The sequence below is a fragment of the Brevibacterium permense genome, from assembly GCF_025506275.1.
In the GTDB taxonomy this organism is placed as follows: domain Bacteria; phylum Actinomycetota; class Actinomycetes; order Actinomycetales; family Brevibacteriaceae; genus Brevibacterium; species Brevibacterium permense_A.
The window spans coordinates 57,672-115,342 of record NZ_QYCP01000086.1; the positions used below are offsets into that span (position 1 = coordinate 57,672).

Sequence of the window (57,671 nt, forward strand, 5' to 3'; positions counted from 1 at the left end):
TTTCGAGAGCGGCCCACGCCAGGGTCCACTACGGTGCTCACAATGCTCTGCTGCCTTCTCCGTCAGTCTTCCGAACACGGCTGGAACGCTGCTAATCGGCACGGTATGGCCCACCTAGAGAGTGCATCTGACAATTGACTGATGGCCATCCTCCTGAGTTGGATTCCCATAGACCGGTGGATACTAGCCGATTGCTCTGTCCACCTATATGAAGTAGAACAGAGATGTCTTCTCGGCGTTTCACGTGGAACAATGAGTTTGCCGGTCGTATTCGGAAGCCGGATGCATCGGTGGGGTTGGCTGCTGTTGCAAGAACGTCTGCCACTCAAGGTTCACGCTTGCCATTTGGTGACGGATCTATTGCTGACATCATGTGGTGATAGCTCTAGAACAGGCTGAAGTGTGTCAGGAGTGCTCTGCCTAGGAGCCGATTTAGATTCCATTCGCGCGAGTGGAAGGGAGGACGGGCTGAATTGAGGTGATGTGACTCGGAGAGTACGTCCACCGATGTGACGGATCTACCGCCCTTTGTCATATGATGTACCGATCGTAAGGCGCATGTTTCACGTGCAACCTCGTTCTAACCGAGCATTTCTGATCGTGGTGCTGGAAGAGGTAGCTTGAGTATAGGACACGGTACCGACGTCGTACTTAGGGAGCTCAGGTACTCTGTTCTTTACCGTTGTCGGGTCTGGCATAATTCCTTGTACTGTGGTCACGCGTCCGCCGTACTCAGTCCGTGTCACGTAGCCGGGCTCAGCATAGTTCGGCTTATGCACCTTCTGTCCGATGGCAGATTCTTTGTGGGCTTGTCACTCGGTTCGGCCGGTGTTCTCCCGACTGGTTTCAGATATAGGGTGCCTGGATTCAGGTAGGAGGTACGTTTCACGTGAAACGAATTCTGGCGCTCATCGTATCGATGCCGGTTACAGTCGCCTTTCGCCCCTGGAATGATTGCTCTTCGACAGGGGGCGACATATGTGAACGGTCGAGGTCGCCCAGTGGTTTCGATCTGCTGAACCGAGCTGGCAACGAGTCTGTGTCTTCCACATTGGCGGCAACTAGCAGTACAGGCGGATTCTGAATCTCGTTGTTTCACGTGAAACAACCCGCCCCGTACGCTAGGGTCGCGGCTAATTCAGCGTTGCCTTGAAGTTGAGAGAACGGCCTCATCGGCTCTCGATCAGTTGGATGTTGATCTGGGACTTCTCAGAGCCCGATGCCCGGCAACTCGATGTGCCGAAGGTGAGAACTTGCTGCTACGTCTTTTGGAGGCGTTTGTCAATCAGTCGTTCGCGAAGATGGCGCTCGAGCGGCGATTAGAACCGGTGTGTCCGACATCGCTTTAGCAGCGAACGGGCGGGATGTTTCGACGCCATAAGAATGCTCTGGTGTCAGCCAGGGCTGGTCGGTAATGTTGGTATAGTCACTGGTGTTCTGCCATCGGACGGAGTCTTAAGATGGTTTCACGTGAAACGAAGGAACCGTTCTAGTCCTGTTCTCCATCGGCGGCCGTATGAGATTGAATCAGCCTGCGTGTATTGCCGGTGCTAGAGCCTACGGGTTGTGTTCAGTAGTTTCAGACAGTAGTTACATGTCAAAGTAGGCTCGTTCTTCAACGGAAACCGCTGCAAATCCGAGTGACGCGTCGGTTGAATTGTGCACAGCCTGCCGTTTCACGTGAAACATACCGCGGCCGAGTCCATGCTGCGATTTCTGCTGTGTTCGTTACGCGCGCTGTGCGGCCGAAGAGCGAATCGACTTATGGCGGTTGTATGCCTTGTTTCGAGGCTGTATCAGCCTGTCATCGGTGTTTGTAGGTGGCGCCTTGTCTCTGTCTTTAGTCATATGGTGATATGTCCCCTCGGTTTCAAGATCGAGGTGAGAAGAGCGGTGCTCCTGTTCGAGGAACACGGCTCTGGAGGCATCGAGGTTGAAGCTGGATGACTAGTTCAGAGCCTTGATGGCATCGAGACTGAGAGTACCGGTCTGAGGATCTTTGTCTTCCATAATGTAGAGGCGTTGGAGCGCAGCGGCTATGCCATCGGCGATCGCGTCTCTCACCTGCGGATCCTGGAGGTTCTCAAGATCGTCTTTGTTGGTGAGGTAACCGCTGACGACATGCACCTTCGGTGTCTTCAGTCGCTTGAGTGATGACCATGTGCGCGCATGCGTGCGGCAGTCCTGCATTCCGGTCCGTGCGACCAATTCTCCTTGGATGAGCTCCGCCAGCTTCTGCCCCGTCGGCGAGTTGAGATCCGACTGGCGTTCGTGGCCGAAGTAGAAGGTTGCCAGTCCGTTGGCATCCTTGGATTTGCTGACATCTGCTGTGACGGTGATGACTGCAGATGCACCGAGTGTATCTGCGCGATTGACCTCGACAGCATCGCCTTCGAGGAGGATTGCCCCAGCACCGATTGCTTCCAAGCGTCCGACAAGGCGGCTTGCTATGTCCGAAGTGATCTGACGCTCGAGGGCAGCTTGCTCGTCGGTCATCGGCAATGTCTGAAAATCTACAACTGTAGTTGCCGCCTCAATGACGAAAGTGCGGCCGACTAGGGACGTACCCGAAGCCGCTACGCGTGCACGCTCCTGAAGCGCGAAGAGATTGCCGGTGTCCTGGTTGCGGTCGATCGCGTTGAGTCCGCGCAGAGTCTGCGGCCCCGTCACACCGTCGACCTTCGTACCCAGACTCATCTGCAGTTCCTTGACCGCTGCCTCGGTCAGAGACGCGTACTCGGAATCGATACGACCCGGATAGAAGCCCAAGCCGGCGAGTTTGGTCTGGAGGTCGACGACGTCATCGCCTGTCAGCACTCTGACGGGGTCGAATCGGAGCACACGGTCGCCCAACTGATAGCGAGCCTGCTCGAGCGCAGAAAACGTCTCAGGGCCCAACACACCGTCGCAGAGGATCCCCCGGTCCTGCTGGAACTGGCGGACACCCAACTCAAAAGCACGATCGAAGTCCGGGGTCTCGGTATCGCCGACATGGAGCCCCAATCGGGCCATCTGAGCTTTGATATTGGGCAGCATCTCGGAAGTGTCGCCGCGCGAATAGCGCGGTAAGTTCGTGTTCGTCAATGCGGTGCCAATCGTCGGTGATGCGTTTCGAGGGTCAGTGTTCAGGGGCGCTCAGAAATGCCTAAGGCGCCCGTTGATACTACAACAGGCGCCTTAGAACTCGATCAGATGAAGTCGGAGAGCTCATCCTCGAGGGCGGGCTTCGGACGTGCGCCGATGATGGTCTTGGCGACTTCGCCGTCCTTGAAGACGTAGAGCGCCGGAATCGAGGTGATTCCATAGGTGCTTGCGGTCTCGAGGTTCTCGTCAGTGTTGACCTTGACCACGTTGAGCTTGTCTCCGTGCTCTTCGGCGATCTGGTCGACGATGGGGCTGACCATACGGCAGGGGCCGCACCAAGGAGCCCAGAAATCGACGAGTACGGGCTTGTCGGACTTCAGTACGTTCTCTTCGAACGTGGCATCGGTGACTTCTGTCGACATGAGTAACCTTCCTTCACAACGAATGTCTCTATCAGAACAGTGGAGCTGGATCTTTCATTCCCGGGCCTATTCGCTCGGCCGGATGGTGCTGTCAAGTGCAGCTTTACAAGCGGGCGGATCGGGGTCAGGAAGCGACTGAGGCCTCGGGCACTGCTGCCTCCGCCATAGCGGGCTTTGAAGCAGCGTCAAGGTCACCGAGGTAGTGTTCGGCGTCGAGCGCGGCTGAGCAGCCCGAACCGGCTGCAGTGATGGCCTGACGGTAGACCGAGTCGATGACGTCGCCGGCTGCGAAGACGCCCTCGACAGACGTCTTCGAGGTGCGACCGTCGACGCTGAGGTACCCGTCGGCGCGCATCTCAAGCTGATCGGCGAACAGGCTTGTGCGCGGGTCGGAACCGATAGCCACGAACATGCCGGTCACAGGCAGTTCTGAGGTCTCCCCGGTCACCGTGTTGCGGACGGTCAGCCCAGTGAGGGAGTCTTCGCCGTGGACTTCGGCGACCTCGGAGTCGAGGAGGAACTCGAGCTTCTCATCGGCGTTCGCGCGGTCCTGCATAGCCTGCGAGGCACGCAGTTCCTGCCGGCGGTGGACCAAAGTGACCTTGGACGCGAAACGGGTGAGGAATGTGGCCTCTTCAAGCGCGGAGTCGCCGCCGCCGATGACAGCGATGTGCTGATCACGGAAGAAGAATCCGTCACAGGTGGCACACCAGCTGACTCCGTGCCCGGAGAGCTTCTTCTCATTGGGCAGTCCGAGTTCGCGGTATGCCGAGCCGGTCGCCAGGATGACGGCCTTTGCTGTGTAGCGCGACCCCAGAGCGGTCTCGATCTCGTGAGCACCCGGGTTGAGTTTGAGGGTCTCGACATCGTCGTAGATGACCTCGGCACCGAACTTCTCAGCCTGCTCTCGCATGCTCTCCATGAGTTCGGGCCCCTGTACACCGGCGGGGAATCCGGGGAAGTTCTCGACGTCTGTGGTGTTCATCAGTTCGCCGCCTGCGGTCACCGATCCTGCGATGACGACCGGCGAGAGGTTCGCACGGGCCGCGTAGACGGCTGCGGTGTAGCCGGCCGGCCCCGATCCGATGATCACCAGTTGAGTATCAGTCATGTGAAAAGTTCCCTGCTTCTATCTGCTGTGCTCAGCGCGCCGCGGAGTGCCGCGCGAAATGACGTTCGTATCTACAACGGTACGGTGCCGCGGACTATTCCGCACCCGCATTCTGTCCGGCATCAGGGTACGAGGAACTGCTGGTCGGTTCAGAAGAACTTCACAGAGCTGATTGTGGCCTTATAGCCGCCGTCGGTCTGCGGCAGTTCAGTGACCCAGAGGATGAGTTTGTCCGTCTTGACCTCTTCATCGAACTCCACGGTGACGGCGCCGTCGGCATCGAAGACGCCTTCGCCGATGACCTTCGCGTCCTCGGGTTCGTCACCGTCACGGATCTCGAACTTGCCGCCGGAGTTCCCCGACGCCACCTTCACCTTGCTCATGGTGGTCTCGTCCTCGAACTCGAAGAGCAGACCGACACCGGATTTGAGATTGCCGAAGCTCGCCGAGTTGTACCGGTCCGTGTTCCAGGACCCTTCGGTCTTTGGAATGACGTTCTCGGTTTCACTGTCGTGTTCCGATCCGTCGCCTTCAGGGTCGAGGGATTCGACCGTCTTGATCTTCGGAGGATCGGCTTTCGGAGTCTCCTTCTCTTCCTTCTTCGTCGGCTTCTCGCTCGCTGCGGACGTCTCGGAGACTGGAGTGGACTCCTCATCCCCCGAGTTGAAGCCGATGATGACGATGCCCAGCACGATTGCGGCAACGACCGCGAGGCCGAGAACCAGCCACAGGAAGGGCTTCCGAGTGGCCGCTGGATCACGTTCGTCGGGACCTGCTCCACCCGAACCGCTGCCTGTACCGCCGGAAGCCGCGCCGCCGACAGCACCACCGGCGCTGGCACCTCCTGCCGTGGCCGAAGCAGCTGCGGGTGCGGAGCTCGAGGCTGATGAACCGGAGGACTTCGCTGCACCGCCCGCCGCGGCAGCACCGGCAACGGCTGCTGCCGCGGCACCTGCTGTCCCCGCAGCCTCGTTTCGGTTCTTCACAGACCCAGCCTGGGCTGCACCGGTCGAATCGCTGTGCTGTTGGCGCGGTTTCCCGGCCTTGCGCTCAGCAGGGCGCACAGATTCGGAGCCTTCAGCCGCCTCGGCGCGGGACTCACCACCGGTGTTCCGGTTGTCGACTGCACTGCGATCGTCAACGGAGTCCGGGGACAGCCGGCGCATCTCCTTCGGCGGTGCGGCAGCATTGGCTTCCTGCTGACGGGCAGTCGAACTCGCCTCGAAGGCGGCAAGCCGCCTTCGCGCTTCGTCTTCCTTGGCCTTCGCGATGCGCCGTTCGCGTTCATACTCGCGTCGCTGATGCTCGCGTTGCTGTTCATTGGTTTCGAACATGCCGCCGAGGAACCAGGAACCGTCGTCCTCGTCCTCGCCGTCCATGATCACGCGAGTATCGTTGTCATCACCTTCGTCGGCGTACTCGGGGACGATCTCAAGTGCCTGAGTGTCAGGGTCCGAATCGTCATCCCGGCTCATGATCGGGGTCGTGAGGTTCTCGTCGTATTCGTGCTCCGCGTACTCCGAATACTCCGAATACGTCTGCTCCGGCTGCCATTCCTCCCAGTCCTGAGCGGCGCTGTCGAGTTGTTCCTTCGCGATCGGGAAGCTCGAGGCCTCGCGCATCTGCATCCGATCGGCATACCGGCCCGTGGTGCTTCCGACCACTCCGGCGGCCAGTCCCCGCGTTCCCGGACGAGTGATTCCGATGCGCACCAGGGCGGCCTGCACCTGATCTTCGCTGGCGCTGGTCGAACCCCCGGGACCAGGTCCGATGGTCTTCGAGCGTGGAGCGGGCAGGCTGGTGGCCTCATCGAAGCTGCGCGGCGACTGATCGAACAGATTCTCGTTCTCCGCCACCGGAGCACGATTGACGTAGCGCAGCAGTTCCGGGTCCCACTTGTCGATATAGCCGAGAACCTCGGCGACCGAACCCGGACCGGGATCCGAACCTGTGATGATTCCACTGACGAAATCATCGAGTCTGTCAGGGACCTCGGGGTTGAGCGCCTGTGCCCGGGCGATCCGGGCGTTCTCCTTCTCCGCAGGAGGAATACCGTCGAATGCCTCTTCACCGGGCCAGTATCCGGTCAGAGCCGTGTAGAAGAGCTGGACGAGCGCGAGAGCGTCTCGACGTGAGGCCTTGGTCGGCGTGTAGTCCTTCTGCTCGACGAGCCCGGTGTCCAGCGCCAGTGCCGCATCGATGCCGATGCCTGCGATGACCACCGCACCCTTCGACGTCAGACCGACCAGACTCGGACGCAGGAACATGTGGAACAGTCCCCGCCTGGCCGAGGTCACGAGCGCCGAGCCGACCTCGCCGATGAGTGCGCAGGCGGCGTCGACGGGCAGCGGCGAACGCGGCAGGATCTGGTTGAACGGCGTCACCGCGATGCGCTTGATGACGATGTAGTCCAGCCCGTTGGAATGGCCGACGTCGAGCGTCGGGGCGATGCGCGGGTCACCGAGGATCGATACACGACGAGCGGCTTCGAGGACGTCGTTGGAACCGTCGGCATCGGCGACGAGGATGAGCACGGGTTCATCGAGGATCGCATCGAGTCCTGTGCAGACAGCACCGACCTCGGGCTTTTCGGGGAGCCATCGGCGGTCGACGGTCGATACGACATAGCGGCCGGCCACCACCATGCCGGGTTCGATATCGATCAGGGCGACCACCTCCGGTGGGGATTGACGGGGCTCAGGCTGTTTTCCTTAGTTTTCCAGCTACCACGCCAATAATCGAATGCAACTCTCTGACTCTGAGCAAATAACAAGCTCCGATGAAGAACAGGAGCATCACGGTGCCGACGGCAGCCGTGGTGATGAACGCCTGCCAGCGTCCTGCCAAGGCGAAGTCCGGGAAGAAGTAGAGCAGACCGAACCCAGCACCTGCGGCGACGATCGCCGCGAGAAGGAACTTCATGTGCGAGGTGAGGATTCCGCGCAGGTCGATGGCGCCGAGGCGCTTCTTCAGGACCGCAAACGAGATGATCATCGCCATCAGATATCCGAGGCTCATGACGAGACCGATGATAGCGACCGTCACCGACTTCGGGAAGATCGATACCGAGAGCACTGCCAGGGACTGGAAGATGATCTGCGGCAGCTGTATGAGGAACGGGGTCTTCGCATCCCCGTATGCGTAGAACACCCGCTGCGCGAGATAGTTCGCGCTGAAGGGAACGAGGCCGAAGACCATCGTGATGATGACCAGACCGATGGCCATGGCCTGTTCGCGACCAGGACCGGCAATGATCATCGCCACCGGTGAGGCGAGGACGACGAGGGCGGCAAGGGCGAAGGTGTTGACCATCCCGACCATCCGAACACCCATCGAGAAGTCGCCGACGACAGCCTCGGTGTCCTCCTCGGCCGCGTTCTTCGCCAGAGAGGTGAACAGCGCCGTGGCCAGAGACACCGCGATGAGCGAATGCGGGAGCATGAACACAAGGTAGGCGTTCGTATAAGCGGCGTTCGAGGCGTTTCCGTCACCGGGGATCGACGCCCCCGAGGCCACACGGGAGATGATGAGGAAGCCGATCTGGCCGATGAGCATGGCTGCGAACGTCCAGAAGGCTACCTTGCCGGCTGAGCCGAGACCGACTCCCCGGAATCCGAACGTCGGCCTGTACTTGAAGCCGATGCGCTTGAGCGGCCAGATGAGGATGAGCGCCTGAGCCGCGACGCCGAGGGTCGCCGTTCCGGCGATGAGGGCGATCTTGTCCGGGGTCCAGGTGTCGAGCCCGTGCGGAGACGCATTGTTCGTGCCGAAGATGAGGATGAAGACGGCAAGTCCTGCGATCGCGACGACGTTGTTGAGCACCGGTGCCCACATATAAGGACCGAACGACGACTTCGCATTGAGCACCTGGCCCAGCAGAGTGTAGAGGCCGTAGAAGAACAGCTGCGGCAGACACCAGAATGCGAAAGCCGTAGCCAGCGCCATCTGCTCCTCGCTCCACCCCGAAGAGTAGAGCCAGACGAGCAGCGGGGCAGCGGCGGTGGCGATGATGCTCACACCGGCAAGGAGCAGGAACGACAGCGTCAACAGTCGATTCGTGAAGTCGGCACCGCCGTCTTCCCGTTTGGAGGCACGCACGATCTGCGGGACGAGGACAGCATTGACCACGCCGCCGGCCAGCAGCATGTAGAGGGTGTTCGGCACCTTGTTGGCAATATCGAAGGCATCGGCCTGGACCGCCGTGACTCCGATCGCCATGGCCAGCATCGAGGCTTTGACGAAACCGAGCACACGCGAGGTCATGGTGCCGGCGGTCATGATCGCCGAGGACCGGGCCAGGGATGAGAAGCTGGACACGCTCTACCTCTTTTCGGGGTCGTCGGTCTTGGCGCGGGCCATCGCATCGGCCAGCTGCTGTTCGGGGATCTTCGGTCGCCCCCGAGAAATGGTCTTGATCAAGCCGATCACGAACACCACGGCCAGGGCCAATCCGATCACAGCGGTGCCGATGTTCTCCCAATCGGCGCGGACCCGAACCATGAGTGATTCCTGCTTGGGCAGGACCACCTCGTCGGCGGTGACCATCTCGATCGTCGTCGGCACATCGGAGTTGGCGAGGCCCTCGACGGGCACGTCCACACGCATCGTCTCCGCGGCCGGCACCTTCACGGTCTCCGTCTCCTGCGCCCGCAGCTGCGGAGTGTTCGGCTTCATCCGGATCCGCAGTGTCGCCTCGGCGGGGGAATCATTGACGATCGTGACCGGAATCGTCGTCTTCTCGCCGGTGACGAGGAGGACGGACGATCCCTTGCGCAGGTGCAGACTGTCCATGAGGTTCTCGCTCTGCTCGCGGGCCTGACCGGCGCAGATGTTCGCGTTCCGGCCCAGGGTCCACGCCGCCGAGGTGCAGGTGAGGAGTTCGCGGTCGAGCCGGATATCGGCACTGGCACGGTCGCTGAAGGCGCTGTTGAAGTCCTCCTGGTTCGCCCGGGTCTCGGCCAGCGACTCCACGGCCCTCTTCCGGATGTGCGGAGCATCGGAATCCGTCCGCAGCAGCCCGCGCGCCTCGGAGCTGGAATCGAGGATCTTGTCGACCCCAGTGGGAGCGATCCACGGTGCCGAGCTCAGTTCCTCGACGGTCTGTTCCCAATTCGCCGAGGCGGCCGCGCGTGGGAGCGGAACGAACAGGCTGCGAGTGCGGTAGGGCGCCTCGGATTGGATCACCGCGGACTCCGCGACGAGCTCGGACAGTGCCCCGGCCGGGTTGTCCTCGGCGATCGCCTCGGCGCTCATGTCAGTGAGCTTCGTATCCGAGATGAGAGTGTCGATCGTCGACTCCCCGTCGTCGGTGATCGTCGTCTGCGAATGCGCATCATCGTGGATGCCGGTGATCGAAGGCTGCTGACCATCGCTGAGGATCGCGGTGGAATTGCCCGACTTCTTCAGTGCCCGCAGCCCGTTCTTCGTCGCACTTCCGGCAACCGGCCAAGCGATGTCCGTGCGGGCATCGGGGAAGACGTCCTTGACGATCTCGCGCTGCTTCTGAGCGAAGGAGCTCAGTCGGTCGATCTTCGTCCCGCGCAGGGCGCTGAGATCGGGATCGCCGTAGGGCAGAGCGACGACCGTGTGCTTCTGCGCCGCCTCCACGAAGTCCTGATACCAGGAATCGAGGCGTTTGCGCTGCTTCTCTGCGGCTTCGAATTCGGCACCGCTGGAATCGGCGTCATCGTTCTCCGGTGCTCCGACCGGTGGCGACTGAGTCTCCTCACCGCTTCCCCCGTCGGGCTCTTCGGTCTCCTCCGGTGCGTCGGCGGGAGGCGGTTCGGCGATCGCGGCTTCGAAGGAAGCGATGATTCGCGGGTCGATCGCCAGAGCGAGCTCTTTGTGTTCCAGCAGCTTCGCGATCGTGTCGAGCGAACCGCCTTCGGCGATGGCGGCATCGAGCCGGTCGGAAGGGATGAGCCCGCCCTCGGAGTGGCCGGGCAGGGTGACGGGAGCGAGCAGGCTGATCTTCGTCTGATCGAACTCCGGATCCGGGTACCACGTGGTGAAGCCGAGCGCAGAGGCCCGCAGACCGGTGTCGTCGCCGAGCTGAACCGCCAGCCCCCGCGGGCCCCAGGAACTCACGGGTGAGGACTTGCTCAGGTCGAGGTCATCGGCGGGCACGCGGAAGGTGAATTCCGCGGAGGTGCCGGGATCGATGGTGTCGTCGAACGAGGTGTCGAGGGTGATTCCCGAGCTGTCATCGGAAGCGGCGTCCTTGTCCTTCTTCGCCTTCTTCCTCGCTTCGGTTCCATCATGTTCGAGATCGGCGACGGTGCGGTGCTGTGCCTGTCCCTGCTTCCAGGAGGTCAGGCGGGATTCGGAATCGAGCTTGCGAGTCGACATCTGCAGGCTCAGGCTCGGCTTCTCGACCGCCTTCTTCGTCGTGTTCGAGATCGTTCCCCGCACGGTCAGCGTGCCCTTGTCATCGATCCACGGAGTCACCTCGTCGAGGGTGATCGAGACCTCCCCCTTCTTCGCATCGGTGTCCGCGTCGGTATTCGCATCGGTGCTGGCAGCGGCCGGGGCGGCATCGATCAGCGGGTATGCGAAAACCGGCCCTGCGAGCAGCAGGAGCGTGCTCAGCAGGGCGGTGAGGAATCGCAGTCGGCGGATGGGAATGGGTTTCACTGCTCCAGTCGGGACACCATCGGTCGGGCGGCGGCGACGATTCGGCGCTCATTGGCGAACGAGAGTCGCGAACGAAGGTCATTGAAGGGCACCCACGCCGCATCGATCGCTTCTTGGTCAGGATCATTATCCACGGTCAGAGTCCCCGACTGTGCACGCAACAGGAAATGGTGGACGAGTTTGTGGATCCGGATTCCGGTCACGGTGAACCAGTAGTCGACGGTTCCCAGCGGGCAGATGATCTGCCCCGCGATCCCGGTCTCCTCTTCGACCTCACGGCGGGCCGCCTCGGCGGGGGTCTCCGTTCCTTCGAGATGCCCCTTGGGAAGGCACCATTCGATCCGGCCGGCGCGATTGATGCGCGCGATGACGGCCACGGTCAGCTTCGGATGAGAGAAGTCGACAACGATGCCACCGGCGGAGATCTCCTCCACTGTGGTGCGGCGGGACGTGCGGGGTCCCGGCTTGGGCATCGGTGTGGTCATTCTCCTACCTTAGTAGGCGAAGCTTGGAAGTTTCGTGTCATCTGCTCCCGGTAGGCTTATGGAGACCGGAACTCACGCCTGGACGCGGGAGACGAGTTCCCATGGGCAAGAGCAGAGATCTTAAGAATTGAAGGAGCTCGGTGGATCCGCAGACCGCGCACAACCGACTGCACGATAAGCTCGACGAACTCGAGCACATCCTCGGCCCGCTGGGTCAGAGGTTCTCCTCAGCTGGTTTCGAACTCGCCCTCGTCGGCGGTTCCGTCCGTGACGCGCTGCTCGGTCGCCCCATGCCCGACCTCGACTTCACCACCGATGCCCACCCCGACGACATCCTCGGACTGATCTCCGATTGGGTCGACACACACTGGGACATCGGACGCGAATTCGGCACCATCGGAGCCGTGAAGTCCGGTGTGCAGATCGAGATCACGACCTACCGTGCAGAAGCCTATGAAGAGGACTCGCGCAAACCTGTTGTCGCCTTCGGCACGGACCTTGACGCCGACCTCGTCCGCCGCGACTTCACGATCGGGGCGATGGCGATCCGGCTGCCCTCGAAGACGTTCGTCGACCCGCATCATGGATTCGACGACCTCATCGCCGGTCGCATCCGCACCCCCGGGGCCGCCGCGGACTCGTTCTCCGATGATCCGCTGCGGATGATGCGCGCGGCCAGGTTCACCTCTCAGCTCGGGCTCGACCCCGTGCCTGAAGTGGAAGAGGCGATGACGGCGATGGCCGATCGGATCGAGATCATCTCCGCCGAACGCGTCCAGGTCGAACTCGTCAAGCTCATCACCGGCATCGATCCGGTCGCCGGAATCGACCTGCTCGTGCGCACCGGAATCGCCGACCATGTCCTGCCAGAGGTGTCCGGACTGCAGCTCGAGACCGATGAGCACCATCGGCACAAGGACGTCTACCAGCATTCGCTGACCGTGCTGCGTCAGGCAGTCGAGCTCGAGAGCCGATATGCCGCGGCTCAAGAGGAGGCCGGAATGGCCGACGACGATCCGCAGCGCCTGCGCGTGCCGGACTTCGTCGTGCGTTTCGCCGCGCTCATGCACGATGTCGGCAAACCCGCCACTCGGCGCTTCCAACCCGGTGGTGCCGTGACGTTCTACCATCACGATGCGGTCGGTGCGAAGCTCACGACCAAGCGGATGAAGGCGCTGCGCTTCGACAAGGACACGACGAAGGCGGTCGGCCGCCTCGTCGAACTGCATCTGCGCTTCTACGGCTACGGCGATGCCGGGTGGACGGATTCGGCGGTGCGCCGCTATGTCACCGACGCGGGACGGCTGCTCTCGCGGCTGCACATTCTCACCCGTGCGGACGTGACCACCCGGAACAAGCGGAAGGCCGATCGGCTCGCGTTCGCCTACGACGACCTGGAAGCGCGCATCGAGGCCCTGGCGAAACAGGAGGAGCTCGATTCGATCCGCCCGGACCTCGACGGCAAGCAGATCATGTCGATCCTCGATATCGAACCATCACCGCTGGTGGGCAAGGCGTACAAGCATCTGCTCGAGCTGCGGATGGAGCACGGGCCGCTCGGACCCGAACGCGCCGAGGCGGAGCTGCGCTCCTGGTGGGAGTCACACGGTCAGTGACCGACCCCCGCCCGCTCACCGGCTGTTCCGTGCTGATAGCTTCGTAATCGTTTAGATTTGTGTGTGACGTCACATGATGTGACGGTGGCGAAAGGTGAGGAGACCACAATGACAGTGACCGAGGAGTTCCGCGCTGCCCGAGATAAGCTGATCGAGCTCCGCAGCGACTACGAGGCCGCGCGCGAACAATTCGAATGGCCGCGACTCACGCACTTCAACTTCGCACTCGACTGGTTCGACAAGATCGCCGAGAACAACGACAAGCCGGCTCTGTGGATCGTCGAACAGGACGGAACTGAGGGCAAGTGGAGCTTCGCGGAGCTCTCCGCGCGGTCGAACCAGGTGGCGAATCACTTCCGCCGTGCCGGGATCAAGCGCGGCGACCATGTCATGGTCATGCTCAACAACCAGGTCGAGCTGTGGGAGACGATGCTCGCCGGCATCAAGCTCGGTGCCGTGCTGATGCCGGCCACCACGCAGCTGGGCCCCATCGATCTCACCGACCGCGCCGAGCGCGGTCAGGCCGAGTTCGTCGTCGCCGGCGCCGAGGATGCCGCAAAGTTCGATGACGTCGATGTCGAAGTCGTCCGCATCGTCGTCGGCGGGGAGCCCACCCGCCAGCAGGACTACAGCTATTCCGACGCCGTTGATGAGAGCACCGAGTTCGACCCGCAGGGCAGCTCGCGCGCCGATGACCTGATGCTCCTCTACTTCACTTCGGGCACCACCTCGAAGGCGAAGATGGTCGCCCACACTCATGTCTCCTACCCGGTCGGTCATCTCTCGACGATGTACTGGATGGGACTGACACCCGGCGATGTCCACCTCAATGTCGCATCGCCCGGTTGGGCCAAGCACGCCTGGTCGAACATCTTCACCCCGTGGATCGCCGAAGCCTGTGTCTTCCTCTACAACTACTCGCGCTTCGACGCCAACGCCCTCATGGAGACCATGGACCGCGTGGGAGTGACGAGCTTCTGCGCCCCGCCGACCGTGTGGCGCATGCTCATCCAGGCCGACCTGGGCCACCTGAAGAATCCTCCGACGAAGGCTCTGGGCGCCGGTGAACCCCTCAACCCCGAGATCATCGACCGTGTTCACAGCGAATGGGGTGTGCTCATCCGCGACGGCTTCGGTCAGACCGAGTCGACCCTGCAGATCGGCAACTCGCCCGATCAGGAGCTCAAATACGGTTCCATGGGCAAGGCTCTGCCCGGGTTCGATGTCGTGCTCATCGACCCGGCGACCGGTGAGGAAGGCGACGAGGGCGAGATCTGCCTGCGCCTCGATCCTCGTCCCATCGGCCTAACGACCGGATACTGGAGCAACTCGGAGAAGACCGCAGAGGCCTTCGAAGGCGGCGTCTACCACACCGGTGACGTGGCCTCCCGGGATGAGGACGGCTACATCACCTACGTCGGTCGCGCCGATGATGTGTTCAAGGCCAGCGACTACCGGCTCTCCCCCTTCGAGCTCGAAAGCGTGCTCATCGAACACGAGGCCGTTGCCGAGGCGGCCGTCGTGCCCTCGCCGGATCCGGTGCGACTGGCTGTGCCCAAGGCGTACGTCGTCGTGTCGAGCAAGTTCGAGGCCGATGCCGAGACGGCGCGGTCGATCCTCGCCTACTGCCGTGAGAACCTGGCTCCGTACAAGCGCATCCGCCGACTCGAATTCGCCGAGCTGCCGAAAACGATCTCCGGAAAGATCCGTCGCGTCGAGCTGCGCGCCCGCGAAGACCAGCTGCATCCGTTCAGCGGCGAACCCGTCGTCGAGGGCAACGAGTACGCCGATACGGACTTCGACCTCAAGAGCTGAGCGCGCCATAGAGGCTCGTTCAAGCAGGAGCTCGCTTTTCGGCTGTTACTCGGGACGAAAAGCGGGCTCCCACTTGATCGAGTGCGGCACGGACCGAAAAGTGAGCGCACGCTTGAATGTGAGCAAACACGCACCAGTAATGGTTGATTCTTCCGCAGTGAATTAAAATGCCTGGTGAGACGCCGAATGCGTGGTTACTCAGAGAACGGTTCGGTAACCTGGCGTGTCGGCAGGGCGTCAGGCTCAGCGCTTTTTCATCCTCTACTAATGAATGCGTGCGAGACTGATTGGCGTCTTTGACCTTTTTCGGACCTCGTCGCCACGCATTGCGGCAGGCTGACTGACCTGGAGGACCTTGGGTGGCTAAGGGACAACACACAGCCAAGAACATCGGCAGGAATACGAAGAACCTGCTCAACTACCCGCGAGCGGGTGTGAGTGGATGGACCCGTTTCCTGCCGAGCATTCGCGTACTCGTCGTCGGCGGGCTCAGCCTCGTCATCGCCCTGTGCGTGGCATTTGCCATCGGCTATGCCGCAACGGACATCCCCGAGCCGAACCTCGAGGCCACCGGTCAGACCTCGACGATCTACTACAGCGACGGCAAGACGCCGATCGGTCAGTACAAGGTCGAAGACCGCAAGTCCGTGGAGATCGATGAAATCTCCGAGCCGATGCAGAAGGCGGCGATCGCCGCCGAGGACACCTCGTTCTACGAGAACCGCGGCATCTCGATCAAAGGCCTCTCCCGCGCTGTCGTCGGCGTGGCCACCAATAAGTACGCGGGTGGCGGTTCGACGATCACCCAGCAGTACGTGAAGAACTTCTACCTCACGAACGAGCACTCACTTGATCGCAAGGTCAAGGAGATGTTCATCTCGCTCAAGATCGACCAGCAGCAGTCGAAGGACGAGATCCTCGCGAACTACCTCAACACCATCTACCTCGGCCGTCGTTCCTACGGCATCGAAGTGGCATCTCAGAACTATTTCGACAAACCGGCCTCGGAACTCAATGTCAGCGAGTCCGCCCTGCTTGCCGCGATGATCCAGCGCCCGGGTGCCGCCGATCCTTCGGACAACCCCGAGGCCTATCAGGACCGCTTCGACTACGTGGTCAAGAACATGGTCGACGAAGGCTTCCTCACCGAGGAACAGGCCGCCAAGGTCGAGATGCCCGCGGTGAAGAAGCAGAACAAGGAGTCCTCGCTGTCCGGGCAGAAGGGCTACATGTGGGACTTCGTCCGCCGCGAGGCACTGCGGAAGCTCGACATCGATGAAGCCCAGCTCGATCGCGGTGGCTACAATATCGTCACCACGTTCGACAAGGATCGGATGAAGGCCGCCGAGCAAGCCATCAAGACGCTCCCGCAGGACCAACCGGAAGGCATGCAGGCCGGACTCGTCTCGATCGATCCGGACGACGGCGGAATCGAAGCCTTCTACGGCGGTAAGAACTACCTCGATCAGGCTTTCAACGCCTCGACGCAGAGCCATGTGCAAGCCGGTTCGACGTTCAAGCCCTTCGCGCTCGTCGCCGGACTGGAGAACGGTGTGCGCCTGACCGATTCGTACCCGGGTGCCAGCCCGACGACGCTGAACAATGACGGGACTCCGTGGACGGTCAACAACTTCGGCGGCTCGAGCTATGGGCCCGTCAGCCTGCTCAAGGCGACGCAGTCTTCGATCAACACCGCCTATGCTGCGCTGAATGTGCAGGTCGGGCCGGACAAGACCGTTGATGTCGCCGAACGGGCGGGCCTGAGCGCGAACTGCACCGAGAAGGAGATGAAGTCCGGCGATACCGGTGGCTGTTCGATCGGTCTGACCCCGAACCCCTCGAACGTGCTCGGCACTCCCAGTGTCAAGCCCATTGATATGGCTTCGGCGTACGCGACCTTTGCGGCAAACGGCGTGCACCACGAGACCCACTCGATCAAGAAGGTCACGAAGGGTGCCGAGGACGAGGAAGTGTACAAGGCCGAAACCAAGGGCAAGCGCGTCTTCGACAAGGCAGTTGGTGCCGAGACCTCGTACGCCCTGAGCCAGGTCGTTCAGGGTGGTTCGGGCAGCTACGCCCAGAACCTCGGTCGTCCTGCCGCCGGCAAGACCGGTACGACGAACGAGAACAAGGCCGCATGGTTCTCCGGTTACACACCGAACCTCGCGACCTCGGTCGTGCTCTACCGCGAGGTCGACGGGAAGTCCGTGTCGATCGGCTCCTTCGGCGGTCGCGGTGAGATCACCGGTGGTTCGTTCCCCGTTCAGGTGTGGACCGACTACATGCAGAAGGCCCTCCAGGGTGAGAAGGTCGAACAGTTCCCGGCCCGCGGCGAGCTGCCCGACAAGCCGAAACCGAAGAACACGAACCCGGCCCCGGCTCCGAAGCCCGAGCCGAAAGCACCGTCGGGCAGTAACGACGGCAGCGACGGGGACAAGGAGAAGGAAGAGCCCAAGGCTCCGATCGAGACTCCGAAGGACGACGAGGACAAGAACAAGGACTCGGACGGGGACGAGAAGGGCAAGGAGGAAGGCTCGAAGGACGGCTCCGACGAGGGTTCGAAGGACTCCGACGGCAAGGACGGCGGGTCCGAAGACGGCGGCGGTGGTGACACCGGCGGCGACGGACCTGGCAACGGCTCTGACAACGGAAACGACAGCGACTCCGGCGGCGGAGGCGACTCCCCTGGCGGTGGCGACAGCAAGAACGGTGGCGGCGAAATCACCGGCGGTGATGGAGGCGGCAGCATAGATGGTGATGATGGTCCTCTTGGTGTCGGCGGCTGACCGGTAGCCTCGAGTCATGCCCTCGAAGTCCAGCACCCGGATCGCCGAGCCTCTGCTCGGCGGTCCGGTCGGCATTCACCTCGGTGCTGCCGGTCGCCGGTTCCGCAGTTCGCAGGCGTATATCCTCGCTGCGGTCCTCGGCGTCACCACTTTCCTCGCCCTGGCCCTCCAAGGCCCGTGTCTGAGCTCGGGATACGAGCAGCCGTCCGCCTCGGCGAGGATGTGTGCGGGGCCGCTGTCCACGGCCTTTCTCGGTGACACCAACCCCGACGTGCTCGGGCGCGCACACGGCGGAGCGGCGGCTCTGGCACCGCTGGAAGCTCGCCTGGTCGACCTGTTCCAGCTGTTCACCAACGACGTCTCTCTGTTCATGGTCGTCGTACTCCTGCTCAACACCGCAGGCATCGCGGCACTCGGTGCCGGACTTCTCGTCCTCGCCCGCTTCCGGGGTTGGCTGGTCGCGGTCTTCGCATCCCCGCTCATCCTCTTCACCCTCGGCTCGACCCTAGACCCCATCGCCCTCGCGCTGGCGGTGTGGGCGATGGTCATCTTCTTCGGAACCCCACCGATACGCCAGCCCGGGTGGTTGGCCGGTGTGCTGCTGGGCATCGCGACGTTCATCAACCCCCTCGCCCTGCTCGTCCTACTCGCTCTGACCGTGGCCGGACCGAACCCGGCACGGGGGCTGAAGCCGCGCAATCCGCGGATGATGCTCGCTGCGGCCACGGTCACCTCGGCGGTGCTGCTTGTCGTCGATCTCAGCGCGATCGACCGGATCATCCACTGGTACTCCGATGCCGTCGACGGCGGATCCTTCGCCTCGATCCTGCTCATGGCCGAACTCGGCGACGTCTCCGTCTGGGCCCCGCTGTGGATCATCGTCAGCGCTGGTGTGGTCCTCGCCGTCGCCGTCTCCCTCTACATGGTCCGCCGCACGGGTCTCGACCCGGCCGTAGCCGTATGCCTGCTCATCGGCGGCTGCCTGCTGCTTGCGCCGGGACTCATGCCCTGGGACAGCCTGTGGCTGCTGCCCTTCATCGCCCTGTCCGTCCGCCGCTGGTGGGTGCTCATCGTCTGGACCCTCGCCGAGGCGGTCTTCGCCGTCGCCGTCCAACTCGGTGATGTGTCGGGATTCGAAGTCGATGAGGGACTCGACTCAACCTTCGTCGCCCTGTTCACCCTGCTGCGACTGCTGGCCCTCGTCCTCGTCGTGATCATGGCAGGTGAGAACCTCTACCGGCGCGGTATCCGCGGTCTCACGGCTGCGTCGGCGCCGACTCGGCGAGAAGAGATCGACGGTCCTGGCGACGCTCTGGAACATCGGGCTACAGGACGTAAGGAAGAGCACGAATCCGGACATGACAGTCGGCGCACCAGTCGATTAGACTAGTGAGGTCTGTTCCCATTTCGTGACGATCACGAGACGGGGAGCGGGCGTGCATATACCCTCCTGCCATGGACCGACCATGGCCGCAAAGACCAGAGGAGGTGGGTGACATATGCGTAAGTACGAGCTCATGCTCATTCTTGATAACGACCTCGAAGAGCGGACGCTGGCTGACACCGTGAACAACCTGATCAAGGTTGTCCCGGCTGAGAACGGCACCGTCGACAATGTGGATATCTGGGGACGTCGTCGCTTCGCGTACGAGATCCAGAAGAAGTCCGAAGGCTACTACGTCGTGGTTGATTTCCACGCCGAGCCTGCAACGACCAAGGAACTCGATCGTCAGCTCGGACTCAACGAGTCCGTTCTGCGTACGAAGATCCTCCGCCCGGACGCCAAGTAAGGCATCTTAAGCTACCTCGCTTCTAGGAGATTCAATGGCAGGCGAAACAGTCATCACGGTCGTCGGGAACCTCACCAGCGATCCCGAACTGCGATTCACACCGAACGGTGCGGCAGTCGCAAACTTCACCGTGGCCTCGACGCCGCGTATCTTCGACCGTCAGGCCAACGAGTTCAAGGACGGAGAGACTCTCTTCCTCCGCTGCTCGGTGTGGCGTGAAATGGGAGAGAACGTCGCCGAATCTCTGCAGCGCGGTACTCGGGTCATCGTTCAGGGCCGACTGAAGTCCCGGTCCTTCGAGACCAAGGAAGGCGAGAAGCGCACGGTCATGGAGCTGGACGTCGACGAAGTCGGCCCCAGCCTGCGACGCGCCACCGCACAGGTCTCGAAGAACAATCCCAGCGGCGGAGGAAACTTCGGCGGTGGCGGCGGCAACTTCGGTGGCGGCAACCAGGGCGGAGGCGGCCAGCAGGGCGGCTTCGGCAACCAGCAGTCCTCCGGTTGGGGCAACAATCCTCAGCAGGGCGGCCAGCAGGGTGGTCAGCGCCAGGGCTACAGCCAGGGCGGCAACAACGCACCCGCCAATGACCCGTGGGCATCATCGAACCCGCAGAGCGGCAACGGCGGCTGGGGCAACCCCGGCGCCGATGAGCCCCCGTTCTGATCCACGTCTTCACGACATTTCGAGACATTCGTTAACAGGAGATACTCATGGCAAAGCCAGAGATCCGGAAGCCTATCAAGAAGAAGGCTAATCCGCTCAAGAAGGGCGAAGCGGCGAACATCCACTACAAGGACACCGCTACGCTCCGTAAGTTCATTTCCGACCGCGGCAAGATCCGTGCACGTCGAGTCACCGGTGTGACCGTGCAGGAACAGCGCGTCATCGCAAAGGCCGTCAAGAACGCCCGCGAGATGGCACTTCTGCCCTACTCGAGCTCAGCTCGCTGATCGGAGGGAAAGAATAATGCCTAACCGCAAAGTGATTCTGAACCAGGAAGTCGACGGCCTCGGTGCCGCCGGCGATGTCGTCGAGGTCCGTGCCGGATACGCACGCAACCTGCTTCTGCCTCGTGGCTGGGCTTCGGCCTGGTCCGCCGGCGCTGAGAAGCACATCGAGGCTCTGCGCAAGGCCCGCCAGGCCAAGCAGATCGCCGATCACGACGAAGCCATCAAGGTCAAGGGCGAACTCGAGTCGACCACGGCTCGCATCGACATGAAGGCCGGCAAGAACGGTCGCCTCTTCGGCGCCGTCACCCCTGCCCTCGTGGCCGAGGCCCTCCAGACCGCGACCGGACGCGACTTCGATCGCCGTCAGGTCGCCCTGACCGGTCACGTCAAGACCCCCGGCAGCTACAACGCTGTCGTGCGCGTCGGCGACGAGATCACCGCGAAGATCAAGTTCGAGGTCATCGGCAAGGCCTGATCAAGGCCTGCGTCCGGATGATTCGGACGTGGTGAGTCGAACTGGGGTTATGCCCCGATCTTCGGATCGCTGATCGACGCCACCACACCACCGCCGAGGCGGCACCTGAGTTCAGGTGCCGCCTCGGCGTTTTTCGTGGGGTTGGGTGGTTCAGGAGGAGGTGCGGACTCGGGCCGCGGACACGGTCAGCTGTCAGCGGGATAGGTGAGGGTGCCGTCCGCCTCGATCCGGGCGCCCTCGCTCAGCTTCGCCGCATCGATGTGACCTTGGCCGAGGACGTGCGCGACGGGGAGATCCCGGGCGAGCAGCTGATCGGCGAGGATCCTCCGGTGACACCGCCACCACACGGCTTCCGAGCACAAGATCGCGCAGCGCGCCTCCGTACTCCAGCCGATGAGAGTTTCGAGGTCGGTGCGGAATGCCGATGAGAGACAGTGGTCGGCATAGTTGTGGAAGCTGCGGTTCTGCCACCATGCGTTGACGTCGAAGGGCACCGTCCGGCTGACCGGTCGGCGACCGGTCAGCCCCTCGAGGCGTCGCAATTCGAACCCCACTTCGGCGAGGTCGCTCTCAAGGGTGTCGGCGTTGAACCAGGGGTTCTTCGTCGAACCAGGCAGCTTGCGGACGTCGACGACCACCTCGGTGCCGGTACCCGTGAGCAGTTCGATGAACTCATTCAGTTCACGATTCGAATGCCCGACTGTCAGCAGACGCGGCAGAGCGGCGTCGGCAGGGCCGGCCGACGCGACGGGGGGTTTCGCGGTGCCCCGTCCTGTCATTCGTCGTCGATGAGGTGCGGAGCGCTGCCTTTGTGGGCGGCGATGTGATCGGTCTTGTCGCTCTTGATCTCGTACTGCGGGTCCTCTGTCGAGGCGCGGCGACGGTGTGCCTTGTAGTCGAAGTCGGCAGTGTGGACCTTCGTGATGCGACCGGAGACCTGCCCGGCCTCGGAGTTCCAGCCCACGTGGTCACCGAACGAGAATTCGGTTGCCATGCTTCCTCCTCGACTGCGGTGATTGATCCTCTCTGCAGTGTACGACCCCTGAATCCGCGTCCTCAGCTCTCGGAGAGGTCGGAGATGAGGGCGTCGATGAACGACTCACAGGCGGCGATCTGGTCGAGTTCGATGAACTCGTCGGGAGCGTGGGCCTGAGCGATGTCTCCGGGACCGCAGACGACGGTCGGGATGCCGGCTTCGGAGAACAGCCCCGCCTCGGTGCCGTAGGTGACCTTGTCATCGGTGGCGATTGCGCCCCAGTTCGCGGCGAGCGAGACGATGTCCGCATCGGCCGGGGTCTCGCAGCCGGGAGCTTCGGCTTCGATCGTGAAGTCGACACCGGCGGCCTCGTTCTCGGCGGCCATCGCTCGACCGAGACGCTGAGCCTCGGCGCGGAAGCGTTCGATGAGGGCCTCGCGGTCCACGGAACCGAGCGATCGGAACTCGAACTGGACGGTCGCCTCGGCGGGGATGGTGTTCACGGCGATGCCGCCGTTGAACGTGTTCGCCGTGACCGAGGTGAAGGGCACGACATAGGCCTCGTCGAAGGGCCCTTCGGTGCGGAATTCGGCTGCGACGGCGTGGACGAAGGCGACGAATTCGGAGGCATAGGCGATGGCATTGACGCCTTCGGGGGTGAGCGAGGAGTGGGCGGCGACGCCATGGAAGTCGACGCGGAAGACGTTCATCGATTTGTGGCCGCGGATGGCCCGCATGCTCGAGGGTTCACCGACGATGCAGCCGCGGGGAGCCAGGCCCTCCTCGGTGATCGCCTCGACGAGGGAGATGGCGCCCACGCAGCCGATCTCTTCGTCATAGGAGAAGGCGAGGTGGATGGGTTCGCTGAGTTTCGCGGATCTGAGCGCTTCGAGGCGGGAGAGGATGACGCCGATGAAGGACTTCATGTCGGCGCTGCCGCGGGCAAAGTACTTTCCGTCGCGGATCTCGGGGGTGAACGGGTCGGAGGACCAGTCCTGGCCGTCGACGGGGACGACGTCGGTGTGCCCGGACAGGACGATGCCTCCGCTGGTCGTGCCGTCGGCTGCGGGGATGGTTGCGAGCAGGTTCGCCTTCGTGCCCTCCGGGTTCGGGATCCGGCGCGATTCGATGCCGGCGGCCTGGAGGCGGGCTTCGACGTGGTCGATGAGCGGGAGGTTCGTGTCCCGGCTCGTCGTGTCGAAGGTGATGAGATCCGTGATCTCGGTGATGGTGGCCTCGGCGGGTGTCGCTGGCACGACTGCTCCTGACTCTCGGATGCGGGTGGTCTCGGTTTGGTCAGATCGCTGCGTCTGCGGGAGGGCCGCGGTGGTCCCAAAAGGGACGACTGCACGTTTCCACATGGTGGTGGAGGTGTCAGCGAGGGCGCGGCCCCGGGCAGGACAGCGGTGACCAGACTCTTCTCACTCTACGGGTCGGGCTGGTGGCGCGTGGGCCCGGCCCAGTCGGTGGGCGCAGATGCGGTGCGAAGCGGTGTGGTGGTCGCAGCTTCGGTTCGGCGTCGGTTGCGGGTGCGGTGCTCTTAGGGCGCGCGGCGCATCTCGCACCCTTGGCGCCACATCCTCTCGCCCGCCGCGCAACGCCTTGGCGGCCGCATAACCTCCCGTTGCACCGGTGCAAAGTCGTGTTGAATCGGCGAGGTGGCAGAAACGGTGACAGATGCTCAGCTGCAGACAGAGGCTCTTCAGGCGTGCGCGAGCACGAGAAGAGCCTCATTCCGTGCCTCGAGGCCGTTGTTCGGGATGACTTTCGACATCTCTTCGCGCATGACCGCCCTCTTCACCGGGTCCATTGTCAGCTGAGCCGAGTAGGTGAAGACCATCGAGAGCCAATCGTGCCTCGAAAAGCGGAGGTCTTCGGTGAAAGTGGCCTCGTCCGGGGTGAATCCGGCACCGCGGAGCTGTGTGAGAGCCGGATGTTCGACGTGTGCGAAGTTGCCCTCGGCGACCGCCGTGCCCAGACTCGGAGCTGATCCCTCGGCGTGGAAGTTTGCGGCGATCGCATCGAGCCGACTCTTCAGTTCACCCCTCGGTTGGATGTCGTTCCAGGCAAGGGCCAGGCTGCCACTGTCCTTGAGCACGGAGCGGATCTTCGGCAGGGCAATAATTGGGTCGACCCAATGGAAGGACTGTCCGAAGCAGACAAGGTCGAAGATGCGGCCCTGCGGATCCCAATCCTCGAACACTGACACGTCCACTTTGAGGCCCTTGGCTCGCGCGACGGCGGCCATCTCGAAGTCGGGTTCGACCGCGAGAATCTCGGCACACGCATCCTTCAGCTGGGACGCGAGGAGACCGGTGCCAGAACCGACGTCGAGGATGCGCGGGGCGCCTGAACCAGAGCCGACCCCCGCCTCGGCGGCCTGCATCACGGTCGAGATGAGCGCGGCAGGGTATTTCGGACGGTAGGCGTCGTAGTCCGCGGCCACCTCGCCGAAGGACTCCGCCCGCTCACGATCTTCGAAATACTCCATCCACCGAGCTTATCGCCCACGAAGGATCTCGCGGCACTTCCGCAGGCGGCCATCCCCTGTCACACGATGATTGACGCGGGCTCGGGGAACTCCGCGAAGCTCACGCCATCATCGATGGGTGCCAGCTCGAGATAACTGGGGGAGTCGTCGTCTATGAAGAGCTGGAGCATCGCCCCAGGTGCGCCCGCATGGAGGACGACGCGATCCGACCAGTCACCGTCACCGCCCTTGTCGTCGCGTCGTTCGTCCTCGTCGCGAGCCCTGGGACGCATACCGACGCTCGGGCAAGTTCCGCATTTACATTCATTCGTCACCACGACCTCGCCGAGGCTGCCCTCCCAGAGTCGTCTCCGCTCAGTGGTGATCGGCACCGGTGGGTCCCACGCCTCACGCTGCTCGGGAGAGAACCCGGCGTAGTCGACCGCGTCGGGAAAGGTCATGGCGGAGCGGATCATGAAGAGTGCGACGCTGTGTTCTCGGGCGCTCAATGGACGAACCATGGTCGTCACTCTAACTCGACAGGCTCAGGGTCCGCCCTGCCGGCGTAAGTGATAGAGGTCTTCCCCTACGGGCAGCCGCATAACCAACCGATGCACGGGGGCGTTAGGTCGCGAACGGTGCATAGTGTGGGCAGCGGGTAGGTGTGATGCCAACGTTGTTGGATGCCTGATCGCGGTTCTGCTGATCTCGCGCTCGGACTGCACGCCGAATTCTCAGCTGTGAACCCGCCTGCGAATGCGTATGGAAGGGCCGGGTTTCGCTAAAGTCGTGGAGCAGGGGGTAACGATGTCGATCGAGAAGACACCATCCGTGCCGCGCTTCGGCGACGGAAGCGGAACCGGCGGGCCGGCCGAGCTCACGCCGGAGGATCAAGCGCGCGCTCGCGGGCTGAAGAAGATGCGCACGCTCGCGCTCTCGCTGCTCATCCTCGCCACGCTCATCTTCCTCTCCACCCATATCTTCACCGACAACACGGGCGTTTGGGGATTCGTCTCCCGAGCCTCGGAGGCGGCGATGATCGGCGCGATCGCCGACTGGTTCGCCGTCACCGCGCTCTTCCGTCATCCCCTCGGCCTGCCGATCCCGCACACCGCGATCATCCCGCGCAAGAAAGACACCCTCGGTGCGAGTCTGTCGGCCTTCGTCGCCGCGAACTTCCTCCACGCCGAGGCGGTGTCGACGAAGATCCGATCCGCTGAGATCTCCCATCGAGCCGGGAAATGGCTGGCCAAGCCCGCCAACCGAGATATCGTCGTCGACCGTGCCGCAGGAGGGCTCGAATATGTGCTCGCGCGCATCGATGACGACTCCGTCAAAGCGCTGACCAGGAACGTCATCATTCCGCGGCTCGTAGCCACTCGGAAGACCCCGGTGCTGGCTCAGCTGCTGCGCCAGATCGTGCTCGACGGTGCCCACCACAGACTCGTCGACCTCATCGTCGCCGAAGCATACTCCTGGCTAGGTGACAATCCACAGGTCATCGACGAGATCGTCCACAATAGGGCGCCTTCATGGGTGCCCGACTTCGTCAACGAACAATTGGCGAATCGGCTGCAGCGCGAGGTGCTCGGCTGGATCGCCGACGTCCGCGACAACGAATATCACAAGGCCCGTCAGGCGTTGGATGCCTGGCTCGTCGACCTCTCCGACGACCTCGAATCCGACTCGTCTCTGTCCCAGCGGGCCGAGGAGATCATCAACGATCTGCTCAGTCAGGACGGAGTCGTCGACTCGGTCCTCGAGATCTGGGGTTCGCTCAAACAGCTGCTGCGCGAGGCCATCATCGACGAAGGCGGCGAAGTCCGCGCCCGCATCTGGCAGCTCATCGGCGAATTCGCCGAACGGCTGCAGGCGGACTCGGAATTCTCCCGCCGCATCGATGACCGGATCGCCACCACTGCCGGCGATCTGGCCGAGAGCTTCGGCCCCGAGATCGCCAGCGTCATCTCCGATACCATCGAGCGCTGGGACGCTAAGGAAGCCGCCGAGCGCATCGAACTCTACGTCGGCCGCGACCTCCAGTACATCCGCATCAACGGCACCGTCATCGGCGCGCTGGTCGGCCTCGTGATCCACACCGTCATCGTGCTGCTGCCAGGGTGAGTACGCCGGCGGCACATTGAGGGGCAGGCCCACCGCGACAAAGACGATCAAGGAGCCGAGGGAGGGCCCCGTTCGGATTGTTCAGACTCAGCCCTGAGCGCCTTCGTCCTGGTGGACGAGTTGGATGAGGTTGCCGACCGTGTCATCGAGGACGGCCGTGGTGATCGGGCCCATCGTCGTGGGTTCCTGGGTGAAGGTGACGCCGAGGCTGCTCAGTCGTTCGTACTCGGCTTCGACATCGTCGACGGCGAACTGATTCATCGGGATCCCGTCGGCTACGAGCGCCTCGGTGAAGGGCACCACCGCGGGATGCGAATTGGGTTCGAGGACGATCTCGACCCCGTCCGGTTCCTCGGATGAGACCACGGTCAGCCAGCGGGGTCCGCCCATGTCGATGTCGTGTTTGAGGACGAAGCCGAGCTTGTCTGTGTAGAAGTCCAGGGCCTTCTGCTGGTCGGTGACGAAGATGGATGTCCAGTTGATCTTCATGACTGCTCCTCTGTTTCGGTGGATGCTCGTTTCGTGGTCCTCGATGCGTCGGGCGAAGATCGAGACGCGTCTGCCGGCCAGCGAGCGGTGATCTCGTCCAGCGGGGTGGAGTCGATCTGGTGGAACTTGAAGCGACCCTCTTTCCTCGACTTGACCAGTCCGGCGGATTCCAGTGTCTCGAGATGTTGGGACACAGCCTGCCGCGACAGTCCGAGGCCGTGGTTGTTCGTCAGGCGGGCGCAGATCTCGAACAGTGTCTGGTCATTTTGTTCGCAGAGCTCGTCGAGAATCGTGCGCCTCGTCGAATCGGCGATGGCACGGTAGATGTCAACCACCTTCATCACAATAGGCAAGTACTGACTTGCCTGTCAATGGGCCGTCGGAGTGCAGTCGCCGACACTGACCTCCAAGCAGGGGATTTCCGTCAATGGAGGTTGGGAAATCCTGCCTCGGCTGATGGGCTGACTGCATAGTGCCACGGCTCGTTGGGCGAAAGCATGGAGACATGACTTCTTCACCGAATGCTGTACCGCAGCCCGTCAACCAGCACCTTGCCATCATCACCGCCGGCAACGTCACGAAGCACTTCAACCAGACGTATGCTCTCGCCGGAGTCGACCTCACGATCAGCCTCGGCGAATCCCTGGCGATCATGGGACCCTCCGGTTCCGGCAAGACGACTCTTCTGCACTGCCTCGCCGGCATCATCAGTCCCGACAGCGGCCGCATCCGACTCTCGCCGACCGACCGCAGCGCCGCCGCCGAGATCACCTCCCTCAAAGAATCCGGCCGCACCGCTCTGCGCCGCGAGGTCTTCGGCTTCGTCTTCCAACAGGGACTGCTCCTGCCCGAACTCACCGCCATCGACAACGTCGCGCTCGCCGCCATGCTCGCAGGCATGAACCGCTCGGACGCCACCCAGCACGCCCGGGCCTGGCTCGACCGTCTCGGTCTGAGCGAGCACGGACACAAACGGATCGGACAGCTCTCCGGCGGTCAGGCGCAGAGAGTGGCGATCGCCCGCGCCCAGGTCACCCAGCCCGTCGTCACCTTCGCCGACGAACCGACCGGCGCCCTCGACTCGCGCACCTCGAATGAGGTTCTCACCGAGCTGCTGGGTTCCACCGTCGGCCGCGGATCCACTCTCGTTGTCGTCACCCACGATGAGAATGTCGCCGCCCGCTGCTCCCGTGTCGTGAGGCTCGCCGACGGTCGCATCGTCGCCGATTCGGCCATGCACTCTGCGACACAGCAATCGGCACAGCACCCGTCCTCCGTCCAGAACCACGGGTGAACACTGAGATGAATATCCTTCCCGTCCTCCTGTCCAAACAGTCCCTGACCTCGATGACGTCGCGCCTCGTCGGGATCGCCTTCTTCTCCTGCGCGACGATCTTTCTCACCGTGGCCGCCGGCGCCTGGGCATTCATCGACCGCCCCGACGTCTCGGGATACGCCGAGGTGGCCGAGCTGTACCAGCTCCTCGCCGTCCTCGCCACGGTCTTCCTCTTCGTGCCCGCGACCAGCCTCGGGGTCGCCTCGGCGAAACTGAGCGCCCGCCGTCAGGACGAACGACTCTCGACCCTGTCCCTGCTTGGGGCGCAACCCGGCACGATCCGCCTCCTCGCCGTCGCCGAACCCTTCATCCCCGCCTCGCTGGGCATCCTCGCCGGAATCGGCGGCTACCTGCTGGTCGCCTGGCCGCTCAGCTTCATCACCTTCGTCGGCGAGCCCTTGGGCTACCAGGCGCTGCTCATGCCGGTCTGGCTGCTCGCCGCGGTCGTCGCCGGCCTCCTTGCCGTCTGTCTGATCGCCTCGCTCATCGGCCTGCGCAAGATCCAGGTCTCCCCGCTGGGCGTGCGCACCCGGTCGCTGCCCCGGAGATTCCCCCTGGCCCGCATCATCACGGCCATCGTGCTCATCCTCATCGTGGCCATCGCGACCTATATCTCCACCCAGATGGAGCTGCCGATGGCGGTGACGATCATGTACAGCATCGCCACGATCGGCATCACCCTTCTGCTCATCAGCGTCCTCGGCGTCCTGTGCATCCGCATCCACGCCGGCATCGCCGGCAGAATCGCCCGCGGTCCCGCCTCGGTGATGGCGGCAGGGATGATCGCCGACGCTCCCGGACAGTACTGGCGCCGGGTCGCCGGGCTGGCGATGATCACCTTCATCGCCGTCGTCGGCGGGGCGGGAACGGCGATGATGCGCAGCGGCCAGGAGGACTTCTCCGCCGAGGACCGCGCGGTCATGGGACCGTACGTCCACCTCGGCGACGATATCTTCACCGGGCTCATCCTCACCCTGGTCATCGCCTTCGTCCTCGTCATCGTTTCGGCCACGATCAACCAGGCCGCTGACATCCTCGACCGGGCCGCGACCTACCGCGAGCTCCACGCCGCCGGAATGACCCAGCAGATGATGCACCGGGTGACCGTCAACGCCGTGATGTCGCCGATCCTGCTGGTCACCGTCGTCTCCCTGTTCCTCGGCGGAATCCTAGCCTGGCTCATGGCTTCGGTGAGCGACCTCGGCGATCCGTTCACCATCGGAACCGTCGCCGCCGTCCTCGTGGCCGGGGTTGCGATGGTGTGGCTGGGGCTGCAGGTCACCCGCCCGCTCGTCCGCCGGGTCACCGAGATCGATCCCCATAACCGCACCCTCGCCGAGGCGGCACCCGAGAACCGGGCCAACGCCGAGGCGACCATGGCCTGAGAGGAGACCCGATGTCCACGTCCTTCGCAGCAGTTCCCCTCGTCCTCGGACGGAGATCGCTGACCTCGGCGAGCTCCGTGCTCGTGGCCGCCGCGTTCTTCGCGTGTGCCACGCTGTTCCTCACCGTGGCGGCCGGGACCTGGATGTTCTTCCAGATCCCACCGAGCCCCGATCCCGCGGACGAGGGTCTCGACATCATGTACAAGACCCTCGCGGCCCTGGCCACGGCTCTGCTGATCATCCCCGCCTCCACCCTGGCATCGGCCTCGGCGACCCTGTCGGCACGTCGCCAGGACGAACGGCTGTCGACGATGTCGCTGCTCGGGGCCCGACGCTCCCAGATCACTGCGCTCGCCGTGGCCGAACCGCTGATCCCGGCCCTGGCCGGCATCATCCTCGGGGTGTTCGGGTATCTCGGATTGGCGCTGCCGGTCAGCTTCATCCATTTCATGGGCGAACCCATCGGGTATGCGAACATGCTCATGCCCACTTGGCTCATCCTCGTCGTGGTCGTCTTCCTGGCTCTGGTCTGCGCGGGTTCGGCCCTGCTGGGTCTGCGCAAGGTCGCGGTCTCTCCGTTGGGGGTGCGGACGAAGAGCTTGGAGCGGAAGTTCCCCGTGGCGAAGGTCATCGTCACGGTGCTCGTGATCTGCCTGCTGCCGGTCGTCTTCGCGCTCACCCAGAGCGGCGGCCTCGGCGTGGGGATCGTGCTCGGCGCGATGGTCGGATTCTTCGCTCTCGGGCTGGTCGTCGTCGACCTCCTCGGCGGGCTCCTCGTCCGCTGGTTCGCCCACCTGTCCGGTCGGCAGGCCGCCACCCCGGAGCGCCTCATCGCGGCTCGCCTGGTCTCCGACGAACCCAAACGGTTCTGGCGACGTGTGTCCGGACTCGCGATGGCTTCGTTCACCGCGGCCGTCTGCGGGTCGGGGGTGGCGCTGATGCAGCTCGGCCTCGACGCCGCCGAGGACGACCCGGCAACGATGGGCACCTCCGATATCAACCTCTTCCACGACCTGTTCACCGGGGTGTTGCTCGTCATGGGCATCGCGATCGTGCTCATCGCCGTGTCCGCGGTGATCAACCAGGTCGCCGACATCTACGACCGTGCCGACACCTTCTCCGACCTCTATGCCGCCGGCGCCGATCCTCAGCTGCTGCACCGGGCACTGGTGCGGGCCGTCATGGCCCCAGCGATCTGGGTGTCCCTGCTGGCCGGAGGGCTCGGGCTGCTGCTCGTCCTGCCCCTGGCCGGAGCCGCGCTCGTGTTCAAGCCGGTCACCTTCCTCACGATCCTGCTCACAGTGGTCGTCGGCATCGGCATCATCCGTGGTGGGCTGCAGCTGACGAAGCCGATTCTGCACTCCGTGGCCACGGCCGGGAGGACGCGGGACTGAAGCTTCTGTGTCAGAGCCGCGTCCTAGGATGGTCGGAACCGGTTCGGCGGGAGTGATCGGGCCGGTGGGACCCTCCTCGGGTCTCCGGGTACAGTTGGAGCGCACCATCTGCGGGTGCGCGTCGACGCGGCTGTGTAGGAAGAGGAACTGAAGTGAGCAACGACCAGGGCTATGACGGTCTGAGGACCCCTCCGCAGGACGTCGAAGCCGAGCAGAGCGTGCTCGGCGCGATGCTTCTGTCGAAGGACGCCATCGCCGACTGCGTCGAGACGATGAAGGGCGACGACTTCTACAAACCCGCTCACGAAACCATCTACGAGGCGGTCCTCGACCTCTACTCCCGGGGCGAGCCCGCGGACTCGGTGACGGTGGCGAACTACCTGACGAAGACCGGCGACCTCGCCCGCGTCGGCGGTGCCGCCTACCTGCACACCCTCATCTCGTCGGTCCCGACCGCCGCCAACGCCGGGTACTATGCCGCGATCGTCAGCGAACAGGCCGTACTGCGCCGCCTCGTCGAGGCCGGCACCCGCATCGTGCAGATGGGCTACGACGCCGAAGGCGATACCGATGACGTCGTGAACTCCGCTCAGGCGGAGATCTACAAGGTCACCGAACGCCATACGACAGAGGATTACGTCATCCTGTCCGACATCCTCGGCGAGGTGGCCCAGGAGATCGAACGCAACGGCAACACCGATGGGCAGACCGCGGGTGTGCCCACCGGTTTCACCGAGTTCGACAACCTCACCAACGGTCTTCACCCGGGCACGATGATCGTCATCGCCGCGCGTCCCGGAGTCGGCAAGTCGACTCTGGCGCTCGACTTCATCCGTTCGGCCGCGATCCACAATGATGCGGCCGCTGTGTTCTTCTCACTCGAGATGGGCAAGAACGAACTCGTCATGCGTCTGCTCTCGGCAGAATCCGAGATTCCGCTGCAGAACCTGCGCCGCGGCGAACTCAGTCCGCACGACTGGACGACGCTGGCCGCGACCGAGGCCCGGATCAACAATGCGCCGCTGTTCGTCGACGATTCGCCGAACATGGCGCTGACCGAGATCCGCGCGAAGTGCCGCCGGCTCAAGCAACAGCACAATCTGCAGATGGTCTGCGTCGACTACCTGCAGCTGATGTCCTCGGGCAAGCGCGTCGAGTCCCGTCAGCAGGAGGTCTCTGAGTTCTCCCGTTCGCTCAAGCTGCTGGCCAAGGAACTCGAGGTGCCGGTCATCGCTTTGTCCCAGCTCAACCGCGGCAGCGAACAGCGCACGGACAAGCGGCCGATGATCTCGGATCTGCGTGAGTCCGGTTCGATCGAGCAGGACGCGGATATGGTCCTCCTCATCCACCGTGAGGACATGTACGACAAGGAACACGAACGCGCCGGTGAGGCCGACATCATCGTCGCCAAGCACCGTGCCGGTCCGACGATGGACATCCCCGTGGCGTTCCAGGGAGCGAAGTCCCGATTCGTCAACATGCCGCAGTGACGAGCGGGGCTTGAATGGACGCCTACTGGATGCGCGGCAAGTGGGGTGACGGCGGGAAGAGTGAGCGCCGCTGGAACCAAGGCACTCGGAATCCGCTGACCATTATCATCACCGCTGCTGTCTTCTTCGTCGGCTCGGGTGCGGTCTTCACGATCGGATGCCTGTATCCGGACCAACTGCTGTTCACGATCATCCTCGGATGCTTCGTGTTCCTCGGCGTCACTCTGGCGATGCGCAGGTTCATGGGACACACGCCGGCGTATTGGTACACCGGACCGTTCGTGGCCATTGCGCTCATCGGCACTGTGATGCTCGGCGAGGATCTCGCTTTGTCTCAGACGGGTGAACTCACCGAGGTGGTCGTCGCCGATCACAAAGTCGAACAGAAGACCGTGCACAGTTCCAATCCGCCCAGGTTGCGGCAGGTCTATGTTCATACCTACAGCCTCGAACGCGCCGACGGCACCCCCGTCGCCGAGCCGCTGATCTACCGCGGCAAGGACGGATACGACGACTTTGATGAGGGCGACACGATCTCCGTCCTCATCGATCCGGAAGGGAAGGCACCGACCAAACCGGCCGAAGACGTGGATCTGCCTGCCGATATCGGCATCCTCGTCACCGGACTGGTCACCTCGGGGATCGTGTTCCTCATCTGTCTGATCGTCGTCTTGCTGCGATGGACGCGTTCCCCGTCGCAGCAACACGTGCGCTGACGACCGGGCGGCAGGCGCCGGAGGCGCCCTCATTCCGCGTGAGCGGTCCGCGACAACAGGTCAGCGTACGCTGTATAGTCAGCACATGCTGACTATTCCTTCCCGTGTCGATGCCATGCAGCGCCTCGGCCGCGCGATGGCCGATCCCACACGATCACGGATTCTGCTGTCGCTGCTCTCCGAGCCCGGCTATCCTGCGCGCTTGGCAAGTGATCTGGGACTGACGCGCACCAATGTCTCGAACCACCTCGCCTGCCTGCGAGGATGCGGAATCGTGGTGGCCGAACCTGAAGGTCGGCGGACGCGCTACGAGATCGCCGACCCTCATCTGGCAACAGCTCTCAGTGCTCTTGTCGAGACGACTCTGGCAGTCGATGAGAACGCGCCGTGTGCCGATTCCGATTGCACGGTGGCCGGCTGCTGTGACGCTGGACCGAGCCGATGACCGAGACTGCGCCGCGAACGGAGAGAGCAGCAATTCTGCGGAAGCGGATCCGGATCATCGTTGCCATCACCATCACTTGGAACGTGATTGAAGCGTTCGTTGCCATTGCTGCAGGAGGAGCAGCCTCCTCGGCGGCTCTCATCGGGTTCGGACTCGATTCGATTGTCGAGGTCCTCTCCGCCGCAGCGGTAGCCTGGCAGTTCTCGGCACCGGAACCCCAGCGCCGGGAACGGGTCGCTCTGCGCGTCATCGCAGTATCTTTCTTCGCGCTCGCGGTCTACGTCAGCGTGGACGCTGTTCTGTCCATGGTGGGCCTGCGCCAGCCTGAACATTCGACCGTCGGCATCATCATCGCCGCACTCAGCCTGCTGGTGATGCCGTTCCTCAGCTGGTTCGAGCGGAGGACGGGACGAGAACTGGGATCTGCTACGGCGGTCGCTGATTCCAAGCAGACCCTCATCTGAGGAAGTCAGCGACCACCGGCTCGTCTATTTCGTCGATTCCATGCTCCAGGTCGACGACCTCGATGCGCCGAGGCGGCTGTTTCCCGAGATGAAGGATGCACTGACCTCGACGAACGTCTTCGTTCACGTCGAAGCGACGCGTGCGGGTGCCGGAATCGGCTTCCTCCCGTGTTTCATGGCCGACCGGCACCCCGACCTCGTGCGGCTCTTCTCCGATTCGGTGGCCGAGCGACTGCCCTACTGGATGGTGCTCAGGCCCGATTCGATGCGGCGACCGGCGATCGCCGCCGTCGTCCAGGGGCTCAAGGATGAGATGCTCGCCCACCAGGCTGCTCTCGACGGCCGGAAGTTGCCCCGGTGAGGCGGCGCGACCAGGATATGAGCATGAACCAGCCCCGTACTGACGTCGGTGACGAGTTGGCCGGACGTCGCATCGTGCTCACAGCTCAGCGGCGCGCGGAGCAGCTTGCCTCCGCTCTCGAGCGTCACGGTGCCAAGATCGTGCACGCACCGACCCTGTCCGTCATCCCTCACATCGATGACCCTGAACTCGTCACACGCACCCGTGAGCTCATCGAGGCCCGGCCGGACATCGTCGTGGTCACGACCGGCGTCGGATTCACCGGCTGGGGCGACGTGGCTGAAGCCGCGGGTCTGCGCGAGGAGTGGCACTCGATGCTCGCTGGAGCACGGATATACGCCCGCGGCCCCAAGGCACGCGGAGCGATTCAGGGGGCCGGACTGAGCGCTCACTGGGTCGCGGAATCCGAGACGAGCGCAGAGATCCAGCAGGTCCTCCTCAGCGAGGGCGTGGACGGTCAGCGCATCGCCGTACAGCATCACGGTGCCGGCGCCGACGGACTTGATGAGGCCTTCGCCGCAGCAGGCGCCGATGTCCGCTCCCTCGTCATCTACCGGTGGGGTCCGGCCCCCGATCCGGCCGCCGTGGTCGACGCGGTCCGACTCGTCGTGGAGCGCAGGTGCGATGCCGTGGCCTTCACCTCAGCACCCGGGGCCGCAGCATTCCTCACCGCTGCCGACGAGCAGGCACAGCTGCCGGCCGTGATCGAGGCGTTCAACGAATCGGTGGTGGCGGCAGCAGTCGGCGACGTCACCGCAGCACCGCTGCATGAACAGGGCATCAGAACCGTGATTCCCGAGCGATTCCGACTCGGAGCCCTCGCTCGCGTGCTGATCAGCGAACTCGCTGAATGATCTCAGTCTGACGTGAATTCGATGTCGACACCGTCTGCCTCGCGCAGTGCGCCGATGGCCTCTGCCTCAGCGGTCAGCGCGCTCTTCACCGACTTCGGGACGGTGCCGAACGTTGCGATCGTCATGCTCAGTCGTCGATTCCGCTTCCGCGCCCTCCAGGTCCCCGCGACCCGGCCGTCGACCAGCAGCGCTCCCGGATCGCCCACGGTCTTCCAGATCTCCCGATGGAAGTCCTCGGACGCGATCGTCTCCCGATCCCGCATCTGCGTATATGGATCGTGTGGGGGAAGCAGACGGACGCCGTGCGGAAGCTGCGCGCGATGCAGCTGATCGACATCCTCGGCGAGCATCCAGGTCCGTCGCCCGCGATCGATTTCGGTGATCTCTCCGGCGATCAGGTCCCACCATGGTTTCGCCTCCGTGGACCGGATTCCGATCCAAGCGGCGAAGTCGGCACGTGTCGACGGTCCATAGCAGTGCAGATAACGCCGCAGCAGCTCGGACCTGGCCCGGTCGCGTTCGCTCTCGTCGGATGCGGTCGAGGAGGTGATCGAAGGATCGTCGATCCATTCGTCGAGCAGAACGAACTGAGCCGTGTTTCCCTCGCGCGGGGCGAAGCAGAGGATCTGCCGCAGAGTGAGCAGTCGAATGCAGAAGTGGATCACCCCGGCACCGAGGCTCTGGCCCCTCGCATACGGGCCCTGAGATTCCCATGTGCTTCGCTGTTTCGTCGTCAGGGAGTTTGCGAGCACGTCGGCGAGTTCCTCGCCGAGTTCTGTGATCGTCATCCTCCGCCTTCTGAGCACCCCGGCGATCTCCTGCTCAACCCGATCGAGGATCTGACTCAGCGGGATCCCGAGCGAATCGACCGACTGCTCGACTCCGAGGACGAAATGGCGCATCGCCTTCTCACTCGTCGGTTCGACCCCGGTGGTGAAGACCGGGAGATCGGCAGCGGGAAAGAAATGGGGTGCCCCTCGCATGCACCAGCTCTGCAACAGCGACTTCTCCTCTTCGACGGCCGAATCTAACGCCGTCGCACTCATGTCCTCGACCCGTGCATGGAGCGCAGTCAGCGCGGATCCCGGTGGGCTGTTCTGGATGCCGCAAGCTCCCGCGGCGTCAAGGAGTGAGTTGTAGCTGAGTCGCTCATCGAGGTGATGGGCGCGGAGGCGGAAGGCGATGATCTCGTCGTTCGTCGCGGAGTCGGCCATGGGCCCAGGCTAGCTCAGGACCCGTGTTTGAATGGGGCCACGTGCTCGGCCGACTCCTGGTGCGTGCACGACCACAATGAGAAGGAACGACGACGACGCGAACGATGCAGGTCAGCGACAGTATGGTGATCAAAGCCGACGCCGCCGGGCTCTGGGAGCAGATCGCCGATCCGACCCAGATGACCCGATGGTTCGCCTGGGTTTTCGACCACATCGTCACCCGTGGGAAGAGCTTCGCGGACTTCCAGCGATTGAACATCCGGCGGACCCTCACCGCCATGAAGGATGACGTCGAAAAGCGGTAACACGGACGAAGCGACGGCGAAACAATTCCTCGCTACTCTGATCGCATGACAGCGACGGCACAGCCCACAGAGAGCTTCGCCCGCCACGATGTGGAGGGGATGAACTTCTATACCCGCAAATGGGTGCGGCCCGAGGACCTCAATGCCAACGGCTCCCTCTTCGGCGGCAGCCTGCTGAGGTGGATCGATGAGGAGGCCGCGATCTACGCGATCATCCAGCTCGGCAACCATCGAGTTGTGACGAAGCTGATCTCGGAGATCGACTTCCAGGCTTCGGCGAGGGAAGGCGATCTCATCGAGATGGGGCTCATCGCAACCCAGTTCGGGCGTACGTCGCTGACGATGAAGGCGAGGGTGCGCAATATGATCACCCGGAAGACGATCCTAAGCATCGAGAAGATCGTATTCGTCGGAGTCGACGAGGACGGCACACCGGTTCCACACGGGTACACGACGATCACCTACGATCGCGACCGAATGCCCCACCCACCACCGTAGACACGCTCGGTGCTGCAGAAGTGATGCGCAGAGGTGCCCTGACAGGGTATCCCTCTCAGATGAGAACGCGTCTAGCCTGGAGAATATGGACAACCGGGCCGAAGTACGCGAATTCCTCATGTCACGACGGGCGAAGATCACCCCTGATCGGGTCGGCCTGCCCACCCACGGCACGAGGCGAGTGCCGGGCCTGCGCCGCAGCGAGGTCGCGGCCCTGGCCGGACTGAGCGTCGAGTACTACTCGAAACTCGAACGGGGCGCGATCGGTGGGGCTTCTGCGGCTGTCCTCGAAGCGCTCGCCGAGGCTCTGCTGCTCAACGACACCGAGCGGGGCCACCTCGTTGATCTCGCCCGTGCCGCCGACGGCATTCCGACCTCGGGTCGCAGACGACGTCCCGTGACCGCTCAGCGTCCACCGCACGAGACGTTGTTCTGGATGCTCGATTCGATCAAGGAATCGATCGCCTTCGTCCGCAACGATATGCAGGACATGGTCGCCGTCAACGAACTCGGCCGAGCCTTCTACTCGCCGGTCATCGGCGATGGCGGACGGATTCCGAACCTGGCGCGATTCCAGTTCCTCGATCCCGCATCGAAGGACTTCTATCCGGACTGGGAACTCTTCGCACAGATGTGCGTGGCGATCATCCGCAGCGCGGCAGGAAGGGATCCCCACAATCGCGGAATCCAGGACCTCGTCGGGGAACTGTCGACTCAGAGCGAGACGTTTCGAACCCTGTGGGCCCAACATGATGTCCGCACGCACGGGACGGGGATGAAGCGCTTCAACCATCCGGTCGTGGGCGAGCTCGTCCTCGCCTTCGAGGAGCTGCGGATCACCGCCGAAGACGGACTCGTCCTCCTCATCTACACAGCAGAACCTGGCTCGGAATCGGAGCAGAAGCTGCGCCTGCTCGCCTCGTGGGCGGCGCCGACAACCGAGACCGAACGACTATCCGAGAACCAACTTCCTGAGAACAGGGGACATCGATCATGAGCCACCGCATTCTCCCAACGACACCGACAGCGAAGAACCCGCCCGAGCAATTCAGCGGCGATGTGTGGGTCGACCCCATCGCCTCCCCGCAGGAGGACGGCCAGACCATGGTCGTCGCACGGGTCCGATTCGCCCCCGGTGCGCATACCGCATGGCATTCGCACGCTAAGGGTCAGACTCTGCACGTGACCAGCGGAACCGCTCTGTTCGGCACACGCGACGGTGACGTTATCGAGGCCCGCCCGGGGCAGACCGTCTACTGCCCGGCCGGCCAGGAACACTGGCACGGAGCCGCCCCCGAGACATTCATGGAGCACATCGCCATGCTCGAGAACGCCGAGGATCCCGCTCAGACGACCACCTGGCTCGAGCACGTGGACGAGGCGGACCTGAACCGTCCGCGGAGCTGAGCCCCACGACCAGAACCGAACAGCAACGAACAACCGAACTTCTCAAGGAGAGAACTATGCGCGGAGTGATCATGCATGGGCCCGGCGACGTCCGGGTCGAAGAACGTCCCGATCCGACCATCGAGGCACCCACTGATGCCGTCATCCGGGTCGTGGCAGCGTGCGTCTGCGGATCGGACCTGTGGCCCTACCGCGGTGCGGACGCACCGGATCAGCAGCTCATGGGCCACGAATACGTCGGCATCGTCGAGGAAGTCGGCGACGAGGTGCGCAACGTCAAACCTGGTGACTTCGTCGTCGGATCATTCGTCATCTCCGACAACACCTGCCCGATCTGCACCGCCGGCTACCAGTCCCGCTGCGTCAACGGAATCTTCGTCGACGGCGGAATCGGCACCCAGGCCGAATTCGCTCGCATTCCCCATGCCGACGGCACCCTGGTCGCCACGCCGGGACAGCCTGATGACGATCTCATCCCGTCGCTGCTGGCAGCATCCGATGTGCTCGGCACCGGGTGGTTCGCTGCAGATGCCGCCGAGGTGGGCCCCGGTAAGTCGGTCGCCGTCATCGGCGACGGCGCTGTCGGACTGATGGGAGTCCTCGCCGCCAAGCAGATGGGAGCGGAGACGATCATCGCCATGAGCCGTCACGTCGACAGGCAGAACCTCGCCCGCGAATTCGGTGCCACCCACATCGTCGAAGAACGCGGCGACGAGGGCGTGGCGAAGATCAGAGAGCTCACCGACGGCCTCGGCGTCCACAGCGCCATCGAGGCGGTCGGCTCACAGGAAGCGATGATGCAGGCGATCCGGTCGACCCGACCCGGCGGTCATGTCGGCTATGTCGGTGTCTCACACGATGTCGAGCTGCCCGGAGGAGAACTGTTCTTCGGTCTGGTTCATCTGCACGGCGGGCCCGCACCGGTTCGTCGCTTCCTGCCGGACCTCATCGAACTCATCTGGAACCGAGAGATCGACCCGGGGAAGGTCTTCGACCAGACGATGAGCCTCGACGACGCCGCGGCCGCCTATTCGGCTATGGACAGCCGTGAAGCCGTCAAGGTCCTGCTGCAGCCCTGATCTCTTCATCTGTCAGTACAGGAGAAAGGTGACACCTTGGACACAGCAGATCTGCTGAAAGCCCTCAACGCCGGAGAGACGATCACGGGCGGCTCGCCTCTTCATGATGTCATGCACCGCACCAGCCAGGAAGCCCTGCGCATCACGGCAGAAATCAACGGCAGCTACCATGAACCCGATGAGGTTCGCGCGCTGTTGGCCGAGCTGACGGGACGCCAGGTCGATCCGACTGTGGCCATGTTTCCCCCGTTCCACACGGACTTCGGGAAGAACATCACCTTGGGGCAGCGGATCTTCATCAACTCCGGGTGCAGCTTTCAGGACCAGGGCGGAATAACGATCGGCGATGACACGCTCATCGGGCACAACACCGTTCTCGCCACCCTCAACCATGGGATGGAGCCGGACCGTCGTGCGGACATGCACCCGGCTCCGATCGTCATCGGACGCAATGTTTGGATCGGGTCGAACGTGACCGTCCTGCCAGGCATCACCATCGGTGATGACGCCGTCGTCGCCGCGGCATCTGTGGTGACCAGAGACGTTCCGGCTCGCGCCGTAGTCGTCGGCTCACCGGCACACGTCGTGCGCACGATCGACGAGTGAATCACCCGACGAGGGAGCCTGCTGTCTCCGCGCGACCGATCACAGGCCACGGGGAGACTGCTCGGGATCGGTGGTCGAAGTAGGTAGGCTCAGCCGCCGAGATAGGCCAAAGCGCCGACGACCTGCGCCTTCGTCGCGATCTCGAGAGTCGGCTCGAGTTCGGGGGCGAAGAACGGCGAATGATTGGCCGGAACATCCGTGAATACGGTTCCGGCCTCTTCGGCGGCTCGGTACTTCTCGGCATCGAAGGAACCCACGAACCAGTAGGCGTAGGGAATGCCGAAGGCCTTCGGCAGTTCGCTGAAGTCCTCCGACGCGGTCTCCGGGGTCGCCTCGAGCACCGCCTCGGTGCCGAAGAACTCTGTGAGCGCCTCGGTGATGGTGTCATTGACCGCTTCGCTGTTGTCCGTCAGAGGGAACTGGTCGAAATACTCGAACGTCGGTTCCTTCGGGGTTCCGGCGGCCTCGCATTCGCCGCGGACGATCCGCTCGATCGATGCGATCACCCGCTTGCGCACCGCGGTGTCGTAGGTGCGGACGTTGAGCAGCAGCTCGGCCCGATCGGGGATGATGTTCGACTTCGATCCGGCGTTCGACGCACCGACCGTGACGACGGCGAACTCACCCGGTTCGGTCTCTCGGGACACGATCGTCTGCAGGCGCAGAACGATCGAGGCCGCGAGGACCACGGGGTCGACGGACAGGTGCGGCATGGACCCGTGGGCGCCGCGGCCGAAGACCGTGATCTTCACCGAATCCCCGGCCGACATCACCGGTCCGGCAGCGGTGAAGATCTTGCCGGCCGGCAGCGGCATGACGTGCTGGGCCAGGGCCACATCGGGGGTCGCAACCTTGTCCGTCAGCCCGTCGTCGATCATCGCCTTCGCTCCGGCCGCGTTCTCCTCTGCCGGTTGGAAGAGCGCGATATACGTGCCTGACCAGGCATCTTGGTTCTCTTTGAGCAGCCGGACCGCGCCGAGAAGAGCGGCGGCATGCATATCGTGACCGCAGGCGTGCATGACACCGTCGACCTCGGACGCGAAGTCGAGGCCGGTGTCCTCGGTGACGGGGAGAGCATCGATATCGGCTCGTGCGAGAACGGTCGGTCCGGTGCCGTTGTCGATGACGGCGACCAGACCGGTGGCGGAGATCCGGGTGACCTCGAGGCCGAGTCCCTCGAGTTCGACCGCGATGCGATCGGCGGTCTTGTGCTCGTCGAGGCTGACCTCAGGATTGCGGTGAAGGTCTTTGTAGACCTCGCGCTGCCAGTCGAGCTGGGAAGCGATGGAGTCGAGGAATGAAGGTGTCGTCATCGTGTCTCCTGTGCTCTGGTCGCGGGTGGACTCTCCAGGCGCGGACATTTCTCACAGTATCAGCGGGGATGACGCCTCGAACGGTACGAAATTCTCAGTTGTGCGAAACATTGCGACAACTGTAGGTGGCGGAAGAGACGTGCAGAGACGGACGGGAAGTGCACAAGGATTGGATTGGCACCTGCCGGATCAAACGGTGCGCGGTTGGTGCCGAGAAGATCAACGCGGCACCAATCACGACGCTACCGAGCGGCGACTCCTGGCCCCAGAGGCAGACCCATGAGGTACCACAATATGAAAAGGACCAGCCAGACGACGAGATTGACCAAGGCGATCGGAAGAACCAGCGACATCAACGTACCGACACCAGCCGTGGGTCGATGTTGCCGGATGAATCCGAGGGCAAGAACGAAGTATGGGCTCATCGGGGTCAAGCTGTTTGTCGGCGCATCGGCGATGCGGAACATCGCCTGAGTGGTCTCTGGCGCAATGTCGAGGAGCATGAGCATAGGTACCAGGACCGGTGCTACGAATGCGTACATTGCCGAACCCGAAGTGAGCACCAAATTGAGGCAGCTGATAAACAGCACGGCGACGACAAATATGACGATTGGAGCTGCACCTATGCGGTCTAGGAGCCCTGCCCCCTCAATCGCAATGACTTGCCCCATATTTGACCATTTGAAGTAGGCCAAGAATTGTGAAGCGGCGAAGAAAAGAACCACGACTGGAACGAGAGCAGAGACGCCAGGAGCCATGAGCTCGGGGATGTCGCTGAACTTCTTGATGGAACCGACGATGACACCGTAGACGATTCCCACAGTACTGAAGAACAACATCATGATGACAGCGATATTGTTCATCAGAGGTGAATCGACAACACTTCCACCCTCTCCGCGGAGGGGCGAACTCGCCGGTACTGTTGCCAGGACAAGGAGGCCGAAGAACAGGACCGTGGCGATTCCTGCGCCGATCATGCCACGTTGCTCAGAGAGCTTGAGCTTCATGTCTGGTAGTGGTTCAGCGTCTATTGAAGGTTCTGCCGCCTCAAGGTACGCGACTCGTTTGGCCACAACCAGTTCAACAACCAAAGTGATGGAGAGAGCCAGGACAATGGACGATGAAGCCGAGAAATAGTAGTTAGATAGAGGATTGACGTTATAGCTCGGGTCGATCGTGTGAGCCGCGGCGGTCGTTAGACCGGCAAATACCGCGTCGGTTCCGGTGGGGATCAGTCCAACGCTGCTTGCTCCACCCACAGCAACATATGCCACGACAGCCCCGATTATCGGACTGCGCCCGACTGCGCGGTAGGCAATCATCGCCAGTGGAATCATTACGGCAAAGGCCGCGTCTCCGGCAATCTGAGCGGCCATTGCGGTGATTGCGATCATGAAGGTCACGTAGCGGGGATTGACCTTGGAAAGCATTCCCCGCATCAGGGAGGGCAACAGCCCCGTTGCGTCTGCGATAGACACTCCAAGTGCGACCACGACAATCAACCCCAGAGGGGGAAAGTTCACGAAGTTCTCGATCGCATCGTCCAGCATCATCTGGATGCCCTCTGATGTGAGCAAACTCTTCACCGCAACCGTCTTACCGTCAGTGGGATTGACTGAAGAAAGATCAAAGCGGGCGAACAACGCGCTGAGTAAGGCAACAATTACGGCAAGACCCACAAAGATCCAGAATGGGTGAGGCAGTTTGTTGCCTGCTCGGTCTACCGCTTCGAGGAGTTTCATCACTCCTCGAGACAAGCGACTTTGCCTGTCTTCGTCAGTGGGTGCGTGAACTGACATATTTCTCCTAGTTAAGTAATCGTCAAATCCAACTACCGGCATTCCCCGGGCCGGAGGTTCAAACGTGCGTGTATGTGCCTGCGGAATCGGATGACCCGTAGAACATATCGCCGCTGTTGTACGCCGCGAGCCCCCCGCCAGAGGCCGGAATGACGATCATTCCTCCCATCCCGCCGCGCATTGAGATTCGATCGAGGACTGCGACTGCTGCTTCATTTGGAAGGGCTCCTCCGAGAGAAACCCGACCGTGCACGCTGTGAGCTGCAACTTCGGTCATGAACACTTCTCCTGTGCCGGTGCAAGAGACTGCCACCGTGCCGTCGTCAGCAAATGTTCCGGCACCTACCAGAGGCGTGTCGCCTACCCTGCCTGGCTCCTGATTAACGATTCCACCGGTGGATGTTGCGGCTGCCAGTTTCCCCTCTGCATCGCGAGCAACGGCACCGACAGTTCCGTGCTGGAGTAATGCGTCAGGCTGTTTCTGAAAGGCGGCGAGTTCCTCTCGCCTCTTCTCCGTGACGAAGTAGTGAGGATCGACTATTTCGACTTCCCACTTGCACAGCTGTTCGTGAGTCGGTGCCGCGAAGAGCAAGTGGTCGGTTTTATCCATCACCGCGCGAGCGGCCGAAATGGGGTTGCGAGCGGTAGACACACCCGTGATGGCACCCGAGGCGCCGTCACCGGCCATGATCGAAGCGTCGAGTTCAACGGTTCCTGACGCAGTGAGTGCGGCCCCGTGGCCGGCATTGAAATCGGGGGCATTCTCGAGTTCGCGGACAGCGGCGACGACCGCGTCGACTGCGGAGCCACCCGCGCTGAGTACTGAGTAGCCTGCAGCGAGTACTTTCTCCAACGCTGCATGCGCGCTAGCTGTACCATCCGAGGTAAGGGGAGTCGATCGATGTCCGGCGCCGCCATGAACGATGAGAAGCGGCTCGGTGCCCTGGCCAAACGATCGGAGGATGGTTTCAGTCATGTGATGTTCCTTTCATTTGTGCTGAGCGAGATCAGCTTGGCATAATCATTCCACAACCGCAATATGGATCACATTTGAAATGTACATTTCACTCTCGGGAGTCATGCGATGGAAACAGTCGCGGAGAAGGTCAATTCGTCGATTGATTCGTTCAGTCCCGCCAGTCGGCGGATTGCTCGTGCACTGCTGGCCGACTATCCGAGTGCTGGTTTGGGGACAACATCGTCATTAGCGGACTTGGCGAATTCGAGTTCTGCTTCGGTCGTGCGGTTCTGCACACAGCTCGGTTTCGACAGCTTCGTCGAATTGCAGAATCATCTGCGGACCGAATTGACGACGAGATCGGCGAGTCCGCTTATTCGGGCTGAGGCAGAGACGGCTGGGCGAGATTTTTCAGACGAGTTCTCCTCCAGCGGGATGGACCGGGCGAATCTCATCACCAGAACTTTTCAGCAGAATCCACGTTCGGAAATTGACCGCTTGGTTCAGATGCTGACCAAGGTATCGAATCGCGTGGTGGTTGTCGGGGGACACTACAGCGGACTGGTTGGGCGTGTGGCTCAGTTGCAACTATCGAAGGTGAGGCCGGGCGTCTCTTTCTTGGAAGATCCGATGGGACGTGACCTTCATGTTGTTACCGATCTGCGGCGAAAAGACGTTTTGCTGGTTCTTGACGTCAGGCGATATCAGGAACATCTTCTCCTGGTTTCTGAGGCAGCAAAGCGAAACTCTGCTTCGGTCGCGTTGATCACTGACCAATGGTTGTCGCCGGTTGCTGGTATTGCTGACGTCGTACTGCAGGCCGCCGTCGATGTATCATTCTTTGATAGCCAAGTGGGATGCCTAGCATTGGTTGAAGCGGTGGTTCACGAGGCCGCAACCAAGATAGAGGGTGCGCTAGAACGTCTTCGGGCGCTAGAAGAACTTCGACCTTCGCAGAGGTCCAAGTGAAGTTTCGGATCTAAGACGATCAACTTGGACAGACTGAAAGCCCAACAAGTAATTGGATGCAAGGTCTTAGTAAGACTTAAACAGACCGAGCTCGGATAGTTCCCCGCGCAGCGAGGCGGCTCCTGAGAACACATGACCGATGAAGCCGAGCTGCTCGGCAGCCTTCACATTGGCGGGCAGATCATCGACGAAGACCGTCCGGGCCGGGTCGAGGTCGAATCGGTTCCGGGTCAGTTCGAAGATCGCCGGATCGGGTTTGACCAGCCCGACTTCACCCGAGACGACGATGTCTTCGAGTTCGCTGATCGCCGGGGCGACGACGGGGGCATGGTGGATGGTCTCAGCCGACCAGTTCGACAGCCCGAGCAGGCGGACGCCGGCGGTCTTGAGAACTGCGACGATCTCGGCCATGCCGTCGATCGGACCGGTCAGGGATTTGTCGAAGTTCTCGTAGTAGCCGGCGACGATCTCACCGTGGCGGGGGTCCGTCTCGGCGGCTCGGGCGACGATATCGTTGATCGAAACGCCGGAATCAGCTGCGGTATTGAGCGTGGGGAAGTCGGCCGCCTCGGCGAAGGAATGCCATTCATCGGCACTCATGCGATCGGCCAGAGGCCCTGTCTGGTCCCAGCCGATGAGCACATTGCCGAGGTCGAAGACAACGGTCGTCGGGGTCGGGCGGTCGGGTTCGGTCATGGGCCACCACCTGTTTTCGGCATCCTGGAGTCGAACCCCACGCTACCTGGAGTTGTCGGACCATTGTGGATTCGGTCCGGCTGGCCTAGGTTGGTTTCATGATCGGCTACCCGCCCCTGCAGATCCGGGTGAAGACTCCCCGACTCGAGCTCGTCGGTGCCGCCGATGAGATGCTCGCGGCGCTCGCCCCACTTGTGCGGGACGGCAAGGTCTTCGCGGAACCCGCCCCCTACGACGATCCGATGTCGTTCTACGAATCCGACCCGGACATGCGGGTAAGCAGGTGGCTCCAGAGCGTATGGCGTGGACGGGGGCGGTTCTCTCCCTCTGATTTTCGGTTGGCCTTCGCCGTCCTCGTCGATGGTGAGGCCGTGGGGATGCAGGACCTCATTGGGGAGAAATTCGACTCCTGCGGGACGTTCGCGTCATTCTCCTGGCTGTCGACGGATGTGCGCGGTCGCGGCCTCGGCACGGAGATGCGCAGTGCTCTGCTGCATCTCGCGTTCGCGGGGCTCGGGGCGAGTGAGGCCGGTTCCGATGCGTTCGTCGACAACATCGGATCGAACAAGGTGTCTGAAGCCTTGGGGTACGAGCGCAACGGCGTCGACTGGGACATCCGCCGAGGCGAGCCGGGACGCATCCAACGCTGGCGCCTGACCCGCTCGGCGTGGGAAGCCAGACGGCGGAACGACATCGAGCTCAGCGGAGTCGAGGACTTCTGCACTTTCCTAGACCACCACTAATTGCTACCCGACGGCGGCCCAGCAACCTCGCGCGAGGTATCTGGGCCCCCGTCGGGTAGCAATTAGGGCGATGACAGGTCCAGGGAGAATACCTCGTGGTCCGGGGACTTGTGTCGGAGTTCGGGGTTGCGCTGCATTCCGAGCTTCTCGGCCACACGCTGCGACGGTCGATTGTCTCGGTGGATGATGGCGGTCAGTATTGCAGCGACCTCGAGCTCACGAGCGTGATCGACGCAGGCCAGAGCCGCCTCGGTGGCGAACCCATTACCTTGGGCGGACGGCTTCACATGAAAACCGACCTCAAGGTGAGGTGCGCCGTTGACGGTCTGCCAAGTCAGTCCGCAGTCGCCGAGGAACTCACCTTTGTGCGTCTCCACGATCCACAGCCCGAAGCCGTGCTCTGCGTAATTGCGTCGATTCCACCGGATCCACGCAGCCGCCTCGGTGCGGTCTTTGAGGTGAGGGTAATATTCCATCACCTGCGGATCGCCGAGGAGGGCGGTCATATCGTCGAGATCGTCGTCGGCCATCTCCCGCAGGTGCAGACGCGGCGTGTTCCGGGGCGGCATGAGTTCAGGATAACCGGGAGGGCCGAAGTGTGCGGATCTGCTCTGTTGATCAGCTCGATCGGCGCCGCCGGCGATCACGGACGACCGCGAGTGCCGTGGCGGTGATCATCAGCACGAGGGCCAAGAGCCAGAGAAAAGCGGCAAAGTCATGAAACGGGGCCGCCTGGGAACTCAGTACGCAGACAGCGGCGAGCATGATGAATGCGACGATCCAGCGAGTGAGCCCGATGTGCTGCATCGCTTCTCCAGCGTCACGGTTCACGGTCGTTGGCACCGACTCTAAATAGAGCAAGGATGCATGTCAACGGCGGTGACGGCGGCCCAGATACCTCGCGCGAGGTATCTGGGCCGCCGTCAGGTAGCAATTGGGGAGGAGATGACAGCGACCCTGCGTTCACACCAAGTGGGTGAACGCAGGGTCGCTGGTGAATCTCAGAAGTCTCTAGGTGAGACTCTCAAAGAGTCTCAGAGGCCGCGGACGCGAGTCGCCTGCAGGCCCTTGGAGCCCATCTCAGAGTCGAACTCGACGTTCTGACCCTCGGTGAGCTCGCGGTAGCCGGAGGCTTCGATCGCGGAGAAGTGAGTGAACACGTCAGCCGAACCGTCGTCAGGCTGGATGAATCCGAAACCCTTTTCCGCGTTGAACCATTTCACGGTACCTGTTGCCATAATCTTTGTATCCTTATTTTTTAACTGATGACCGCTGCTGCGATCGTGATGGTCGAACCCATTGCTGGATCCGGCTTTCCCGCTGGCTGGACTGGATCTTCAGACGCAGATCCAACGAAAATCTGTGGGTGAACCGAGGACTCGGAATCGCTGGCGAGGATGAGTTCTCTGATGTGAGGTCTCTGTCTCAGACGAAATCGTGGGGATACTCGGTTTCGATCATGCACTCGAAAGTGCTGGACGGAAGTCGTCAGACGACTGAACTGGGAAAAATCATGAGGGGCGCGGAAGGCAGACACGCGCCGGCGGGCAAACACATGGTGACGAGCGAATCTACCTGCTCTTAAGGCACCATCTGCTCCGCACATTTCTGTGCGAGAACGATTCCAGCTTAACAGAGTGATCGCTGTGCGGGTGATTTCGGTCGAATGTTTTCAGTCGAGAGATGGAACACAGCGATGTGCACTCGACCGCGCAGGCATCTAGGATTGTATACATTCCGTTTTGTATGCAATCCGCCGTGACCCCGGACGCAGGAGCACCCGAACCGTGGACAACGAAGAATCGTCACCGCCGCCAGGACCCCGCCGACAGCGACGCCTCGCCGCGAAGTACCGGCGCCGGCGCACCTTCGTCGCCGTGGCTGCGGTCCTCATCATCGGCGCCCCCGTGACGATCGCGGTGGCGGTGCACAACCTCGGCGCGAATATCTCCTCCTCCCCGCTGCGCGCCCACGGCGGCGACGTCCCCGAGAAACTCACCGACGAGACGAACGTCCTCATCATCGGATCCGACACTCGCGATCTCGACTCGGCGAAGGACGCCTCCGATGACTCGGGCACAGGCGAAGGCGCGAACTCCGCGGCCTCCTCGGCGCAAGGTTTCGGCAGTGCTGAGGGGGCTCGCAGCGATGCGATGATCCTCGCTCACGTCGCCGCCCACGGCGGCCGCATCGACGCCGTGCAGATCCCACGTGACACGATCATGGACATTCCCGCCTGCGACGACACCGGCCACGGCGCATCAGCGGCCACGCACGGAATGATCAACTCGGCTCTCAACGCCGGGCCGGCCTGCTCCGTATCAGCGGCGGAGGAACTCACCGGGGTGCGCGTCGACCACTTCATCAACGTCGACTTCGACGGATTCTCAGCGATCGTCGACGCGCTCGACGGGATCACCGTCGACCTCGACGAACCTCTCAACGACCCGAAGGCGAACCTCGACCTGCCCGCCGGCCACCAGACGATCGGCGGTGACGATGCTCTCGCCCTGGCTCGGACACGGCACGCCGTGGGCGATGGCAGCGACATCTCCCGGATGGGCAACCAGCAGATGGTCATGGAAGCCATCATCGACCGCGCCAAGAGCGGCCAGGTCCTCACCCGGCCCGACCGCCTGTATGGATTCCTCGACGCTGTGACCTCGACGATCGGCGTCGACGATGAACTCGACTCGATGCGTTCGCTCGCCTCCCTGGCCACGACGGTGGCTTCCGTGCCCGAGGACGACATCACCTTCGAAATCATGCCGTGGACACCCGCACCGGAAGACCCCAACCGCGTGGTCAAATCCGCCGAGGCGGACGCCGTATTCACCGCCATCATCGACGACGAACCGATCACGGACCTCGTCGGCTGAACCGGCTCGGGCCGCTCCCGGCTGAAGCCGGCAGGGAGCCGTCGATGACCTCCGTCCAGGCGATAATCATTCGCGGCTCCTAGACTGGACGGCATGTCTACGATCGAAATCACGCAAGACAACTTCGAGTCGACCATCAACGACAACGAGATCATCCTCCTCGACTTCTGGGCCGATTGGTGCGGCCCCTGCAAGCAGTTCGCCCCGGTCTTCGAACAGGCCGCCGAGGCCAACCCCGACATCGTCTTCGGCAAGATCGACACCGAAGCCCAGCAGCAGCTGGCCGGACTCTTCGCGATCACCTCGATCCCGACCCTCGTCGCCTTCCGCCAGGGCATCGTCGTCTTCGCCCAGCCCGGCGCGCTCGCCGCCCCGCAGCTCGAACAGGTCATCACCGCCGTCAAGGGACTCGACATGGACGAGGTCCGTGCCGAACTGGCCAAACAGGAAGCCGCTGCTGCCGCAGAGACCGACGGCGCGGACGGTGCCGCACCCGATTCGATCCCTGCCGACCCGGGCGTCGACAAGTGACCGCGACCAGCAGCAACGACCACACCCACGCAGACAGAACCGGCGCAGACGACGCCGGCGTGCCCGATTCCGTGGCCGCCTGGGAAGAGCGCTACGCCGAGGCCGACGACGCCATCTGGTCCGGAAACCCGAACGAATCCCTCGTCGCCGTCGTCTCCGAGATGGCCCCCGGCCGCGTCCTCGACGTCGGCTGCGGAGAAGGCGCCGACGTCATCTGGATGGCCGAGAACGGCTGGGACGCCACCGGCATCGATCTGTCGACCACAGCCATCGACCGTGCCCGCCGGGCCGCCGAATCCCGCGGAGTCTCCGCCGAATTCGCCGTCGCCGACGTCTCCACCTGGGAACCGGAGGACCCCGATCGCCGAGGCGGCTTCGACCTCGTCACCGGATCCTTCCTCCACACCCGGTTGCCCGATACCCGGGAAGAGCTCCTCACCCGCGTCGCCGCACACGTGGCACCGGGCGGCGCCCTCCTGCTCGTCTCCCATGCGACGATGCCGCCGTGGGCCGCCGAACACAGCGAGAAGTTCGAGCACGGCATGGACCACCATCATGAACTGGTCAGTCCGAACGGAGACTTCGCCCTCCTCATCGGCGCCAGCCCGCACCGGTGGGAGATCGAACTCGCCGACACCCGCACCCGAGAAGTGACCTCCCCGTCGGGCGAACCCGCCGAACTCGAGGACGCGATCCTCCTGGCTCGCAGGGTCTGAACTCAGCCAACCCAGAGACCCGAACCCGGAACCCAGCACCGAGGCGGCTGCGCGGTCGATCATGACCGCGCAGCCGCCTCGGCGAACCGGGCGATTCCCAGCCCCCTGAGATGGGGTCGAAAACCCGGTCTCACCTGGTGCATTTCCGCCCCGTGAGGGGCTATGGTGGTGCCATGGCTCGGTTCAGCTTCCTCGAGTGGCCGGTACTCCGGCAGCTGCGCACGTCGGATAAGACGGGACGCGGCGAATCCGTCGTGTCCCAGCAGACTCGGGACACCACTCCACGCACGGTCACGGCCGACAAGGTCGTCCAATCCGTGTGCCCGTACTGCGCCGTCGGCTGTGGGCAGAAGATCTTCGTCAAGGACGACAAGGTCGTGCAGATCGAAGGCGACCCGGACTCACCGATCTCACGCGGCCGCCTGTGCCCGAAGGGCGCAGCCAGCGAACAGCTCGTCAACGCTCCCGGCCGTGTCACCGACGTCCTCTACCGGGCTCCGAAGGCCAGGGACTGGACGAAGATCGACCTGCCGACCGCGATCGACATGATCGCCGACCGATTCATCGAAGCCCGCCGCAACCACTGGGAGGACTTCGACGACAAAGGCCACCCGCTGCGGCGGACGATGGGCATCGCCAGCCTCGGCGGGGCGACCATCGACAACGAGGAGAACTACCTCGCCAAGAAGCTCTACACCGCGGCCGGGGCGGTACAGATCGAGAACCAGGCGCGTATTTGACACTCCGCCACCGTTCCCAGTTTGGGAACTTCGTTCGGGCGCGGCGGCGCCACTCAACCCGTCCAGGATATGGCGAATGCGGACTGCATCATCATCCAGGGTTCCAATATGGCCGAGTGCCACCCGGTGGGCTTCCAGTGGGTGAGCGAGGCCAAGGCCCGGGGTGCCCGCATCATCCACGTCGATCCTCGTTTCACGCGCACCACCGCGATCGCCGATAAGCACGTGCCCATTCGGGCCGGCTCCGACATTGTGCTGCTCGGTGCGCTCATCAACCGTGTGCTCACCGAGGGCCGCTACTTCGACGAGTACGTGCGCGCCTACACCAACGCCGCGAATCTCATCAGCGACGACTATGTCGACACCGAGGATCTCGACGGACTGTTCTCCGGGTTCGACCCGGACACGAACTCCTACGAGAACTCGACGTGGTCGTACCAGACGGATGAGCACGGTGCACCGCTGAAGGACCCGAGCCTGAAGGACCCGAAGTCGGTCTTCCAGATTCTGCGACACCACTACTCGCGCTACACGCCTGAGATGGTCGAGGAGAACTGCGGAATAAAACCCGCAGACTTCGACTACCTCTACGAATCGGTGACCGAGAACTCGGGCCGGGAACGGACCACGTGCTTCGCCTACGCGGTCGGGTGGACCCAGCACAGCCTCGGCGCGCAATTCATCCGCACCGCCTCGATCCTCCAGCTCCTGCTCGGCAACATGGGTCGACCGGGCGGCGGAATCATGGCGCTGCGCGGACACGCGACGATCCAGGGATCGACCGATATCCCGACCCTGTTCAACCTGCTGCCCGGCTACCTGCCGATGCCCAGCGCAGGAGTCCACGACACCTTCGACGACTACGTCGCGGCCGTCGGCACCCCACAGACCCACAAGGGCTACTGGGCCAACGGCCGTGCCTACGCCACCAGCCTGCTCAAGGCCTGGTGGGGTGATGCGGCGACGGCAGACAATGACTTCGCCTTTGACTATCTGCCGCGCATCAACGGCGCCCACGGCACCTACCAGACCGCGGTGCGCATGCTCAACGACGGAGTCGACGGGTACTTCCTGCTCGGGCAGAACCCGGCAGTGGGCTCGGCCAACGGGCGCATGCAGCGCATGGCGATGAGTCACCTGAAATGGATGGTCGTGCGTGACTTCAGCCTCATCGAATCCGCCACCTGGTGGAAGGACGGCCCCGAGATCGAGACCGGGGAGCTGAGGACCGAGGACATCGACACCGAGATGTTCTTCCTGCCCGCAGCCAACCACACGGAGAAGGCCGGCACCTTCACACAGACCCAGCGTCTCGTGCAGTGGCGCCATAAGGCCGTCAACCCGCCCGGGGACGCACAGAGCGAGCTCGACTTCTTCTACGAACTCGGCCAAGCCGTGCGCGAGAAGCTGAGGGACTCCGACGACCCCCGCGATCGGCCGCTGCTCGACATGACCTGGGACTACCCGGTCGACGAGGAGGGCGAAGTCGACGCCGAGGCGGTCGTCAAGGAGATCAACGGCTACTTCATCGGCGGCGACCGCGACGGCGAGCCCTTGGACAGCTTCAACCAGATGACCGACGACGGGACCACCGCCGGAGGCTGCTGGATCTACGCCGGCGTCTACGCCGGAGGCCAGAACATGGCCGCCCGCCGCAAACCGCGGGATGAGCAGGACGAGACCGCCGCCGAATGGGCGTGGGCATGGCCGGCGAACCGCCGGATCCTGTACAACCGTGCCTCGGCCGCACCCGACGGAACTCCATGGTCGGAGCGGAAGAAGTTCGTGTGGTGGGACGACGAGGCCGGGAAGTGGACCGGCAAGGACGTGCCCGACTTCCCGATCGACCGCGCACCCGCCGCCCGATCGGATGCCGCCTACGGCGGTCCCGCGAATCTCGACGGTGACGATCCGTTCATCATGCAGGCCGACGGCAAGGGGTGGCTGTTCGCACCCAGCGGCATGATCGACGGGCCGATTCCCACCCACTACGAACCGCAGGAATCGACGGTTGCGAACCCGCTGTACTCCCAGCAGAACAGCCCGACCCGGATGGTCATGCGCCGTGAGGACAACCTTTCCGCCCCCGGTGCCGGGGTGCCCGGATCCGAGGTCTTCCCCTATGTGTTCACGACCTACCGACTCACCGAGCACCACACCGCCGGAGGCATGTCCCGGTGGCTGCCGTACCTCTCGGAGCTGCAGCCGGAGATGTTCTGCGAGATCTCACCCGAACTCGCCGCCGAGGTGGGGCTCGAACCCTACGGGTGGGCGACCTTGGTGTCCCCGCGGGCGGCGATCGAGGCCCGCGTTCTCGTGACGAAGCGGATGACCCCGCTGACGATCGGTGGGAAGACGGTCCACCAGATCGGTCTGCCCTACCACTGGGGAGTGGGCGGTCAGGGTGCCGTCGTCGAAGGCGATTCCGCCAACGACCTGCTCGGCGTGACGATGGACCCCAACGTCTACATCCAGAACAGCAAATACGTGGCCGGAACGATCATGCCCGGCCGTCGTCCCCGCGGACCCGAACTCGTCGATTTCGTCGAGAAGTACCAACGCGAGGCCGGCCTCAGCCCCGAATCCGGCAACCAGCAGGTCACGGTGTCAGCCGAGGATGTCGCGGCCTCCCACGACGCCGGGCAGGGCCGCAATGCTGGTGGGCACGCCCACCGAGGCGGCGACTCGGCCGTCGGCGTCACCCCCGGCAGGACCCTGGACGGGGGACGCGATGGAGCCTCCGACGGGGACGGCACGACCGCCTCGGCGACGGTCGACAGTGCCGATGATCGCAGCGGTAGGATCACCATCGAACCCACCGAGGCGGCCGAACCCGCCGAGACTGCGGTGTCGAACCGCGCCGACGACGGGGACCCCAGCGACGGCGACCCCGACCACGGACGGCATGCCGACGGCAGTGCGATCGCCGAAACCGAGGTGGCCGAAGCGGAAGCTCGCGCCCGCGCGGCTCGGGATCGGCAGGAGAACGAGGAGGAGGACGACTGATGTCGACACCGACGATCGATGACGGCACGTTGGCGGACGGACACTGGCACGATTCCGCGCACAGCCGCAAGGGATTCTTCACCGACACCTCGATCTGCATCGGCTGCAAGGCCTGCGAAGTCGCGTGCAAGGAGTGGAACCGCAACCCGCAGGACGGCACCTTCGAACTGCTCGGTTCCTCGTATGACAACACGGGCAGCCTCGGCGCGAACACCTGGCGGCACGTCGCTTTCATCGAACAGGATTCCGAACGGATCGAGAAGGCTCGGGAATCCGGGCGCAAACTCGTCAATCTCGGCATGCCCACGATCCGCCCGCGCAACGATGAGTCTGCCGCCGCCCAGCCGCTCGACGGGGCCTTGGGTGCGGCGGCGGAGGGCCGGACCTCCGCCGGGCTGCCGACGACCCCCGAGCTCAACGTCGACCTGCTGGCACCGGGTGCCCTGGAGCCGACCGACCTGTCGAACGTCGATACGACGCCCCCGGACACCGCGGACTTCCGCTGGCTGATGTCCTCCGACGTGTGCAAACACTGCACGCACGCCGGCTGTCTCGACGTGTGCCCGACCGGTGCACTCTTCCGCACCGAATTCGACACCGTCGTCGTCCAGAACGACGTCTGCAACGGCTGCGGAACCTGCGTGGCCGGCTGTCCCTTCGGCGTCATCGAACGCCGAGACGACGGCACGATCAACACCCCGACCGATCGGGATGATCGCAAGGCCGCGGACATGGACGTGCCGAACGCGGGCACCGCGAACAAGTGCACCCTCTGCTACGACCGCCTCGTCGAGGGTCAGGAACCAGCCTGCGCGCAGACCTGCCCGACACAGTCGATCAAGTTCGGCGACCGTCAGGACATGGTCGACCAGGCGCATGACCGTGTGGCCGAACTCCACGCGAAGGGACTGACCGAGGCTCGCCTGTACGGGGCGAACCCGAACGACGGGGTCGGCGGCACCGGATCTGTGTTCCTGCTCCTCGACGAACCCGAGGTCTACGGCCTGCCGCCGGACCCGCGGGTCGCGACGAAGGACCTGCCGAAGATGTACGCCAACGCCGGGATCGCGGCACTGGGCATGGTTGCTGCGGCCGGACTCGCGTTCATCGGGAGCCGCCGTTCATGAGCACCTCAGAATACGATTCCTACCGCCCGCCCGAGCCGGAAGGCGGACGCAGAAAACGTCGCCGAGGCGGCCGTGGAGGTCCCAGCGGACCTGACGGTCCCGGTGGTCGACGTGGCGGTCGCGGCCGTGGCGGCGGGTGGAAGAACCGCGGAGCCGACGGCAACCGTGAGATGCCGATGGTCGAGGATGTCGAGTTCACGTCCTACTACGGCCGCCCGATCGTCAAGGCTCCACCATGGGGTGACGAGATCGGGACGTACCTGTTCCTCGGCGGTCTGGCCGGGGGTTCGTCTCTGCTGGGCTTCGGCGCGCAGCTGACCGATCGGCCCGGCCTGCGCATCGCCTCCCGGATGACTGCGCTCGCCGCGACCGGAATCGGCGGTGCCGCCCTCGTTGCCGACCTCGGCAGGCCCGAACGATTCCTCAATATGATGCGCGTGGTCAAGGTGTCGTCGCCGATGAGCTTGGGGACCTGGATCCTCTCGGGTTTCGGTGTCGGATCGGGAGTGACCTTCGCGATAGAACTTGACCGGATCACCGGTGAGAAGCTGTTGCCTCTGGGTCCGTTGCGCAAGGTGCTCCATGCTTTGGAGACGCCTGCGGCCGTCGAATCCGCCTTCTTCGCCACCCCGTTGGCCGTATATACAGCGGTGCTTCTCGGGGCGACGGCCGTTCCGACCTGGAACGCCGCCGGCCGCAATGGTCTGCCGTACGTGTTCGTGTCCTCGGCTTCGATGGCCGCTGGAGGTGCCGCGATGGCATTGGCACCGGTGGCCGAGACCGGACCTGCTCGACTGCTCGCGCTCACCGGCACTGCCGGAGAGGCTTATGCGATGTCTGCGATGAGGAAGCGCATGCATCCGGCCGAGGTCGATCCGATGGACGACGGCGAACCGGGCAACAAGCTGCATCGGGCCGAAAAACTGCTGATCGCCGGAGCCATCGGTGCCGCCGCCGTCGAGGTAGGTGCCAGGGTGTTCGCGAAGAAGCTGGCACGTAGCGGAGCCGGTGGTGTGACTGGTGCGATTGCAGAGGCTGTGGGCGGGGCTGGCGAATCAGCCGGTGTCGGCAAACGGAGTTGGAAGACGCGCGCCGTTCTGCGTGGGCTGTCCGTCGTCTCCGGTGCGGCACTTGCGGCCGCCTCGGCGTACACGCGTTTCGGTGTGTTGGAAGCCGGCATTGAATCGACGAAGGACCCGCGCCACGTCGTCGAACCGCAGCGCGCTCGCCTCGAAGAGCGTCGAGCTCGCGGCATCACCGACGACTCCATCACCACCGGCCGGTAGGCGAGAGGAGGGTATCCTTCGCCGCTAGCGCCAAAACACCTCGATGGACCAGGGTGTTTTGACACCGCAGTTGAGTGGTACCCAACTGATTGGCAAACAAGCTTGCAAATTGAAGCGCTTCGGGCAG

At 63.3% G+C, this 57,671-nt stretch carries 52 protein-coding genes and 3 pseudogenes (1 of these 55 only partly in view); 33 read left to right on the top strand and 22 right to left on the bottom strand.

All coding sequences use genetic code 11. The features are described 5' to 3' along the window. Positions 1–1,947: 1,947 nt before the first annotated feature. The 7 genes from D3I60_RS09190 to D3I60_RS09220 form a co-directional block, all read right to left on the bottom strand. Positions 1,948–3,036 (bottom strand): N-acetylmuramoyl-L-alanine amidase, encoded by a 1,089-nt coding sequence (locus tag D3I60_RS09190; protein ID WP_262775830.1) that lies wholly within the window; start codon positions 3,034–3,036, stop codon positions 1,948–1,950. Between the two features lie 152 nt (positions 3,037–3,188). Continuing rightward, entirely contained in the window at positions 3,189–3,506 is a 318-nt protein-coding gene (gene trxA, locus D3I60_RS09195) for a thioredoxin (protein ID WP_039211718.1), read from the bottom strand. Positions 3,507–3,630: 124 nt separating this feature from the next. Continuing rightward, positions 3,631–4,617, bottom strand: coding sequence for a thioredoxin-disulfide reductase (gene trxB / locus D3I60_RS09200; RefSeq protein WP_262775832.1), 987 nt, complete (start codon positions 4,615–4,617; stop codon positions 3,631–3,633). A gap of 149 nt (positions 4,618–4,766) precedes the next feature. Next, entirely contained in the window at positions 4,767–7,292 is a 2,526-nt protein-coding gene (locus tag D3I60_RS09205) for a virulence factor MviN (protein ID WP_262775833.1), read from the bottom strand. Between the two features lie 22 nt (positions 7,293–7,314). Beyond that, on the bottom strand, positions 7,315–8,934 hold the full coding sequence (gene murJ / locus D3I60_RS09210) for a murein biosynthesis integral membrane protein MurJ (RefSeq protein WP_262775835.1): 1,620 nt from the start codon (positions 8,932–8,934) through the stop codon (positions 7,315–7,317). Between the two features lie 3 nt (positions 8,935–8,937). After that, positions 8,938–11,250: a DUF6049 family protein gene (locus D3I60_RS09215; RefSeq protein WP_262775836.1), complete on the bottom strand. Its 2,313-nt coding sequence runs from the start codon at positions 11,248–11,250 to the stop codon at positions 8,938–8,940. Beyond that, on the bottom strand, positions 11,247–11,735 hold the full coding sequence (locus tag D3I60_RS09220) for an NUDIX domain-containing protein (protein WP_062240424.1): 489 nt from the start codon (positions 11,733–11,735) through the stop codon (positions 11,247–11,249). The genes D3I60_RS09215 and D3I60_RS09220 overlap by 4 nt, the downstream gene beginning before the upstream one ends. Before the next feature lie 140 nt (positions 11,736–11,875). Here D3I60_RS09220 and D3I60_RS09225 point away from each other — a divergent pair, with 140 nt between their 5' ends. The 8 genes from D3I60_RS09225 to rplI all read left to right on the top strand — a co-directional run bounded on the left by D3I60_RS09225 (position 11,876) and on the right by rplI (position 21,168). After that, a complete protein-coding gene (locus tag D3I60_RS09225) occupies positions 11,876–13,351 on the top strand; it encodes a CCA tRNA nucleotidyltransferase (protein WP_262775837.1) in 1,476 nt (491 codons plus the stop codon). A gap of 108 nt (positions 13,352–13,459) precedes the next feature. Then, entirely contained in the window at positions 13,460–15,166 is a 1,707-nt protein-coding gene (locus D3I60_RS09230; RefSeq protein ID WP_262775839.1) for an AMP-binding protein, read from the top strand. 359 nt (positions 15,167–15,525) lie between these two features. Then, positions 15,526–17,952, top strand: coding sequence for a transglycosylase domain-containing protein (locus D3I60_RS09235; RefSeq protein ID WP_262775841.1), 2,427 nt, complete (start codon positions 15,526–15,528; stop codon positions 17,950–17,952). A gap of 16 nt (positions 17,953–17,968) precedes the next feature. Then, positions 17,969–19,342, top strand: coding sequence for a hypothetical protein (locus D3I60_RS09240; protein WP_262775843.1), 1,374 nt, complete (start codon positions 17,969–17,971; stop codon positions 19,340–19,342). Positions 19,343–19,451: 109 nt separating this feature from the next. Further along, the gene (gene rpsF / locus D3I60_RS09245) at positions 19,452–19,742 is read left to right on the top strand and encodes a 30S ribosomal protein S6 (protein WP_025779601.1); all 291 of its coding nucleotides are present in this window, start codon (positions 19,452–19,454) and stop codon (positions 19,740–19,742) included. 34 nt (positions 19,743–19,776) lie between these two features. Next, entirely contained in the window at positions 19,777–20,406 is a 630-nt protein-coding gene (locus tag D3I60_RS09250) for a single-stranded DNA-binding protein (RefSeq protein WP_173157596.1), read from the top strand. A gap of 47 nt (positions 20,407–20,453) precedes the next feature. After that, a complete protein-coding gene (gene rpsR / locus D3I60_RS09255; protein ID WP_025779604.1) occupies positions 20,454–20,693 on the top strand; it encodes a 30S ribosomal protein S18 in 240 nt (79 codons plus the stop codon). Positions 20,694–20,709: 16 nt separating this feature from the next. Further along, a complete protein-coding gene (gene rplI / locus D3I60_RS09260; RefSeq protein WP_262775847.1) occupies positions 20,710–21,168 on the top strand; it encodes a 50S ribosomal protein L9 in 459 nt (152 codons plus the stop codon). A gap of 185 nt (positions 21,169–21,353) precedes the next feature. On the opposite strand, the gene D3I60_RS09265 is transcribed toward rplI, so the two are convergent. The 5 genes from D3I60_RS09265 to D3I60_RS09285 form a co-directional block, all read right to left on the bottom strand. After that, complete coding sequence (locus tag D3I60_RS09265) at positions 21,354–21,947, bottom strand: DUF488 domain-containing protein (RefSeq protein WP_262775848.1); 594 nt, start codon at positions 21,945–21,947, stop codon at positions 21,354–21,356. Then, on the bottom strand, positions 21,944–22,162 hold the full coding sequence (locus tag D3I60_RS09270) for a DUF2945 domain-containing protein (RefSeq protein WP_262775849.1): 219 nt from the start codon (positions 22,160–22,162) through the stop codon (positions 21,944–21,946). Before D3I60_RS09270 ends, D3I60_RS09265 begins: the two co-directional genes overlap by 4 nt. A 62-nt stretch (positions 22,163–22,224) precedes the next feature. After that, entirely contained in the window at positions 22,225–23,400 is a 1,176-nt protein-coding gene (gene argE / locus D3I60_RS09275; RefSeq protein ID WP_262775851.1) for an acetylornithine deacetylase, read from the bottom strand. A gap of 446 nt (positions 23,401–23,846) precedes the next feature. After that, positions 23,847–24,635: a class I SAM-dependent methyltransferase gene (locus D3I60_RS09280; RefSeq protein ID WP_262775852.1), complete on the bottom strand. Its 789-nt coding sequence runs from the start codon at positions 24,633–24,635 to the stop codon at positions 23,847–23,849. A gap of 59 nt (positions 24,636–24,694) precedes the next feature. Next, the gene (locus tag D3I60_RS09285; RefSeq protein WP_262775854.1) at positions 24,695–25,135 is read right to left on the bottom strand and encodes a hypothetical protein; all 441 of its coding nucleotides are present in this window, start codon (positions 25,133–25,135) and stop codon (positions 24,695–24,697) included. A gap of 286 nt (positions 25,136–25,421) precedes the next feature. On the opposite strand from D3I60_RS09285, the gene D3I60_RS09290 reads away from it, so the two are divergent. After that, complete coding sequence (locus tag D3I60_RS09290) at positions 25,422–26,738, top strand: DUF445 domain-containing protein (protein WP_262775855.1); 1,317 nt, start codon at positions 25,422–25,424, stop codon at positions 26,736–26,738. Positions 26,739–26,825: 87 nt separating this feature from the next. Here the strand turns inward: D3I60_RS09290 and D3I60_RS09295 are convergent, their stop codons facing one another. Together D3I60_RS09295 and D3I60_RS09300 are read right to left on the bottom strand one after the other, a co-directional pair. Then, positions 26,826–27,227, bottom strand: coding sequence for a VOC family protein (locus tag D3I60_RS09295; RefSeq protein ID WP_262775857.1), 402 nt, complete (start codon positions 27,225–27,227; stop codon positions 26,826–26,828). After that, positions 27,224–27,562, bottom strand: a complete 339-nt coding sequence (locus D3I60_RS09300) for an ArsR/SmtB family transcription factor (RefSeq protein WP_262775859.1) — start codon at positions 27,560–27,562, stop codon at positions 27,224–27,226. Before D3I60_RS09300 ends, D3I60_RS09295 begins: the two co-directional genes overlap by 4 nt. Positions 27,563–27,732: 170 nt before the next feature. Here D3I60_RS09300 and D3I60_RS09305 point away from each other — a divergent pair, with 170 nt between their 5' ends. From D3I60_RS09305 to D3I60_RS09345, 9 genes and pseudogenes are all read left to right on the top strand, one after another. Then, positions 27,733–28,521 (top strand): ABC transporter ATP-binding protein, encoded by a 789-nt coding sequence (locus tag D3I60_RS09305; RefSeq protein ID WP_262775861.1) that lies wholly within the window; start codon positions 27,733–27,735, stop codon positions 28,519–28,521. Between the two features lie 8 nt (positions 28,522–28,529). Continuing rightward, positions 28,530–29,948, top strand: a complete 1,419-nt coding sequence (locus D3I60_RS09310; RefSeq protein WP_262775862.1) for an FtsX-like permease family protein — start codon at positions 28,530–28,532, stop codon at positions 29,946–29,948. Positions 29,949–29,959: 11 nt separating this feature from the next. Continuing rightward, entirely contained in the window at positions 29,960–31,342 is a 1,383-nt protein-coding gene (locus D3I60_RS09315) for an FtsX-like permease family protein (RefSeq protein ID WP_262775863.1), read from the top strand. A 152-nt stretch (positions 31,343–31,494) separates the two neighbouring features. Next, positions 31,495–32,832: a replicative DNA helicase gene (dnaB, locus tag D3I60_RS09320; protein ID WP_039211746.1), complete on the top strand. Its 1,338-nt coding sequence runs from the start codon at positions 31,495–31,497 to the stop codon at positions 32,830–32,832. A gap of 14 nt (positions 32,833–32,846) precedes the next feature. Then, complete coding sequence (locus tag D3I60_RS09325; protein ID WP_262775865.1) at positions 32,847–33,548, top strand: hypothetical protein; 702 nt, start codon at positions 32,847–32,849, stop codon at positions 33,546–33,548. Positions 33,549–33,633: 85 nt separating this feature from the next. Beyond that, positions 33,634–33,993: a Cd(II)/Pb(II)-sensing metalloregulatory transcriptional regulator CmtR gene (gene cmtR, locus D3I60_RS09330; RefSeq protein WP_262775866.1), complete on the top strand. Its 360-nt coding sequence runs from the start codon at positions 33,634–33,636 to the stop codon at positions 33,991–33,993. Further along, a pseudogene (locus D3I60_RS09335) lies at positions 33,990–34,454 on the top strand (cobalt transporter); the annotation flags it as partial. The gene cmtR and the pseudogene D3I60_RS09335, both read left to right, overlap by 4 nt. A 1-nt stretch (position 34,455) precedes the next feature. After that, positions 34,456–34,818: pseudogene (locus D3I60_RS09340) on the top strand (LysR substrate-binding domain-containing protein); the annotation flags it as partial. 23 nt (positions 34,819–34,841) lie between these two features. Beyond that, on the top strand, positions 34,842–35,672 hold the full coding sequence (locus D3I60_RS09345) for a uroporphyrinogen-III synthase (protein WP_262775868.1): 831 nt from the start codon (positions 34,842–34,844) through the stop codon (positions 35,670–35,672). Positions 35,673–35,674: 2 nt separating this feature from the next. Here D3I60_RS09345 and D3I60_RS09350 read toward each other — a convergent pair whose 3' ends face one another. Next, entirely contained in the window at positions 35,675–36,886 is a 1,212-nt protein-coding gene (locus D3I60_RS09350; RefSeq protein ID WP_262775869.1) for a winged helix DNA-binding domain-containing protein, read from the bottom strand. Positions 36,887–37,008: 122 nt separating this feature from the next. On the opposite strand from D3I60_RS09350, the gene D3I60_RS09355 reads away from it, so the two are divergent. The 6 genes from D3I60_RS09355 to D3I60_RS09380 all read left to right on the top strand — a co-directional run bounded on the left by D3I60_RS09355 (position 37,009) and on the right by D3I60_RS09380 (position 40,781). Then, positions 37,009–37,191: a hypothetical protein gene (locus tag D3I60_RS09355; RefSeq protein WP_262775870.1), complete on the top strand. Its 183-nt coding sequence runs from the start codon at positions 37,009–37,011 to the stop codon at positions 37,189–37,191. Positions 37,192–37,290: 99 nt separating this feature from the next. Then, positions 37,291–37,689, top strand: a complete 399-nt coding sequence (locus D3I60_RS09360) for an acyl-CoA thioesterase (protein ID WP_262775909.1) — start codon at positions 37,291–37,293, stop codon at positions 37,687–37,689. Positions 37,690–37,774: 85 nt separating this feature from the next. Next, complete coding sequence (locus D3I60_RS09365; protein ID WP_262775871.1) at positions 37,775–38,686, top strand: helix-turn-helix domain-containing protein; 912 nt, start codon at positions 37,775–37,777, stop codon at positions 38,684–38,686. Then, positions 38,683–39,096, top strand: coding sequence for a (R)-mandelonitrile lyase (locus tag D3I60_RS09370; RefSeq protein WP_262775872.1), 414 nt, complete (start codon positions 38,683–38,685; stop codon positions 39,094–39,096). The genes D3I60_RS09365 and D3I60_RS09370 overlap by 4 nt, the downstream gene beginning before the upstream one ends. A gap of 56 nt (positions 39,097–39,152) precedes the next feature. Then, positions 39,153–40,175, top strand: a complete 1,023-nt coding sequence (locus D3I60_RS09375; RefSeq protein WP_262775874.1) for a zinc-dependent alcohol dehydrogenase family protein — start codon at positions 39,153–39,155, stop codon at positions 40,173–40,175. 36 nt (positions 40,176–40,211) lie between these two features. Beyond that, a complete protein-coding gene (locus D3I60_RS09380; protein WP_262775875.1) occupies positions 40,212–40,781 on the top strand; it encodes a DapH/DapD/GlmU-related protein in 570 nt (189 codons plus the stop codon). Between the two features lie 89 nt (positions 40,782–40,870). On the opposite strand, the gene D3I60_RS09385 is transcribed toward D3I60_RS09380, so the two are convergent. The 3 genes from D3I60_RS09385 to D3I60_RS09395 form a co-directional block, all read right to left on the bottom strand. Next, positions 40,871–42,094, bottom strand: coding sequence for an amidohydrolase (locus tag D3I60_RS09385; protein ID WP_262775876.1), 1,224 nt, complete (start codon positions 42,092–42,094; stop codon positions 40,871–40,873). Between the two features lie 242 nt (positions 42,095–42,336). Continuing rightward, a complete protein-coding gene (locus D3I60_RS09390; RefSeq protein ID WP_262775877.1) occupies positions 42,337–43,836 on the bottom strand; it encodes an AbgT family transporter in 1,500 nt (499 codons plus the stop codon). 115 nt (positions 43,837–43,951) lie between these two features. Continuing rightward, on the bottom strand, positions 43,952–44,869 hold the full coding sequence (locus D3I60_RS09395; protein WP_262775878.1) for an isoaspartyl peptidase/L-asparaginase family protein: 918 nt from the start codon (positions 44,867–44,869) through the stop codon (positions 43,952–43,954). 108 nt (positions 44,870–44,977) lie between these two features. Between D3I60_RS09395 and D3I60_RS09400 the strand changes: the two genes are divergently transcribed. Continuing rightward, positions 44,978–45,820, top strand: a complete 843-nt coding sequence (locus D3I60_RS09400) for a MurR/RpiR family transcriptional regulator (protein WP_262775879.1) — start codon at positions 44,978–44,980, stop codon at positions 45,818–45,820. Between the two features lie 66 nt (positions 45,821–45,886). Here the strand turns inward: D3I60_RS09400 and D3I60_RS09405 are convergent, their stop codons facing one another. Next, positions 45,887–46,516 (bottom strand): HAD-IA family hydrolase, encoded by a 630-nt coding sequence (locus D3I60_RS09405; RefSeq protein WP_262775881.1) that lies wholly within the window; start codon positions 46,514–46,516, stop codon positions 45,887–45,889. Positions 46,517–46,614: 98 nt separating this feature from the next. Between D3I60_RS09405 and D3I60_RS09410 the strand changes: the two genes are divergently transcribed. Beyond that, a complete protein-coding gene (locus D3I60_RS09410) occupies positions 46,615–47,259 on the top strand; it encodes a GNAT family N-acetyltransferase (protein ID WP_262775882.1) in 645 nt (214 codons plus the stop codon). A 62-nt stretch (positions 47,260–47,321) separates the two neighbouring features. Here the strand turns inward: D3I60_RS09410 and D3I60_RS09415 are convergent, their stop codons facing one another. From D3I60_RS09415 to D3I60_RS09425, 3 genes are all read right to left on the bottom strand, one after another. Next, positions 47,322–47,828: a GNAT family N-acetyltransferase gene (locus tag D3I60_RS09415; protein WP_262775884.1), complete on the bottom strand. Its 507-nt coding sequence runs from the start codon at positions 47,826–47,828 to the stop codon at positions 47,322–47,324. A 49-nt stretch (positions 47,829–47,877) separates the two neighbouring features. After that, positions 47,878–48,066, bottom strand: coding sequence for a hypothetical protein (locus D3I60_RS09420; RefSeq protein ID WP_262775885.1), 189 nt, complete (start codon positions 48,064–48,066; stop codon positions 47,878–47,880). A 227-nt stretch (positions 48,067–48,293) separates the two neighbouring features. Continuing rightward, positions 48,294–48,497 carry a cold-shock protein gene (locus D3I60_RS09425; protein WP_062240453.1) on the bottom strand — a complete coding sequence of 68 codons (204 nt, stop codon included), beginning with the start codon at positions 48,495–48,497 and terminating at the stop codon, positions 48,294–48,296. A 549-nt stretch (positions 48,498–49,046) separates the two neighbouring features. On the opposite strand from D3I60_RS09425, the gene D3I60_RS09430 reads away from it, so the two are divergent. From D3I60_RS09430 to D3I60_RS09460, 7 genes and pseudogenes are all read left to right on the top strand, one after another. Next, the gene (locus D3I60_RS09430; protein ID WP_262775886.1) at positions 49,047–50,138 is read left to right on the top strand and encodes an LCP family protein; all 1,092 of its coding nucleotides are present in this window, start codon (positions 49,047–49,049) and stop codon (positions 50,136–50,138) included. Positions 50,139–50,231: 93 nt separating this feature from the next. Next, positions 50,232–50,669: a thioredoxin gene (trxA, locus tag D3I60_RS09435; protein WP_262775887.1), complete on the top strand. Its 438-nt coding sequence runs from the start codon at positions 50,232–50,234 to the stop codon at positions 50,667–50,669. Then, complete coding sequence (locus tag D3I60_RS09440; protein ID WP_262775888.1) at positions 50,666–51,385, top strand: class I SAM-dependent methyltransferase; 720 nt, start codon at positions 50,666–50,668, stop codon at positions 51,383–51,385. Before trxA (D3I60_RS09435) ends, D3I60_RS09440 begins: the two co-directional genes overlap by 4 nt. Before the next feature lie 173 nt (positions 51,386–51,558). Next, positions 51,559–54,744, top strand: a pseudogene (gene fdnG, locus D3I60_RS09445) (formate dehydrogenase-N subunit alpha); the annotation flags it as partial. Positions 54,745–55,130: 386 nt separating this feature from the next. Beyond that, positions 55,131–56,258 (top strand): 4Fe-4S dicluster domain-containing protein, encoded by a 1,128-nt coding sequence (locus D3I60_RS09450; protein ID WP_262775889.1) that lies wholly within the window; start codon positions 55,131–55,133, stop codon positions 56,256–56,258. Beyond that, positions 56,255–57,544: an NrfD/PsrC family molybdoenzyme membrane anchor subunit gene (gene nrfD, locus D3I60_RS09455; protein ID WP_262775891.1), complete on the top strand. Its 1,290-nt coding sequence runs from the start codon at positions 56,255–56,257 to the stop codon at positions 57,542–57,544. The genes D3I60_RS09450 and nrfD overlap by 4 nt, the downstream gene beginning before the upstream one ends. A 43-nt stretch (positions 57,545–57,587) precedes the next feature. Further along, positions 57,588–57,671 carry the 5' end (the start) of a hypothetical protein gene (locus tag D3I60_RS09460; protein WP_262775892.1) on the top strand. It continues 231 nt past the right edge of the window, so the window shows 84 of its 315 coding nt (coding positions 1–84); its start codon is at positions 57,588–57,590; its stop codon lies off the right edge, out of view.

What these genes read in the sequence shown, in the direction of transcription:
- D3I60_RS09190 (WP_262775830.1), bottom strand. Translation starts at nt 3,036, where the DNA reads ATGCTGCCCAATATCAAAGCTCAGATGGCCCGATTGGGGCTCCATGTC.
- trxA (WP_039211718.1), bottom strand. Translation starts at nt 3,506, where the DNA reads ATGTCGACAGAAGTCACCGATGCCACGTTCGAAGAGAACGTACTGAAG.
- trxB (WP_262775832.1), bottom strand. Translation starts at nt 4,617, where the DNA reads ATGACTGATACTCAACTGGTGATCATCGGATCGGGGCCGGCCGGCTAC.
- D3I60_RS09220 (WP_062240424.1), bottom strand. Translation starts at nt 11,735, where the DNA reads ATGACCACACCGATGCCCAAGCCGGGACCCCGCACGTCCCGCCGCACC.
- D3I60_RS09230 (WP_262775839.1), top strand. Translation starts at nt 13,460, where the DNA reads ATGACAGTGACCGAGGAGTTCCGCGCTGCCCGAGATAAGCTGATCGAG.
- D3I60_RS09240 (WP_262775843.1), top strand. Translation starts at nt 17,969, where the DNA reads ATGCCCTCGAAGTCCAGCACCCGGATCGCCGAGCCTCTGCTCGGCGGT.
- rpsF (WP_025779601.1), top strand. Translation starts at nt 19,452, where the DNA reads ATGCGTAAGTACGAGCTCATGCTCATTCTTGATAACGACCTCGAAGAG.
- D3I60_RS09250 (WP_173157596.1), top strand. Translation starts at nt 19,777, where the DNA reads ATGGCAGGCGAAACAGTCATCACGGTCGTCGGGAACCTCACCAGCGAT.
- rpsR (WP_025779604.1), top strand. Translation starts at nt 20,454, where the DNA reads ATGGCAAAGCCAGAGATCCGGAAGCCTATCAAGAAGAAGGCTAATCCG.
- rplI (WP_262775847.1), top strand. Translation starts at nt 20,710, where the DNA reads ATGCCTAACCGCAAAGTGATTCTGAACCAGGAAGTCGACGGCCTCGGT.
- D3I60_RS09265 (WP_262775848.1), bottom strand. Translation starts at nt 21,947, where the DNA reads ATGACAGGACGGGGCACCGCGAAACCCCCCGTCGCGTCGGCCGGCCCT.
- D3I60_RS09270 (WP_262775849.1), bottom strand. Translation starts at nt 22,162, where the DNA reads ATGGCAACCGAATTCTCGTTCGGTGACCACGTGGGCTGGAACTCCGAG.
- D3I60_RS09280 (WP_262775852.1), bottom strand. Translation starts at nt 24,635, where the DNA reads ATGGAGTATTTCGAAGATCGTGAGCGGGCGGAGTCCTTCGGCGAGGTG.
- D3I60_RS09285 (WP_262775854.1), bottom strand. Translation starts at nt 25,135, where the DNA reads ATGGTTCGTCCATTGAGCGCCCGAGAACACAGCGTCGCACTCTTCATG.
- D3I60_RS09290 (WP_262775855.1), top strand. Translation starts at nt 25,422, where the DNA reads ATGTCGATCGAGAAGACACCATCCGTGCCGCGCTTCGGCGACGGAAGC.
- D3I60_RS09295 (WP_262775857.1), bottom strand. Translation starts at nt 27,227, where the DNA reads ATGAAGATCAACTGGACATCCATCTTCGTCACCGACCAGCAGAAGGCC.
- D3I60_RS09305 (WP_262775861.1), top strand. Translation starts at nt 27,733, where the DNA reads ATGACTTCTTCACCGAATGCTGTACCGCAGCCCGTCAACCAGCACCTT.
- D3I60_RS09310 (WP_262775862.1), top strand. Translation starts at nt 28,530, where the DNA reads ATGAATATCCTTCCCGTCCTCCTGTCCAAACAGTCCCTGACCTCGATG.
- D3I60_RS09315 (WP_262775863.1), top strand. Translation starts at nt 29,960, where the DNA reads ATGTCCACGTCCTTCGCAGCAGTTCCCCTCGTCCTCGGACGGAGATCG.
- D3I60_RS09325 (WP_262775865.1), top strand. Translation starts at nt 32,847, where the DNA reads ATGGACGCCTACTGGATGCGCGGCAAGTGGGGTGACGGCGGGAAGAGT.
- cmtR (WP_262775866.1), top strand. Translation starts at nt 33,634, where the DNA reads ATGCTGACTATTCCTTCCCGTGTCGATGCCATGCAGCGCCTCGGCCGC.
- D3I60_RS09345 (WP_262775868.1), top strand. Translation starts at nt 34,842, where the DNA reads ATGAACCAGCCCCGTACTGACGTCGGTGACGAGTTGGCCGGACGTCGC.
- D3I60_RS09350 (WP_262775869.1), bottom strand. Translation starts at nt 36,886, where the DNA reads ATGGCCGACTCCGCGACGAACGACGAGATCATCGCCTTCCGCCTCCGC.
- D3I60_RS09355 (WP_262775870.1), top strand. Translation starts at nt 37,009, where the DNA reads ATGGTGATCAAAGCCGACGCCGCCGGGCTCTGGGAGCAGATCGCCGAT.
- D3I60_RS09360 (WP_262775909.1), top strand. Translation starts at nt 37,291, where the DNA reads ATGAACTTCTATACCCGCAAATGGGTGCGGCCCGAGGACCTCAATGCC.
- D3I60_RS09365 (WP_262775871.1), top strand. Translation starts at nt 37,775, where the DNA reads ATGGACAACCGGGCCGAAGTACGCGAATTCCTCATGTCACGACGGGCG.
- D3I60_RS09370 (WP_262775872.1), top strand. Translation starts at nt 38,683, where the DNA reads ATGAGCCACCGCATTCTCCCAACGACACCGACAGCGAAGAACCCGCCC.
- D3I60_RS09375 (WP_262775874.1), top strand. Translation starts at nt 39,153, where the DNA reads ATGCGCGGAGTGATCATGCATGGGCCCGGCGACGTCCGGGTCGAAGAA.
- D3I60_RS09385 (WP_262775876.1), bottom strand. Translation starts at nt 42,094, where the DNA reads ATGACGACACCTTCATTCCTCGACTCCATCGCTTCCCAGCTCGACTGG.
- D3I60_RS09390 (WP_262775877.1), bottom strand. Translation starts at nt 43,836, where the DNA reads ATGAAACTCCTCGAAGCGGTAGACCGAGCAGGCAACAAACTGCCTCAC.
- D3I60_RS09395 (WP_262775878.1), bottom strand. Translation starts at nt 44,869, where the DNA reads ATGACTGAAACCATCCTCCGATCGTTTGGCCAGGGCACCGAGCCGCTT.
- D3I60_RS09400 (WP_262775879.1), top strand. Translation starts at nt 44,978, where the DNA reads ATGGAAACAGTCGCGGAGAAGGTCAATTCGTCGATTGATTCGTTCAGT.
- D3I60_RS09405 (WP_262775881.1), bottom strand. Translation starts at nt 46,516, where the DNA reads ATGACCGAACCCGACCGCCCGACCCCGACGACCGTTGTCTTCGACCTC.
- D3I60_RS09410 (WP_262775882.1), top strand. Translation starts at nt 46,615, where the DNA reads ATGATCGGCTACCCGCCCCTGCAGATCCGGGTGAAGACTCCCCGACTC.
- D3I60_RS09415 (WP_262775884.1), bottom strand. Translation starts at nt 47,828, where the DNA reads ATGCCGCCCCGGAACACGCCGCGTCTGCACCTGCGGGAGATGGCCGAC.
- D3I60_RS09420 (WP_262775885.1), bottom strand. Translation starts at nt 48,066, where the DNA reads ATGCAGCACATCGGGCTCACTCGCTGGATCGTCGCATTCATCATGCTC.
- D3I60_RS09425 (WP_062240453.1), bottom strand. Translation starts at nt 48,497, where the DNA reads ATGGCAACAGGTACCGTGAAATGGTTCAACGCGGAAAAGGGTTTCGGA.
- trxA (WP_262775887.1), top strand. Translation starts at nt 50,232, where the DNA reads ATGTCTACGATCGAAATCACGCAAGACAACTTCGAGTCGACCATCAAC.
- D3I60_RS09450 (WP_262775889.1), top strand. Translation starts at nt 55,131, where the DNA reads ATGTCGACACCGACGATCGATGACGGCACGTTGGCGGACGGACACTGG.
- nrfD (WP_262775891.1), top strand. Translation starts at nt 56,255, where the DNA reads ATGAGCACCTCAGAATACGATTCCTACCGCCCGCCCGAGCCGGAAGGC.